The sequence below is a fragment of the Enterococcus sp. AMC1157 genome, from assembly GCF_058216555.1.
Window position 1 is genome coordinate 2,579,201 of sequence record NZ_CM177099.1, and the last position, 57,671, is coordinate 2,636,871.

Consider the following 57,671-nt stretch of genomic DNA (forward strand, 5'->3'; position numbering starts at 1 on the left):
GAAAGAAGAAAACGTTTCTAATTAACGAAAAATATTCCTATTTATAACTGGACAAGAAAACGAAACTTACAAGCCATCTGTTCGAAAAAGAGCAGTCATTGTGAGAGACCGACAAAATCTTTTGGCATTTTGTTTTGAAAGTTTCAGATTTCGCTAACTTTGGACTGTAAATAAAACAAAAAGTAACCTTTATTATTTTTCACTAGTGTTGCATTAAAATTATAACCTATTCCATGAAACAAAAAAATCCTTTATACTAGCACTTGGATGACTTATCCAAGACCAATAAAAAGGACCAAAGCATGGATAAGTATAAAACAAATTCTGCATTTAATAAATGGTTTTCTGCCATAAATTTAGAAAATCTTTCTGTTTACTCAAAAAAATTTGTTATTCACTACAATGCGTATCGTAAAAAGCTTTTTTTTGAATCCGTCTTGAAGCTTTTTCTCTACGGCATTAACGAAGAAAAAGAGAGCTTGCGTGACTTGAGCACGTCTCTTATCAACGAATCCCTTCAAGTTGAAACCGATGTGACAACCATTAGTCATTCCCAATTGTCTCGTGCCTTTAATGCCCTTGAACCCAAAATATTAGAGGAAATTTTCCAACAACTGTTAGAAAAAGTCCAACATCAAATCAAGCCAACTAAGCGAAATAGTCTGTATCTAATTGATTCCAGTACGTTTTCTCTGAGTCTCAATCGCCACAAATGGGCGACTTTTCGGAAAACCAAGTCAGGGATTAAATTGCACTTAAACTACTGTTATATGGATGATACTACGATGTATCCTACTGATTTTACCTTAACGAATGCTCGTGAACATGATGTCAATCAACTACCCTTGCTGGTGAACAAACCTGAAGCGACCTACGTTTTTGACCGTGGCTACTTAGATTTTGAAAAAATGGATCAGATGCATTGGGACGGCTATTTCTTCGTCACTCGGATCAAGAAAAATACCAACGTTCACGTGATAGACCCCCTGGAGAAATCGTCGGAAGCAGAAATTCTACGAGATGAGCTCGTTCGTTTAGGTTCTAAAACCTATCTGACCGCAAATTTCCGACTAGTTACTATTCAAGATAAAAGTGGACGTGAATTTCAATTTATTACCAATCGAATGGACGTCTCTTCAAAAGAGATTTCCGATATGTATCACGCTCGTTGGCAAATCGAATTGTTTTTCAAACACATCAAACAACACATGACCAGTAAAACGTTCTTTTCTCAAAGTGAAAAAGGCGTGCAGAGTCAGTTGATTTTAACCATGATTTCCGCTCTCCTTACGTTTCTCGTCAAATTGGAGACGAAAACGAAAAAATCGGTGTTCCAAATCAAACGTTTCTTTCGTTATTTACTATTTCGGCCCTTTGAATGTTGGGTTGAAAAGTTAATTCCCACCTGAGAAAGAGGAAAAATGGTTCGTTACTTTTGGTTTTCAGTTGAATAACAAGTAAAAAATTTTCTGGAAAAAGTCATCCTCTGCGTCAGCACAGTTTCTTTTGACCTATTTTCAGAAAACCGACTTTTCAGAATATTCTAAAATGTTTTTATGCAACACTAGTGATTATTTTTAAAACTAATAAGAACGTTTTTTTTAATGGGAGAGAATTATTTAAACAAAAAAAGAGTGTATTACCACTATAAAACCTTGGAAAATTAAAGAATGATGAAAAAATCCTGTAACTTTCAGAAAAAAGGTTCTGAAAGTTTTTTTAAATTTTTTCCTGTGCTATATTTAGATTAATTGAACAATTTGAGGGAGAACTTTTTTCGTTGAAATTTTGGGAGTAATTATAGAAAAAAAAGGTTTATGACTTAAATTTTTCGTTTTTTAAAATCTAATATATAAGGAGTGATTTTTTTGAAACTTATGTTTCGCTACGCAATTAGAAATAAAAAGTGGTTATTACTTAATTTCATTTGCGTGTTTGGTTTTATTTTAATCGAACTTGGCTTGCCGACACTATTGGCAAGAATGATTGATGTAGGGATTGTCAACAATGATCGTGAGTATGTTACTAGAATTGGTTTAGCGATGGTTGGAATTGTCGTTGTCGGAATTATTATGAATATTTTCCTTGGCTACTTTACCACACGAATTACTTCAAAAATGACAGCGGATATTCGTGATGATTTGTTTGAAAAAGTTCAAGGTTATTCTCATAATGAATACGAACAAATTGGTGTATCGTCTTTAATTACGCGTGTAACCAATGACGCGTATCAAATTATGTTGTTTATGCAAAATATCTTACGAACTGGTTTTATGGCACCGTTAATGTTTGGGACTAGTTTGTATATGGTTTTTCGTTCTAGTACCTCATTAGGTTTTTATGTACTAGGTGCGTTACCATTCCTATTACTAGGAGTCATTTGGATTGCTCGAACTTCTGAACCATTGTCTAAAAAGCAACAAAATAATTTAGATAAAATCAATGCCATTCTACGTGAAAATTTATCTGGATTGCGTGTTGTTCGCGCTTTTGTTAATGAAAAATTTGAAGAAGCTCGTTTTGACAAAGTGAATGAAAAATATACAACAAGCTCGAAAAAGCTATTTCGTTTAATGTCGATGGCAATGCCGGCCTTTTTCTTTTTGTTTAATATCGTTATGATGTTAATTATTTGGACAGGTAGTGTACAAATTGACAATGGAGAACTACAAGTAGGTAGTTTAATTGCCTTTATTGAGTACATTTTCCATGCATTGTTCTCGTTCTTAATGTTTTCTACTGTATTTATGATGTATCCTCGTGCAGCTGTTTCAGCTAATCGTATTCAAGAAGCTTTTGATATTGAGCCACTAATTAAAGATGTACCAGATGGTGTGACAGAAACTACAACAAAAGGTTTTATCGAATTTAAGAATGTAACCTTTGCTTATCCTGGTCCTTCTCAAACGCCAGTTATCCGCGATGTTAGCTTTACTGCTCAACCAGGTGAAACAGTAGCATTTATTGGAAGTACTGGTAGTGGGAAATCAACCTTAATTCAATTGATTCCACGCTTTTTTGACGTAAGTCATGGAGAAGTATTGATTGATGGTGTGGATGTTCGTGAGTATCAATTAGATGCTTTGCGCAATAAAATTGGTTTTATTCCTCAAAAAGCGTTATTGTTTACTGGCTCGATTGCTGAAAACTTACGCTACGGAAAAGAAGATGCCAATTATCAAGATATGGATCGAGCAATTGATATTGCCCAAGCGGCAGAATTTATTTCTCGCTTGCCTGAAGGGTATGATACTCCTGTCTCAGAAGGTGGAAGCAACTTCTCAGGTGGACAACGTCAACGTTTGGCTATTGCTCGTGCGGTCATTCGTGAACCAGAAATCTTTATTTTTGACGATAGTTTCTCCGCACTGGATTATGCTACAGATGCTAATTTACGTGCGCGTCTAAAAGAAGAAACAAAAGAATCAACGACGCTAATTGTTGCTCAACGTGTAGGAACAATTATGGATGCAGATAAAATTATTGTTTTAAATGAAGGGGATGTTGTGGGCATAGGTACCCACAGAGAGTTACTTGAAAACTGTTCGATTTATTATGATATTGCTGCATCACAATTATCAGAGGAGGAATTAGCCAAATGAAATCTATCAATTCATTAAAACGTATTTTTCGTTACATTAAGCCATACAAGATTGCTTTTGGGCTAGTTCTTTTCTTTACAGTTGCTACGGTGGTTTTTAATGTGGCAATGCCTTATGTAACAGGTCTACCTACGACTGAAATTGCTCGAAATGTGGCTGCAGGAGAAAGAATTAATTTTTCTTATATCAAAACGACATTAGTTTGGATTTTTATCGTTGGTTTAGGCTATGCAACCTCACAATTAACTTCAGGTATTTTGATTACAAATGTGGTTCAATCAGCGATGCGTGACTTGCGTCAAGATATTGATAAGAAAATTAATCGTTTGCCAGTCTCTTATTTTGATACTCATCAACAAGGAGATGTTTTATCTCGTGTAACTAATGACGTGGATGTATTAAGTGGAGCGATGCAACAAGCTTTAATCGGTATTGTAAATGCGATTTTAAGTATTATTATGGCAGTCTTCATGATGTTCTACATCAATACTCGCATGGCATTGTTGGCGATTATTATGATTCCAGCAGCGATTTTAATTTCACGTTATGTCGTAGCGAAATCACAAAAATATTTTACTAGCATGCAAGAATCTTTGGGAAGTTTAAATGGCTTTGCCCAAGAAAATATGACTGGTTTTAGTGTGTTAAAAGTGTATGGTCGTGAAAAACAAACCTTGGAAAACTTTAAAGTGGTTAACCATGAATTGCAACATTATGGTACAAGAGCTCAATTTATTTCAGGTTTGATGATGCCACTAGTTCAAATGACTGCGTATCTAGCTTATATCGTGATTGCGATTCTAGGAAGCTTTTATGTTATGGGTGGGGTAATTGTTGTTGGACAATTACAAGCCTTTATTCAATATATTTGGCAAGTGAGTCAACCGTTAGGAAATATTACTCAATTGTCTGCGTTATTGCAAAGTGCGTCTGCCGCATCTGTTCGTGTCTTTGAAATTTTGGATGAAACGGAAGAGAAAACGGATGATTATAACATTCCAGTACCTGAAAAAGTAGAAGGAAATGTTGAATTTGATAACGTAAGTTTCTCTTATAGTCCAGACAAACCATTAATTCAAGATTTAAACTTCTCGGTTAAAGCTGGACAAACGGTGGCAGTAGTTGGTCCAACAGGTGCAGGTAAAACAACGTTAATTAACTTGTTGATGCGTTTTTACGATGTCAATCAAGGAGCAATTAAAATTGATGGCATTGATACGAAAAAAATGACCCGTAGTGATGTCCGTTCGTTGTTTGGAATGGTATTACAAGATGCTTGGTTGTATGAAGGAAGTATTGCAGACAATATTCGTTTTGGTAAATTAGGTGCAACCGATTATGAAGTAGTGGATGCAGCTAAAACAGCAAATGTGGATCACTTTATCCGTACCATGCCTGAAGGCTACGAAATGGAAATTAATTCTGAAGGAGACAATGTTTCTCTTGGACAAAAACAATTAATGACTATTGCTCGTGCCGTCATCTCAGATCCGAAAATTCTTATTTTAGATGAAGCAACAAGTTCAGTGGATACTCGTTTAGAAGCATTGATTCAAAAAGCCATGGATAAAGTCATGGAAGGCCGAACTAGCTTTGTAATTGCTCATCGCCTATCAACGATTCGTGATGCAGATTTAATTTTAGTTATGGATCAAGGGTCAATTATCGAACAAGGAAACCATGAAACATTGTTAGCTAAAGGCGGATTTTACGCGAATTTATATAATAGTCAGTTTTCTGAAGAAGCTGAGTAGAAAAAAAGTTCCTCACAGGATAAGCATCTTGTGAGGATTTTTTTTTTTGAAAAATAAGCTGTGTTTTTCTTAAGTGTGAGATAATCAGTTTTTCTGTCTGAAAATAACGTACTGTACATTTTTTTTGAACAAAAAGATAGAAAATTATCAAAAACAACCGATAAATAGTAAGTAAAGGATATAAATTTTCTTTATTAGTAAAGAATATAAACTGAAAGGAGGAGAAGAGATGGATCCAGAAATGACAGCATCTGAAAACACTATAGATATACATAGCCACTTGGCGAATATCGGTATTGACACATTCGATTATCGCTTACCACAAGAAGAGGAAAAAAATGCCCAGAGACGTAAGTTATTTGAAAACGAAAATTGGTTTAATCAGGGATTAGACTTACACTTTAAACAAGAAACATTAAGCACATATGGTTACTATAATAAACAACTATATATTCCATTTGGAAACAAACTATATTTGTGGGATATTGAAACAAAAAAGGAAGCAGTATTTGCTGAAGTTTCCGAGGAGCTACTTTTTGAAAATCCTTTAGAGGTTTTGATAAACAAAGTAATGGTCAACGAAAAATTTGTTGTTCTATTTTTACGAGATGCTAGAAATACGTTACTAGTTTTTAATCACGAAAAAGAATATCTTTATGAATATCATTTAATTAAATCAGAAGAATTGTTTATCCCTGCGATAGCTCTTTATGATCATTTTATCTATTTTGTAAAACCCTAAAAAAATGAAGAGGGTAACTCAAAAAGCAAAGGACGACCACGTATGAGCAGTAAATCTTTTGCGATTATTCGATTTGATTTAAATACAGGAGAATTCAAGATGATTTTTTCAAATCCGGAATTTTCTTTGCCACATAGTTACAGTGACTATTATTTGAGTCCCTTCAGTTATTACGATCGTTTTACCTACCTAAGAAAAAATCTATTAAATTTTTTTGTGAATGATCGTTATCTGTTATTTGAAGCGGATGTTCGACAATATTTAAAAGTAGATGTCGATGCGACCCATTATTTGACTTCTTTTTCTAAAGGAATGGGCTATTATTTTGTAGATTTACAAAATTCAGAGGCAACGTTATTAAATCCAATAAAAACACAAGGTCCCTATAAAAACGTGGTGAAAGCCAGTAATTTAGTTGCAGATAAATTATTACGGACAATGAATGATCAGAGTGAAATTTACGATTTAAAAGAATTGATCAAGGATGACCTATTCTCAGTCGAAGAGCCTAAAGAGGTAGAAATTAGCACCTATCATTTTCAAATTAATCAACGTTCTTCTTTTATTTGGTATGATTAAGTAAATTTCTGGTTTTCTTTTGCCTGTGTTTCATGTAAAGTGTAGACAGAGTGCAAGTTAGAAAGGAATAGTTAATTTGTATAAACGATGGCTAAAAATGACTATCATTTTTTTGATGGGAATGGGAATAATATTTGGAGAGCAATTCTTTCATGAAGAATTTAGGATATATCCTGTTTTGGCAGAAGAAATTCCAACGAAATATGTCAGTATTTCAAAACGAAATTTTACCCTTTACCAAGATTATGGAAAAACGATGATTAAAGATTCACCAGTTGAATTAAATCAAACATTTCGTGTAGAAGAAGAACAAACAAAAGGGATTATGACTTACTTGGCATTGTATGATACTAGTGGATTTGTGGGATATATAGATCAATCAAGCGTTACAGAGGCCGATGGGGCAGAAGGAATTGCTCGATCCATTAGGCGTTACGTCAAAGTAATCGAAAATAGAGAATTATACCAAGATTTTTCTTGGGACTTTGACCAAGAGACAGAGGCGTTAATTGATCGTACTTTTCGTGCAAAAGCGATGTACCATCATTATAATGGAGATATTTATTATGAATTGTATGACGAGCAAGATGAGTGGGTTGGTTATGTTGAAGAATCAGCGTTAGAAAAAAGTGACCGTAAATCTTTTTTACAATCGAATAGTGAAGATGAGAAAGCAGCTACAAATGAATCAGAAGACGAATCAGAAACGGATGTAGAAGCTGAACAAAAAACCGTTTCTGATGTAGTCGTAGATGTTAGTAGTGGAACCATGTCAGGTGATGTCGATGCTGTACAAAATCCAGATAAACATTTTATTGCTGGTCCCAATAGTGGTGGCAGTGCTAGAGTACAACGAAATCAAAGTGCAGCTATTCGACAAGCAGCCAGCATCCAACGAACGGCTAGAGCAACATGGACTAATAACGAAACCTTTATCGAAGAAATTGCTCCAGCAGCCCAAGATTTGGCCAATGAATATGGGCTATATGCCTCGGTGATGATTGCCCAAGCCGCTTTGGAATCTGGTTATGGAGATAGTCAATTAGCGAGAGAAGCCAATAATTTATTTGGTATCAAATATTCAAGATCAGACAGTAGTAGATTTGAAGCCTATGAGATTCCTTCAGATGAATTTGTTAATGGGGTAAGGGTCACTTTACCAGCAACTTTTAGAAAATATGCGACAGTTTCGGATTCTTTATTAGACAATGCAAAATTGTTGGCAAATGGCTTGAGTGGCAATGCTGATTTTTACAAAGGCTCTTGGCGAGTGAATGCAGCTTCTTATCAAGAGGCCACAAGAGCATTGACTGGCAAATATGCGACTGATCCAGAGTATGATGCAAAATTAAATCGTGTAATAGAAAATTGGGATTTAACTCAATATGATTGAGTGATTGCAAATGAGTGTAAAAAAAGCAAACGGACTATCAGCCGTTTGCTTTTTTTATTATCTGTTTGTCATTACTTCGTCGATTAAACCATATTCTTTAGCTTCTTCTGCAGACATAAAGTTATCACGGTCAGTATCTTTTTCGATGACTTCAAGTGGTTGACCTGTACGTTCTGCTAAGATTTTATTTAAGCGGTCACGTGTTTTTAAAATGTGACGAGCTGCAATCTCAATTTCAGTCGCTTGTCCTTGAGCCCCGCCTAATGGTTGGTGAATCATGATTTCTGCATTTGGTAAAGCAAATCGTTTGCCTTTTGTACCAGCAGTTAGCAAGAAACTTCCCATTGAAGCAGCCATACCCATTACGATTGTTTGAACATCTGCTTTAACAAAGTTCATTGTATCGTAAATAGCTAAACCAGCAGTAACACTACCACCAGGAGAATTGATATAGATGTAGATATCTTTCTCTGAGTCTTGGGCATCCAAGAATAGTAATTGTGAGATGATTGAGTTTGCCAAGTCGTCTGTTACTTGTCCACTCAACATAATGATACGATCTTTTAATAAGCGAGAGTAAATATCATACGCTCTTTCTCCACGAGATGATTGTTCGATAACTGTAGGAATTAAATTCATCTAAGGATCCTCCTTTAATTTGAAAAAGTTGATAAAGTAATGGGATAATTCCCATACAAAACTTTTATCTATTAGTAATTATACATACAAGGTCAATAAAGGTCAAATAGTAAATCTTCCCTCAAGCAAACAAAAATATGATAAAATATGAGAGATAATTATTTTACCATATAAAATCAGCTACATAGCATAATTAGCTATTTATAAAAAGACATAAAGGAGTGCTATTCGTGGATTATTTTTTATTAGGAATTTTAGGTGTCATCGTGGGGGCTTTAATCACCACTGCAGCCTTTGAATTGCGTATTCGTTATGATGAACGCAAAGAGGTTAAGCAAAGAACCTTAGAACATAAAGTAAAAGAAATCGAAACTTTAGTTATGTTAAATAAAAAAATTATCGAAATTTTAGAAAAACGCATTATTATGATGGATAAATATATCAGCTTTGATGCTTTTGATGATTGTTATATCACTGTCGATGACTATATTTACTTACAGTCATTTGCTGCACAAAATAGTTTTTATTTGCCCAATCATTTTTTAGAAGAATTTTTCAAAAAGATTTCGACTCGTCGTGTGGTTCTGTCACCTGAGGAAGTTATGGCAATTGGTGGTTATACCTTTAAAGGTGGTCGTATGATTATGGAACAGCTTTCCGATCAGTTACTTGAAATGATTTATGAACGCAAAGTCCAAATGCAAAAAATGTCTTCTGAATCAATCAGTTATTTTTCTAAACCTTTATAAATCAGAGGCAATAAAATTTCAAATCCAATTGTCCGAAAAAAGTTGGATAGACAAACATTATTTAGTCAGTAAAAATAGCCAAAGGAGTTTGAATTTTAAACTTGTTTGGCTATTTTTTTGTATCAATCGTAATCGCTTGTCTTTTTTTGGCAAGCTAAGTGTTACGTGATACAATGTGAATGATTGGAGTGAGTTTTATGCAAATTTTTGCCCATCGAGGAAGTAGTGGCACTAAACCAGAAAATACCTTGCCAGCTTTTGCGGAAGCCGTTCGTGTGGGAGCAGATGGTATTGAACTGGACGTGCAATTAACCAAAGATCACCAATTAATTGTGATGCATGACGAAGAGGTCAATCGAACAACGAATGGAAAAGGTGCGATTGCAGATAAGACCTTAGTTGAAATGAAAGAATTGAATGCAGGTAGTTGGTTTGATAAGGAATATGCTTCTACGAAAGTACCAACCTTAAAAGAAGTCTTAGATTTATTAGCTATTCGCAATTTTAGAGGGATGTTAGCTATTGAATTAAAAACAGATAAACATCCTTATCCAGGAATTGAAGGTTTGGTTTCTAAGTTGATGACTAGGCAAAAATGGCCATTTACTTATTCTTACAGTAGTTTTAATATGGAAACTTTGAAAAGAATTCATGAGATTGAACCAGAAACAAGAATTGAATATATTATGGGAACATCTGAAAAGAAACCTGCACTGGCATTGGAACATCCTTTCGTTAAAGGGATTCACCCGGATAAAAAATGGGTCTGGAAACATGAAGGTGAGGTAAAGAGTTTCCTATTAGATATTCGACCATGGACAGTAAACACGGAAGAGGAAGTGAAACGTTGTTTATCTTGTGGTGTTCAAGGGATTTTTACTGATTTTCCAGAGAAGAGTATTCAAATAAAAAGAGATAAATGAGGGATGAAATGAAGAAAGTCTTAGTTATTGTTGGACCGACTGCAGTTGGAAAAACAGCTTTGAGCATCGAATTAGCTCAAAAGTATCAGGGTGAAATCATCAGTGGTGATTCATTACAAGTCTATCGAGAACTAAATATCGGTACTGCAAAAGTAACGGAAGAAGAAAAAGCAGGCATTCCTCATTATCAAATAGATATTCGCGAAAAAAATGAAGACTATTCTGTTTCTGAGTTTCAAAAAGAAGCACGTCAATGGATTGAAGATATTCATCAACGTGGAAAGTTACCCATCGTTGTAGGAGGAACAGGCTTATATATTCAAGCGCTACTATATGATTATCAATTAGGTGGACCAGAAGAGGCTGACGATACAACAATCCGTGAGAAGTATCAACAAATTGCCGAAGAGCAGGGTAATCAAGCATTATGGGATTTATTAAAAGCAAGAGATTCTCTTGCAGCGGACAAAATTCATTTTAATAATCAACGAAAAGTCATTCGAGCTTTAGAAGTCTTAGAAAGAACGGGTGAAAGTATTGCCCAACCCAAGGAAGAACCACAAAAATTATACGATTACTTTTTAATAGGTTTAACTACAGATCGAGAACGATTGTATCAACGAATCAATCATCGGGTTGACTTGATGTTAGAGAATGGCTTGATTGAAGAAGCAAACTTATTAAAAAATTTCCCCGAAGTACAAGCAGCCCAAGGTATTGGCTACAAAGAATTTTTCCCTTACTTTAATGGGAATGCAAGTCTAGAAGAAGTTGCAGAAGAAATTAAACTACATTCAAGACGTTATGCCAAACGCCAGCTAACTTGGTTCCGTAATCGTATGTCTCCTTACTGGGTAGACTTAGTCGAACAACCAGAAACAATTTTTAATTTAGAAAGTGAAATTCAACAGTGGTTGGAGGAAAAATAGATGGAAAAAGAACGTGTCATTTTGGTTGGCGTAGAAACCGAAGATAATTTCAAACAATTTGAAGAATCAATGATTGAATTAAAAAGTTTGACCAAGACCGCTGAGGGAGAAGTTGTCTTTTCTTTAACTCAAAAACGTCCACAAATTGATCGACAAACGGTTGTCGGTAAAGGTAAGTTAGAGGAACTTGAACAACTAGCGGATGCCCATGAAGCAGATTTAGTCATTTTTAATCACGAGTTAACTCCCAGACAGAGTCAATTAATTGGCGAAGTTATTGGAGTTCCTGTGATTGACCGTGTTCAATTAATTTTAGATATTTTTGCGATGCGTGCCCGCTCAAGGGAAGGAAAGCTGCAAGTTGAGTTGGCGCAACTAGATTACTTGTTGCCACGTTTAGTTGGACAAGGGAAAAACATGTCTCGACTTGGTGGAGGAATTGGCACGAGAGGTCCTGGGGAAACCAAATTAGAGACCGATCGTCGTCACATTCGCAATAAAATGAACATCATCAAAAGAGAGCTAAAAGAAGTTGCGGCTCATAGAGAAAGAACAAGACAAAAACGTAAAGACAATCAAACTTTTCAAATTGGCTTGATTGGGTATACAAATGCTGGGAAGTCTACGATTTTGAATATTTTAACTAGTGCACAAACTTATGAACAAGATCAGTTATTTGCCACTTTAGATCCATTAACCAAAAAATGGCGTTTACCAGAAGGTTTTGAAGTCACAGTTACAGATACAGTTGGATTCATCCAAGATTTACCCACGCAGTTAATCGATGCCTTTCAATCAACCTTAGAAGAAAGTCAAGGAATGGATTTATTACTGCATGTGGTTGATGCAAGTGCCGAAAATCGTCAGCAGCAAGAAGAGACGGTTTTAAAATTAATGAATCAACTTGAATTAGGTCGTATCCCAATGCTAACAATCTATAATAAAGCAGATAAAATTAATCCAGAACAATTTGTACCAACGTTATTTCCTAGCGTCTTGATTTCAGCAAAAAGTTCGAAAGGCAAAGAAGAGTTAAACAAAGCGATTAAATTAGCGATTATGGAAGCTTTTGAACCTTATACTTTATCTTTAGAACAAGATGAAGGAAAATTATTGAATCGTTTAAAACGAGAAACTTTGATGGTCTCTACAGACTATGAAGAAGATAGTCAAACCTACTTAGTTAAAGGTTTTGCACCAACGAATTCTTACGCAATTCGTAGAATGGAAGAATAACAAAAATGGACAGTTGAAACAATGCAAGCGACTGTCCATTTTTATATATTCCAATAGAGAAAATAAGAGCATTTCACCAAAAAGAACTATCAGCACAAACACAATCTGTGATGTAATGTTGGAAGTAATCGTTTCTCATTTTTGTATTAACAAGAAATTTTTATGAGAAATGAAGGAGTTCCTAGTCCAAGTATCCTCTATGGTTTGCTAATTTAAAAAATGAAAATAATCCAGAATAAGTGAGAGAAAAGATATAAAACCATGGTGATGTTATATTTTATGACATATTTGGTTGACATCAAAATCAATGCTTGCTATATTTACACTAGATTGTCATCAGAAGGAGGAGAAGGACGATGCGAGAAAAGGAACTCCGACGATCAATGTCAGTTTTTCCAATTGGAACAGTAATGAAGTTGACAGATTTAAGTGCTCGCCAAATTCGTTATTATGAAGAACAAGATTTAATCCATCCTGAACGTAGTGAAGGAAACCGACGAATGTATTCTTTGAATGATATTGACACACTTTTAGAAATCAAAGATTATCTCTCCGATGGCTTAAATATGGCTGGAATTAAACGAGTCTATGAAATGAAGAAAAACGAAGCACATGCTGTAAAAGAGAAAAAACCTCTTACAGATAAAGATGTTCGACGTATTTTTTATGATGAGATTTTATCTCAAGGAGGATTAAATCCTCAATCACCATACCACAATAAGGGCCCAAGATTATAATCACAGCACTAGAGAAATGAAATAGGAAAAGGACGGGATAACATGCCAAGAGAAGATTACACTGCAGAACAAGTGAAACAGATTGCAACGGAAGAAAATGTACGCTTTTTACGTTTGATGTTTACAGACATTATGGGGACAATCAAAAATGTCGAAGTACCAATCAGCCAATTGGACAAAGTTCTTGAAAATAAGATGATGTTTGATGGATCCTCCATCGAAGGCTTTGTACGTATTGAAGAAAGTGATATGTACTTATATCCAGATTTATCAACCTGGATGATTTTCCCTTGGGAAACAGATCATGGAAGAGTCGCACGTCTTATTTGTGATGTTTACAATCCTGATGGAACACCTTTTGCAGGAGATCCTCGAGGTAATTTAAAACGTTCGTTAAATGCTATGCACGAATTAGGTTTTACTGATTTTAACTTAGGACCAGAGCCAGAGTTTTTCTTGTTTAAATTAGATGAAAACGGCGATATTACGAAAGACTTGAATGATAATGGAGGCTATTTTGACTTTGCTCCAACAGATTCTGGTGAAAATTGCCGTCGTGATATTGTATTAGAACTAGAAAGAATGGGCTTTGAAGTCGAAGCTTCTCATCATGAAACAGCACCTGGTCAACATGAAATCGATTTTAAATATGCTGGTGTGATTGAAGCCTGTGACAATATTCAAACATTTAAATTAGTGGTTAAAACGATTGCTCGTAAACATGGTTTACATGCAACCTTTATGCCAAAACCCTTGTTTGGAATTGCCGGTTCAGGTATGCACTGCAATATGTCTTTATTTAAAGGAGAAGAAAATGTCTTCTTTGATCCAGAAGGAGATATGCAACTAAGTACAACAGCGTATCAATTTTTAGCAGGTTTAATTGAACATGCACGTGCCTATACTGCTGTGTGTAATCCAACAGTAAATTCATACAAACGATTGATTCCAGGATTTGAAGCACCAGTTTATGTTGCTTGGTCTGGACATAATCGTTCGCCGTTGATTCGTGTTCCTGAGTCTCGTGGTTTATCTACTCGTTTAGAATTACGCTCAGTCGATCCGGCTGCTAATCCATATCTAACGATGGCAGTATTATTGGAAGCGGGCTTGGATGGTATTCGTAATGAAATGACGCCACCACCTGCTGTCGATCGTAATATTTATGTGATGACTGAAGAAGAACGCTTAGCCGCACATATCTATGATTTGCCGTCAACTCTTCACAATGCGATTAAACAATTACGCAAAGATCAAACGATGATTGACGCTTTAGGTGAACATATTTATGGAAACTTTGTAGAAGCGAAACGTATGGAATGGGCGTCTTATCGACAAAGCGTTTCAGAATGGGAACTAGATCAGTATTTAGAATTATATTAAAAAACAAGGCATCTTCAATTGTGTTTTAATTGAAGATGCCTTGAATTCTTGTTTGACTTTAAATAGTAACTGAATAGCATTACTATTCATACCAAACTTGACACTTCACTGCGAGAGAGGCTTGCTTAGGTCAGCCCGGAACCGCTCCAAGCCTGTAGTCTTGGAGCTTTCAAGCTTCACACGCACAGTAAGCCAATCAATTGGCAACTGTGCGTTGTTCACATTGAATTCTCGGCGTGGCGACAACGCAAGCCTCTCTCTTCGTTACGCTGAAGGTTGATTGATAAGCGGTATCTATTGAAATCATTTCTGTAATTATTTTTCATGTACGTAATCATCTATTTAACCTACGGAAATTTTGACATCTAACTAGCGTAACAAAACAACGAAAACAGCGCTGTCACCGTGAAAAGGAGTCAATGTGAACTACTGTCACTTAGCGCAGCGATTAGTGACAGTTTGAAGCTTGACAGACTGGAGACTACAGGCTCCAGTTGGTCCCACGGTCGACAAAAGCAGAATTCGTTGTGTAGTGTAGCGAAGGAATAAAAAAGATAACTGTCAATCGTATCAAATAAAAAGCTTCGTTTCTGAAAATTTTCAAAAATATTGACAAATGGAAGTAAAAAGTATAGTATCTTGTATGGGCACTCTTTAAAGAGGCATCAATTAGAATCTATGCTCCCTGTTTAACAACAACTTGTTGAATAGGGAGCTTTTTGTTTTTTTCTAGTTGTTTCTTCCGAAAAAAAGCGAAGGAGAGTTTTTATTTATGACAAAATATATTTTTGTAACAGGTGGGGTTGTTTCTTCTATAGGTAAAGGAATTGTTGCAGCTTCATTGGGACGTTTATTGAAAAATCGTGGATTAAAAGTGACAATTCAAAAATTCGATCCCTATATAAATGTCGATCCAGGCACAATGAGTCCATACCAGCATGGGGAAGTATTCGTAACGGATGATGGAGCAGAAACAGATTTAGACCTAGGACACTATGAACGATTTATTGATATTAACTTAAATAAATACTCAAATGTAACAACAGGAAAAATCTATTCAGAAGTTTTGCGTAAAGAGCGCAAAGGAGAATATTTAGGGGCAACTGTCCAAGTTATTCCTCATATTACGAATGAAATCAAAGAAAAAATTATGCGTGCAGCAACAACGACAGATGCAGATGTGATTATCACTGAAGTTGGTGGAACTGTAGGAGATATCGAATCTCTACCTTTCTTAGAAGCTTTGCGTCAAATGAAAGCTGATGTAGGAGCTGAAAATGTTCTTTATATTCATACGACGTTAATTCCATATTTAAAAGCAGCTGGAGAAATGAAAACTAAACCAACTCAACACAGTGTAAAAGAATTACGTAGTTTGGGGATTCAACCAAATATTTTAGTGGTACGCACAGAAGAACCTGTTTCTCAAAGTATCAAAGATAAATTAGCACAATTTTGTGATGTGAAACCTGAAGCAGTTATCGAATCATTAGATGTGGATACACTATATTCCATCCCATTAAATTTACAAAAACAAGGAATGGACGATATTGTCTGTGAACAACTACAAATCGATGCACCTGAAGCAGATATGACTGAATGGAAACAATTAGAGTCAACTGTACTAAACTTGAAGAAAACTGTTCGAATTGCACTTGTAGGGAAATACGTAGAGCTTCCAGATGCTTATCTATCTGTAGCTGAAGCGTTAAAACATGCAGGCTTCACAGATGATGCAGACATCGAAATTGATTGGGTGAAAGCCTCAGACATTACAGCCGAAACAGTCAACGAACGTTTGAAAGACGCAGATGGGATCTTAGTTCCCGGTGGATTTGGGGATCGTGGAGTTGAAGGAAAAATTGAAGCGATTCGTTATGCCCGTGAAAATGACGTGCCATTCTTGGGAATTTGCTTAGGAATGCAAATGGCTTGTGTGGAATTTGCTCGTAACGTTATTGGTTTGGAAGATGCACATTCAGCAGAAACAGTACCAAACACACCGCATAACATTATTGACTTAATGGCAGACCAAGAAAATATTGAAAATCTAGGTGGTACCCTACGTTTAGGCTTATATCCATGTAAATTAAAAGCAGATAGCAAAACGGCAGCCGCTTATAATAATCAAGAACAAATTGAAGAAAGACATCGTCACCGTTATGAATTTAACAATGATTATCGTGAACAATTTGAAGAACATGGTTTTGTTTTCTCAGGTGTTTCTCCAGATAATCGTTTAGTGGAAATTGTTGAATTACCAGAGAAAAAATTCTTTATTGGTTGCCAATTCCATCCAGAATTGATTTCAAGACCAAACCGTCCACAAAGTTTATTCCAAGGATTTGTGGATGCTGCTCTAGAAAACAAAAATTAATCCAATTTATTTTTGTTATTTTAACAGAGTAGTTTTGTAGGTTTAATCACATTCTTTCAATAAAATTCCTGTAAACAATAGATATAAAAACAAACAAGAATGTGTAAAAATAGTAGAATTACACAGAATTAGTAGATTAATAGTAGATTTTTTGCTAAAATAAAGTCGTTAGTTAAGGTCAATCTTAACAAATAAAGTTTTATTAAAACTTAGGAGGAAAATATTATGCCATTAGTATCAGGAACTGAAATCTTTAAAGCAGCCCGTAAAGAGGGATATGCTGTAGGTGCATACAACACAAACAACTTAGAATGGACTCAAGCGATTCTTGAATCTGCTCAAACTAAAAATGCTCCAGTATTAATCCAAACTTCTATGGGTGCTGCTAAATACATGGGTGGTTACAAACTAGTTGTAAACATGGTTAAAGATTTAATAGAATCAATGAACATTACTGTACCAGTAGTTCTACATTTAGATCATGGTTCATATGAAGATGCATTAAAATGTATCGAAGCTGGTTACACTTCAGTTATGTTTGACGGATCTCATTTACCATTTGAAGAAAACTTGCGTTTAGCTAAAGATGTTGTTGAAAAAGCTCACGCTAAAGGTGTTTCTGTAGAATGTGAAGTTGGATCAATTGGTGGAGAAGAAGACGGAATCATCGGTACTGGTGAATTAGCTGATATCGACGAATGTGTACAAATCGTTAATACTGGTATTGATTTCTTAGCATGTGGTATTGGTAACATCCACGGTGCTTACCCAGAAAACTGGACTGGATTAGCATTTGACCATTTACAAGCAATTGCTGAAGCAGTTGGTGAAGATGTACCATTAGTATTACATGGTGGTTCTGGTATTCCTCAAGAACAAATTGAAAAAGCTATTTCAATGGGTGTTTCTAAAATTAACGTTAATACTGAATTCCAAGTATCATTTGCTAAAGCAACTCGTGAATATATCGAAGCTGGCAAAGATTTAGAAGGAAAAGGTTTTGACCCTCGTCAATTATTAGCACCAGGTAAAGCTGCAATCATTAAAGATGCTATCGAGCATATCGAATGGTTTGGTTCAGCTGACAAAGCTTAATTAACAGAAATAAAAAATCTCTTGGAGTTAGCTCCGAGAGATTTTTTTTGCGATTTAAATAGTTTAAGCCAAAATCTGAATAGTTGAATAGGGAGGTAGATTATCAGGTTCAATAAAAAATTCAATATAAGTCTGATCAATGTACATAGAATGTTTTTCCGTGAATAAATAGGCTTCTTTAGCAGGCTCATTCATCAAATGGACTACATATTGATAGAGAAATTGTTCTTTTGTAAGGACCAATAAAAATTCAAGCCAAATTTTACCGTCTAATTTTTCAAGTAGAGAATTGTCCAATGGTTCGGTAGGTAAAATTTGAGTATGAATGAAATGATTTTTTCGTAATAATTTTTGCAATTTTTTTAATGCTTGTAGTGATTCTACTCGTAAGGAACAATAAATATCACCATTTCGTTCTCGTTCTTTTCGCCATCTAGACATAGTCAGCCTCCTTTTTTCTATCTTATAATAAAGAGTATAAGTCAAATCGCTTTTTATTTATAGTCAAACAAAGAAACTTGAAGCTTACGGAATAAAACTCCAAAAGCTCATTGGTCGTGTGAGACCGCCACGAGCCTCTTGCAGAGTCTCTTTGGCTGTTGACATTCAAACACTGACTAAGCGCTGATTGCACTAAGTCAGCGTAATTCATTCAGCTCTTTAAAAACACGACTAATGACTTTCTCCGTTTTATTCTTTCAGCATTTGTAAATGACATATCCATACCCCTACAATGGATACGAAAATCGATCAAAACTGGAAAGCCATCTGGAAGAAAAAGCAGACATCGTGAGTTAAAGATGAGGATGAATTACGTAGTGTTCAAAGTAGTTGATTACTACTTTCTTACACTGCGTTTGAACGCCGAAAGGTTTGAGACTCATAAGAGGCTCAGACCGGTCTCTCACAATGTCTGTTCTTTGCGGACAGATGGCTTGGAAGTTGTTCATTTTCTTGTTCAACTGTAAAACAGAAAATCAAGTGTTTTGTGAGTAATAAGAAGAAGGTTCTGGTCTTTTTTAATTGACACAATTATGGTAGAATGAAGGGTGATGTGTATATAAATATAAAAACAATTAGGTGAAAAAATAAATGAAAAAAATTGTCATTCGAGGAAACCGCCCTCTATCTGGTGAGGTAACGATTAGTGGCGCTAAGAACAGTGCAGTCGCATTGATTCCAGCAGCTATTTTGGCCGACTCCCCAGTTATCTTAGATGGAGTACCAGATATTCAAGACGTACATTCATTGATTGAAATTTTAGAAATTATGGGTGTAAAAACAAAATTTGCTAACAATACGCTAGAAATTGATCCTACTGATATTGTCTCTATTCCAATGCCAACAGGAAAAATTAATAGTTTGAGAGCCTCTTATTATTTTATGGGTGCGTTACTAGGAAAATTTGGAGAAGGTGTTGTTGGATTGCCAGGAGGATGCCATCTTGGTCCACGTCCAATCAATCTTCATGTCAAAGGATTTGAAGCGTTAGGTGCAGAAGTAACCAATGAACATGGAGCGATGTATCTTCGCACTCCGGAAGAAGGCTTAAAAGGGAACCGTATCTTTATGGATATGGTTTCAATTGGTGCAACGATCAACGTTCTTTTAGCTGCTGTCAAAGCAGAAGGACGTACAGTGATTGAAAATGCTGCCAGAGAACCAGAAATTATTGACGTAGCAACTTTACTAAACAATATGGGAGCTAATATTCGTGGAGCAGGAACCAATGAAATTCGTGTCGATGGCGTAAAAGAACTTCATGGTTGTCGCCATTCGATTATTCCTGACCGAATTGAAGCAGGTACGTATCTATCATTAGCAGCGGCTGTTGGTGAAGGAATTACAGTAAAAAATGTGATTTATGAACATCTTGATAGCTATATTTCAAAATTACAAGAAATTGGTGTCCACATGGATATTTCAGAAGATAGTATCTATGTCCATCCAGCTCAAGATTTAAAACCAGCAACCGTTAAAACCTATCCTTACCCAGGATTCGCGACAGATTTACAACAACCAATTACACCACTTTTATTAAAAGCACATGGAAGCTCTGAAGTTACGGATACGATTTATGCTCAACGTGTCAATCATATTCCAGAACTTGCTCGAATGGGAGCCAAAGCTTCTATCGAGGGCAACATGATGATTTTAGAAGGTCCTAATGAATTAGAAGGAGCGGAAGTGGAAGCGTCTGATTTACGAGCAGGAGCGTGTTTAGTGATTGCAGGTTTAATGGCTAAAGGAACGACAAAAGTAGGAAAAGTAGAACATATTCTACGAGGCTATGACCACATTATTGAAAAGTTAACAGCGTTAGGTGCAGATATTGAAATGATAGAGGAGTAATTTATGAGTGACTATTTAACTATGGCAGAGTTAAATCATAAAACATTAAAAGAGATTTATACTTATGCCAAAGAATTTAAAATCCCTTACTACAGCCAAATGAATAAAAAAGAATTATCATTGGCTGTTATTCGGGCGCAAGCAGAGAAACAAGGATTTTTCTACATGGAAGGTGTTTTAGACATCGTGGGACAGGACGGCTATGGTTTTTTACGTCCAATCAACTACGGACCAAGTGCAGAAGATATCTATATTTCCAACTCGCAAATTCGTCGATTTGGCTTACGAAATGGAGACAAAGTTGCCGGAAAAGCACGACCACCCAAAGAATCTGAACGTTATTATGGTTTGATGCATGTGGAAAGTGTGAATGGCAAAGATCCTGAAGAGGCCAAAGAACGTCCTCATTTTCCAGCACTAACACCACTTTATCCTAATAAACATATTCGATTGGAAACAACCAAAGGACGACTGTCTACTCGAATGATTGATATGTTTTCTCCAGTTGGTTTTGGTCAACGAGGATTAGTCGTTGCACCACCAAAAGCTGGAAAGACTAGCATATTAAAAGAGATTGCTAATGGTATTACGGAAAATCATCCTGACGTGGAATTAATTGTTCTTTTAATTGACGAACGTCCAGAAGAAGTAACTGATTTGGAACGCAGCGTCAAAGGCGATGTCGTTTCATCAACTTTTGATTTGCAACCAAGTAATCATACTCGAGTAGCGGAATTAGTTTTAGAACGTGCCATGCGTTTAGTTGAAGATAAGCGTGATGTAGTTATCCTAATGGACAGCATCACTCGTTTGGCTCGCGCCTATAACCTAGTTGTTCCTCCAAGTGGAAGAACGCTAAGTGGGGGGATTGATCCAGCTGCCCTGTACAAACCTAAAAAATTTTTTGGTGCTGCTAGAAATATTGAAGAAGGTGGTAGCCTAACTATATTGGCAACTGCTTTAGTTGATACAGGCAGTCGTATGGATGATGTCATTTATGAAGAATTCAAGGGTACAGGTAACATGGAGTTACAACTTTCTCGCAATCTTGCAGAACGACGTATATTCCCAGCTATCGACTTGAAGAAATCTAGCACTCGTAAAGAAGATTTATTAATGTCTCCTGAACAATTGGAAGAAACATGGCGCTTGCGTAATCATATGACTGGTGACTCTTTAGAATACACGGAACAGTTTATTCAGTTCTTAAAGAAAACCCAAAATAACGAAGCATTTATCGAAGCTTTTCATGATGTAACTTTTAATGAAAAAAGAACTAAAAGAAATGTAAAAAGATAATTGCATCTGATTTTAAATCATGGTAAGATAGTAACGTTGCAAACAAAAATAACTCTGATTCAGCAAATGGCTCAGGGCAAAGGAGAGAAAGCTAAGATGAAAGAAAACATCCATCCAGATTACCATCCAGTAGTATTTTTAGACTCAACTACAGGTTTCAAATTCTTGTCAGGTTCTACTAAAACTTCTCAAGAAACTGTTGAATGGGAAGACGGAAATACTTACCCAGTAATCCGTGTCGAAGTAACTTCTGACTCACATCCATTCTACACTGGTCGTCAAAAATTCACTCAAGCAGATGGACGCGTGGACCGTTTCAACAAAAAATACGGTCTCAAAGACGAAAACGCTGCGGAATAATTTTGAACTTACTAAATGTTGTTCTAACAACGTTTATGAGAGCTTTTCCTGTTATGGGAGAGGCTCTTTTTTTGGTTTGAATACGGTTTTGAATACGGTTTGAAAAAATAGATATTCAACCGCCCATGAAACTAGCAAATTTATCAGCTGTTTCTTCACGTTGACGATCAGTCACATGAGCATAGATATTCATAGTTGTTTTGATGTCAGTGTGGCCCATTCGTTCCTGGACTTCTTTAATTGTCGCTCCTGATTCAAAGAGCAAACTACAATGTGTATGTCGGAAGCCATGAACAGTCATTTTTTCTAGTTGGTGGCCATCTATGATTTTTTTCAAATTGTGATTTAAGAAATCAAGGTATAGAGGTTTGTTCTCGATAGAAGGGAAAAGCAGCTGCGAATCATCTTCTATCTTAATGCCAACTTTGAAAAAGAGTTCCTTTTGCCGGATCCGCCACTGTTTGATTAATCGTAATGTCTCAGAGTCCAAAGAAAGTGTACGAATACTTTTTCTAGTTTTTGGTGGCTGAAAAACTAATTCCCAGCTATCATCAGTTCCTACCGTTGCCAAAGTTTGCCTGACTGATAGACTTTGATGAGCAATATCAATATCCTTCCACCTTAAAGCATGCACTTCACCTTTACGCAAACCAGTATAGGTTAAAATTCGAAACATCAAATAAAGTGGTTCCTGTGTAGTAGCTTTAGCAATGGAAAGAAATTCATGCAGCTGCTCTTTATTGTAATAGGGAGCTTGAAAATCTTCCTCATCGATGGATTGTTGTTTCTTAGGCCGAATAATCCCATTCATTGGATTGGTTGTCAGTAATCTAATGTTGATCGCATACTGAAAAATAGATGCAGTGATACTGATCAAATTAGAATATTTCTTGTAATAAGTAAACCAATGATTCACTTGTTTTTGACAGTATGGAATAGTAATTTTACTAATTTGAAGCTTTCCAAAAAGAGGGAGAATATGTTTCTTTAGTGCCACCTTTTGAACAGTGAAAGTACTTGCCTTTACTGTATTTTTGTATTGTTCTAACCACATCTCGGATATTTCTTCAAAAGTTTTTTTACTGTCCAGGATAAAATCAGGATTCTTTGAAGCTACTTGAATTCGTGCGAGAGCAAGTTTTGCCTCTTGCAAAGTTTTAAAACCACGTTTGGTAGTTCTAAGTTCTTTACCATTTTTAGGATTAATACCTAAATATACCTGGAACATGTAAGCTGTGGATCCATTCTTTTTTTTATATTTTTGTATCTTTGTCATTTTTCTTCATCCTTTCTTAGCCCGCCAGCATGTAGATTAGACGAAAGTTATGTGGCAACACCCCTTTCAATTTGATATAATTATGTATGACAAAGAAGCCTAGTACTATGTAATAAGTTCTTGTTGCGATGCACATCCACTCAATCTTTGGTCGGGGAGAGGGATGTGTTTTTTTATAAGTTAAAGTAATTAAATGCCAAATTATATATTTCTTGATAAACAAATTTGGCGTCTTGCCTAACAGTTCTACCTTTGTTACCGTGAGATGAAAGGTTCCTAAATTTAGCGGCCGCCATAAGTCGATTCTTGTCTCTTTTGTTAATTTTTCCAGTTCTTCTTAATCGTCCTGTTAATTCTGATAATTCGGTAACTTCATCTTCTCCGATTGGACTATTTTCCAGTTCTAAAAGTCGAATAATTAGATTTTCTAGAGCTGTTCCAGCTGCAGATACAGCTGCAAGATATAGTGAGTGATCGTAAGCAGCTAAACTTTCATTTAATGCATATTCGAAATCTTCATCATTAACTGCTTGAATGATGCTAGAAAAGTCTAAGTCTGAATATACATATCTAAAAGCATCTTTTGCAAAATAGGAAGCTTGTTGGTTTAAATGTCTTCTAAATCTTTCTCCGTCTTTCTTTAAGAGATCAGCCATATACTGACCTAGCATGCTTTGATTACCTATTAGGAATTCTTTAGGAGTACTGTGGTAATTTTGCTTTAAAAAATTATCTAACATAAAGGGAACATGGAAATATGTTTTTATTTTATCTTCAATTTTTTCAGAAATAATATATTCTAAGAAATTCTGAGGGTTGTTGTAATTTCGAACATCTTTATAGTAACTAAAGTCTACTTCGCCTAAATCAAGTACTTTACCTGTTCCTTGAGTAATTAAAATTTGGGTTTCAAATTGAATTGCTCTAGGATCACCACTTATTATATAAGCATTTAGCTTACTAATATTTGAAAAGAAAAAAGCATCTGGATTTTCTTGAAAAGCATCAGGATACAATAATTCTAAACGAGATGTATATTCTTCAGATAAAAAATCAATTAACTCTTCTGTAAATTCAATTTTATTTGTCATAATAAATTTTCCAATATCTTCTTTCTTATATTATTTTTTTATCTTATACGGTCGTGTTACAACCTGCTTGGGTAGATCCAATATAAAGGCTAATTTCTCTTCACTGGAATCTGAGCCAATCGTGTATTCAAAGTAAGTTTCATCAATTAAAGGAATCTTTTCATCATCCAATAATACGGTGGGAACTTCACGATCATAGATATTATCTGGATACTTAATTTCTCCACGAATTAGGATATTGTTATCAACAACTTTTTGTGTATATTTTACTTTAGGAAGATAATGAACATATTTGGCGATGTCATACTCATCGACCAAAGAGCGTTTGTATTTGAGTTCTTTTTCAGTCCTAAGTAATTCAAAGAATGCTTTCTCTAATTCAGTAGGATATTCTGTTTCCTTAATCGAATCATAACCAATAAGGTTGATGTCAGTTGTGAAATAATAGCTATCATTCTCGTAGATAGACAGTAGTACAGATTCTCCTGAAGCGATGCCAGCATTGTTTCTTTGTTCATGTGGAATATCCACAAATAAAAATACGAATCCATTTTTCGATGTGATTTTTTTAAGCATTCTAATCCTCCATAAATAATTATTCAAACATTTGTAAAAATTGCTGCTCTCCTATTAATTCTATTTGTTGTCCAGTTTGTAGAAGTTTTTCAGCTTTTATAATTTTTGATGATTTACCATCAGGGGAAGCAACTCGATTTAAGTCTTGTTCACCCATCACAAGAAAATTCGTTAGCCTAGTTACTCCTTTTTCTGGTATTCCGCCGTATGATGCAAAAATTTCCATTGCATTTTTTCGAGGCATACTTAACAATTTTCCTGTAAAACAAGCTTTTTTATCATAGAAAGGATGCTCAGTATCTAAGTTTGTGCGATCTATTGAAGAAAGGATGCTACTAATGTCATATGAACGGCCGTTGTACTTTTTCTTCTTATTAAATCCGGACCCCAAATAACCATCAATTATCCCTAATTTGTAGTATCTGCCCAACCTGTTTAATTCTAATATATCTGGAACACTATATTTTTCACATAAGTACAAAATTATTTTTGCACATGCTTCAGCATCGGATGCTGCATTATGATGTTTAAGATTGATGTTTAATAATTTAGATAGATCCACAAGTCTATAGCTAATTGTTTCTATCAATTGTTTTGATAAAAAGTAACTGTCAAAATAAGTAGCTTTGAAGTCAATGATATTGTATCGTTCATTTGATTCTCTAATAACTCCCATATCAAAGGGAGAATAGTGTGCTACTAAAGGCAATGAATCTATAAAATCTAATATTTCATAAACTAAATCTTTGTAAGTCGGTTTGTTTTCAATCATCGCTTCCGTAATTCCGTGGATAGAGGTATTAAATGAGTCAAACTCTTCTTCAGGATTTATCAATGCGCGAATTGTAAAATTAAGTTAGAAAAATAAAAAAGCCATTTATGGTACACTCAAATTGTATTTCCGACCAAAGAAAACAAAGGAGTGTAAACCATAAATGACCTACAAACATCTTACCATAGACGAACTGACTATGATATAATCTTATTTTCTTCAAGGGACTAAACCGACTGATATTGCCAAACGAATGAAACGCGCTATTCAAACGATTTATACGGTCGTTAATCAATTTAAATTAGGCAAGACAGCACTTGATTATTGGTATCAGTATAAAGAAAATAAGAAAAAATGTGGTAGAAAAGTCATTCAATTACCTGCTCATGAAGTGGATTACATTAAAGAGAAAGTTTCTCTTGGTTGGACGCCTGACACCATTATTGGGCGTCAAGAATTAACTATTTCATGTGGTATGAGAACACTCTACCGTTTGTTTTCTAAAGGAATATTTGATGTTGAAACACTACCTATGAAAGGGAAAAGAAAACCTAATGGCCATCAGGAAAAACGTGGAAAACAACAGTTTAAGCGTTCAATCCATAATCGACTTGATAATTATCCAGATTTCAATTCTGAATTCGGTCACCTTGAAGGTGATACAATTGTTGGCGTTCATCATAAAAGTGCCGTCATTACTTTGGTTGAAAGATTATCTAAAGTAATTATCACGATTAAACCTAACGGCCGTAAGGCATCAGATATTGAAACTGCCCTTAACTGTTGGTTTTCTCGCTTTCCTAAAAACTTCTTTAAATCCATTACCTTTGACTGTGGAAAAGAATTTTCTAACTGGAAAACTGTCAGTAATCAGCATGATATTGCTATTTATTTTGCTGATCCTGGAACACCTTCTCAACGTCCATTAAACGAGAATTCCAACGGGATTCTACGTCGTAACGGATTACCAAAATCAATGGATTTTAGAGAAGTTGACCAACCATTTATTTCAAGCGTCAGCAATCAACGTAATCATATTCCAAGAAAATTCTTGAATTACAAAACACCTATCGAAGTATTTTTGAGCTATGTACAAGAAGCATTTTATTCTAACTTAATTTGACAAATCATAAACAATTTATAAATAGCTTCATTTAGAAAATTATCTATAAAATTTTAGATCAAGTATAAATTGTGGGTCTGAAATAGAAGATAAAAGAAGAGTATCAATAATAAGTTAAAAAATTGATTTGTCTAAAAAGTATAGGAATAATAGATAACAAAGAATGAATATTTTTTTTGCAATCGATGTATTTTAATGCTACAATTATACAATTGATTGAATTATAGATGTGTGATTAATTTATATTTACCAAATTTTTAAACTATTTAAAATAAGGCGGGATTTCAAATGAAAATTTTAAAAAATTTTTTGTCAAATTTATTTGTTATTTGGTTTGGTGGGATAGGGCTAATGGTTTCTATTCAATTTCTTTTTGGACAAGATACGGTAGAAACAAAAAAGGAAATATGGGGGTATCTTTTAATTTTGTCTGTCCTTTTAACTATAATAAAGATAATATTTATAAAAAAAAATGTCGAAACTAAAAAAGACTATTGAAATATATTTTTACATTTGATATATTATTTTATATAAAGAGAGGGATTAGCTTATGAGAAAGTTACTAAACTATTTTATTTTATTGATAGCTTTATTGAGTCTGTCTTCATGTAAACAAATTAATGAGGAGACGGATACTACAAGTAATTTTGATCAAGAAATTGCTGAATATGAAAAAAATAGCTATAAAGAAAATATTAGTTTTTTTGAAACAATTTCTGCAGCTGACTTAATTAATAGTAATACCGAAAAAAATTCTTTTGTATATTTTGGGCGAGAAACATGTCCCTTTTGTCTTGCATTTGTGCCTGAATTGGCTGCTATAACAGTATCAGAAGAAGTTAAGGTCTATAATGTTGATACTGAAAATTCAGAAACAGATAATGAACTGAAAGAAGCTCGAGATTTATATAATGTTAAATATGTTCCTACTCTTATTTATATTCATTCAGACAAATCTTTTGAAGAATTCGATTTTGATAATGATAAAGATTTATATTCCTGGATTAAGCAATATAAATAAGTGATGGAAATTTTTAAAAATTTTAGAAGAAAGTAGGTAAGAAAATGGAAAAAAGAAAAAATGGAACAAAGGTAAAGATTTTTTCAGTTGTGTTAGCGTTATTGATAGGGTTGTTGCCAGTGTTTAACTTAGGTAGTGCTGTTGCATATGCTTCAGAAGCGAATGAAGTTGAGGAGAACGCTAAGGTTTTAGAATATATATTCACAGAACTTTATACTAAAGATGAGTCTGGTTTATATGTTTTAAATGAAGATGAGTTGGAAAAATCAGAGTATTCTTCCGATGATTTAAAAGCAGCAGAGTTGATTGTCCAATTAGTAAATGGTGAAGAAATGGATAGCAGTCTAATAACAACTATGAGCTGGAAAGATACTGTTGCACGTTGTATTCAAGATGCATATGGTATTGGAAAGAAAGTTTTAAATGAAATTATGAAGGAAATCGAAAAAGGTAATTACATCGCAGCTGCTGGGAAATTAACTTCTGCAGTTGGTGCAGGAACAATTCTTGGAAAACCAGCTGCATTAGCATTTATCCTATTATGTGGAGCTGAAAATGTTTCATAAATAGATTGAAAATTTTAGTCTACGTATCAAGTATAAATGCTTGATACGTATTTTTTTCGAATTTATATCTCAAATAAGAAAGAAGGTCTTAAATTAGAATGAAGCTTTTTCTTAAAAAAAATGGTAAGTTTTTATTATTTATAGCGATTTTATGGATTATACCCATTTTTTTATTAGGTAACGTGAGTATAGAAGGGCACTCTATGGAACCAACTTTAAAGAATGGGGAAAAAATTATAATTTCAAAAATATTTACCATTAAGCGATATGATATTATTGTAAGCAAGGAGCCAGATCAAAATGTTTATATGATAAAAAGAGTTATAGGGATGCCAGGAGACACTGTGATATTTCAGGATGATACTCTAATTGTTAATGGAAAAATACAGAATGAAGACTATTTAAATGATTTTAAAAAGAAATTTAATACAGATAGGATGAAACAAGAGTTTTCTTATAATTCAACATATCAAAAAATTGCCCAACAATCTAAAAACTTTACAAGTGACTTCGAGACTCAAGTGCCTTCTGATAAGTATTTAGTACTGGGAGATAATAGGTTGATTTCAAAAGATTCTAGATTTTTTGGTTTTGTTGATAAAGATTTAGTGAAAGGAAAATTTATATTTAAATATTGGCCATTACTTGATGGATATTAATTGTTTCAACTGTATATCCGTATCACTGAGTACAAAGATGACTCTAAACTCAATATTTTATTATTATTATTATTATAATGTTTTTTCTACATTGATATTTTTTTATTTGAATTGTACAATGATATTATACTGAAAAGGAGGAGATCTCAGTGACTAAAGTAACAAAAGTTGAAAGAGAAGTTTTAGAAGTTTTATGGGAATCAAATGAACCGTTATCTATTAGAGATATTATATCTAAAAATGCTAAACTAAATAAAAATACTGTCCCTGTTGTTGTAAGAAAGCTAATAGGAAAGAAACTCATAGAAGTTGCTTATATTAAAAAAAATAACAAATCTTTTGCTCAATTTTTTAATCCGACAATTACCAAAGAAAAATTTGTTCAAAAAGATTTATCCCCCAAGAATTTAAAACTCATAGTAGCGAATTTTATTGAAAGTAGTGAAAATGAAAAGGAGTTGGATTTATTAGAAGAGTTAATAGCTAATAAGCGTAAAAAATTAAACGAGGAGGGAAAATAATGATTTTTTCTTTATCTTCACTTCTTGTTTCACTTGCTGTAGTCAAGTCCAGACTCCTGTGTAAAATGCTATACAATGTTTTTACCATTTCTACTTATCAAAATTGATGTATTTTCTTGAAGAATAAATCCATTCATCATGCAGGTCCATAAGAACGGCTCCAATTAAGCGATTGGCTGATGTTTGATTGGGGAAGATGCGAATAATCTTTTCTCTTCTGCGTACTTCTTGATTCAGTCGTTCAATTAGATTGGTACTCTTTAGTCGATTGTGGGAATTTCCTTGTACGGTATATTGAAAGGCGTCTTCGAATCCATCATCCAATGATGCGCAAGCTTTTGAATATTTTGGTTGATCGATATAATCATGAATCAATCGATTTTTAGCCTCACGCGCTAAGTTAATATCTGTGAACTTAAAAATTCCTTTAACAGCTTCTCTGAAAGATTTTGAATTTTTTTTAGGAATGGTGGTAAAGATATTTCTTAGGAAGTGAACTTGGCATCTTTGCCAACTTACGTTGGTGAAGGATTTTCTAATGGCAGAGACTAATCCTTTGTGCGCATCAGAAATAACGAGTTCCGTACCTTGTAAACCGCGTTCTTTTAGGTATTCAAAAAATGTTGTCCAGGTCTCTTCGCTTTCGCCACTTTGAATCATGAAGCCGATAATTTCACGGTCGCCATCTTTGGTTATTCCAATCGCTATATGACAGCTTTTTGAGAGTACTCGATTTTCTTCTCGTACTTTTATATAGAGTACATCGGTCATTAAGTAAGGATAATTTTTTTCTGATAATAAACGATTCTGCCACTCGTTAACCATAGGTTCTAGCTGTTCTGTTAAGCTAGAAACGAAGGACTTAGAGACGGATTTACCACAAAGTTCTTCCACAATTTTTGATACTTTACGAGTTGAAACGCCTGATACATACATTTCCAACATTGAAGCCATGAGGGCTTTTTCGTTTCGTTGATAACGTTCAAACACTGTGGGTGAAAAATGGCCATCACGTGTTCTGGGTACTTTTAATTCTAGCGTGCCTAAACGTGTCGTAAAGCTGCGCTCATAATAGCCATTTCGTTGACTTTGTCGGTTTTCTGTTCGTTCATATTCTTTTGCTTGAATATATTCTGTTCGTTGATTTTCCATTAGTTGATTAAATACCGTTGTTAAAATATTTTTAGAAACGTCATCCTTTACAGAATATTCAATAATGCTTTGAATCTCTTCGCTTTTCAGTGTAAAATGTACTTGGGTCATGTAAAAGTCCTCCTGGGTATGTTTTTGTCGTTAAAAACATTGTACCGTAAAAGGACTGTTATATGGCCTTTTTACTTTTACACAATTATACGGACTTTATCCTTGCTGTCATTATGCTATTAACTATTCTTTTAACTTTTCAATTAAGAATTGAAAGAATTGGCAAATATATTAAATATAATCATGTACTTTTAATTTATCTTTTTATTTTTCTAAGATTGATGCTTCCTTTTGAATGGGATTGGACTAAAACAATTCCCTCATCAGTAGTTATGCCAGCTGTTCAAAACTTTTTATTAACGAATATTAACTTATTCAATGGTTTAAATGTAAGTATCATCTTAGCTTTTATCTGGATTATTGGTTTTGTCATTAAATTATTCTTTTTGCTGAAGGAAATGATTGTTTTAAGTAGATATAGCAAAAATTCCAATAATAAATTGCAAGATTTTAAGTCAAAATTTTCTTGGATTGATGAGAAATTAGTCACTGTCATTTATATTAATTTTGATATTAATTCACCAATGTTAGTTAATGCCTTTCAACCGGCGATATTGATACCAAATATCTCTTATTCAGAAGAGGAGTTAGAATTTATTCTTTTACATGAAGTACAACATATAAAAAATAAAGACCTGCTCATTAAAATACTGATAGAATTATTTATTTGTGTTTATTGGTGGTTTCTTCCAATCTATTTATTGAAAAATCAATTGAATTTACTAATAGAGTTAAGAGTTGACAGCCTTGTTACAAGTGAATTGCCTGATTGTAAAAAGTTGGATTATATTGAAAGTTTAGTAACTGTGAAAAAGAAAGGGAAAAGAAGAGGGGATCGTTTTAATTATAGTTTAAGTAGTTCTTTCATTGGAGATAAAAAATTACTACTTACTAAGAGGATGAACTTATTTTTTGATAGAGATTCCAATAATAAACTTAATCGCTTATCCTTTCTTCCAGTCATTTTCATGCTCCTATTGCTACCATTTGTTGTATTTGAGCCATATCAAATAGATTCAGAAACTCAAAAAACGACTATAGAGTTAACCGACGAGCAAAATTTTATTATTGAAAATGAAAATGGCGAATTTTTTTTATACGAAAATAATGAAGAAATGGGATTAATTAATAATCCATATGTAGAACCATTTGATGAATTAAAAATTTATAAGGAGGAGAACTTTTGATAATAAAATCATTTATTTTATCTAGTTTGCTTATGTCGTTTTCTACAACACCTATAGAAAAACAACCTGTTTTAGTAGAGGAAATTCGTATTGAAACGCAAGCTCAAATTATAGGCTGGCGTATAAAGGTAGAGAATGGAATAGTATATAAAAGACAATACAATTATTCTACACAACAATGGATAGGCGAGTGGGTTCGCGCATAAAAACTGTCTGTACTAAAAAAGTATGAATTATCACGTTTAAAAATCTACCAACGTATTCGAAATAAAGATAGAGAGGTGGATTATTCAGAGGCGGATATCAATCAACTGTTATCATTTTTATGCTCGCTTAATAGTTAAGTGAATTTAGTTCAGAGTACCTCTAAAATTCATAGGGGTACTCTTTTTCTGGTTTAATACTTGTAAAAGAGAACGTAAGTTCGTATAATGGTGATATAAAAACCAAATTTTGTTGGAGGTAGGGTCTATGGGAATTATTGATTATAGCAAAGAACCTAAGTCTGACATCGCGTTTTTTGATATAAAATCCTTTTATGCCAGTGTTGAGTGCGTAGAACGTGGTCTAAATCCTCTATCAACTTCTCTGTGTGTTATGAGTAGGGCAGACAATAGTGAAGGTCTAATTTTGGCGAGTTCTCCTACTTTCAAAAAAATATTTGGCCGCGATAATGTTGGTAGAAGTTATGATTTACCATTTGATATTAGAACTAGAAAATTTCGCAGTTTCATTGCAAAAAAAAATAATATTCCAATTACAAAAGAATACATTCAATTTATTGAAGGGTGGGCGAAACGAACGCTAATTGTGCCACCGAGAATGACCTTATATATCGAACGAAATATTGAGATTCAGCAGATTTTACAAAACTATGCACCACCGGAAGAAATTTTACCTTACTCTATCGACGAAGGATTTATCGATTTAACCAAATCCTTAAATTATTTTGTTAAAGATACCAACATTTCTAGAAGAGAAAAATTAGATTTATTATCAAGCAAAATCCAACATGACATATGGAAAAAAACAGGTGTATATTCGACAGTTGGCATGAGTAACTCCAATCCTCTTTTAGCAAAACTAGCATTAGACAATGAGGCCAAACATACAAAAACAATGCGTGCTAATTGGTCATATGAAGATGTAGAAACTAAAGTTTGGAATATCAATGAAATGACTGATTTTTGGGGAATCGGACAACGAACTAAACTTCGCTTAAATAAATTAGGTATTTATTCTATCAAAGAATTAGCTAATACTAATCCTGATATTCTCAAAAAAGAATTTGGTGTAATTGGTGTACAATTATTTTTCCATACTAACGGTGTCGATGAAAGTAAAGTAACACAACCTTATAAGCCTAAATCAAAAGGCATTGGTAATTCACAAGTTCTTCATAAGGACTATATTCATGAAAGAGATATTGAATTGGTTCTTTCTGAAATGGCTGAACAAGTGGCGATTCGTTTGCGGAGAAGTCATAAAAAAGCCACTGTCGTTTCTATCTATGTAGGATTTTCTAGAGATATGGAAAAAAAATCCATTAGTGTACAGAAAAAAGTTAATCCGACACAAAACACTCAAATTCTTATCAGACATGTATTAGATTTATTTAGGAAAAAATACACATATGGTGCTGTCCGAAATATAGCTGTTCGATATGATGGACTTGTAGACGAAGCTTATACTATCTATACGCTTTTTGACAATGTGGAGGAAATTGAACGAATGGAAGCATTAGAAAAGACTATAGATCAAATCAGAGATAAACATGGATTTCTGGCTATTCAAAAAGCTACAGTCTTATTCGAAAACTCCAGGAGTATTGCAAGAAGTAAACTCGTGGGTGGTCATGCAGCAGGAGGAGCTGGTGGATTGGATGGATTAAAATGAGTGTCGATCGTAGTTACTTACCGTTTAAATCCGCTAGGGAATATCAAGACAGAAAAATGGCTAAGTGGATGGGATTTTTTCTTTCTGAACATTCTGCAGCTCTAAATGAAACTGGTCAATTAATCGATTTTAAGAATGCTTTATCATTAGGCGAAAAAGTGTTGTTACTGAATCAAGCTTACACCAATAAATTGACAGTAAACTTTAATTATGTAGAAAACGAAAAAATAAAAATTATAACCGGTTCAATAAATCAAGTATCAACGGAAGAAATCAACATAAGAACAAAAGAAAACTATTATTTAGTTAAAATGGATGATTTAATCAACATTAGTTTAGCGGAGGAGATTGATAGTGAAAACTAAAAAATTTAGACAAAACGAAATTCAATTCGATTATTTTAGTGACAATTACCATCAATTTGAAGAAGATTTTTATGAATTTTCCGCTTTAAACACCCCTTTAACGTTTTTAAGTGATGATATTTTATTATCAATGGCCAGTGCACAAAAAAATTACTTTAAGCTGAATCGACAAAATGCAATTGATGCACAAGATCATTTTTTCATTTTTAAAGTAAGGACACCGAATGAGTCCAATCAGATTCGAGTTTATGAATATCAAGGACACACTCTGTATATTGATGATAAATAACAAAGAGGAAGCAATCAGATATGTTTGATGCTTCCTTTTTGTCTATTCAATGATTAAGGTAATTGTGCAACAATCTTCCAATTATCTGCTTTCTTTAACACTAGTTGATATTGAGAGACAATTTCACTTTTTGTTTCACTGTCCAAGTATCTTAAGTAACTGGGGGAGAACGTGGAATATTGTTCATATCATTCATTCCTTTCCACAAAAAAAGCAATCAAGATTTTTCTTGATTGCTTTTAATAGGCTTATTCTATTTCTAAATTCTGTATTTTTTCCTTGATTACATCTCTAACTTCTCTGAATTTATTCATAATTTCTTCTTCACTACCAGTTGCTTTTGCAGGGTCCTCTAAACCCCAATGGATATGAGTCGCTGATTCTGGAATCACAGGACAATTGTCTTTGGCATCTCCACAAAGGGTAATAATTAAATCTGCTTCATTAAAATATTTTTGGTCGATTAAATCCGACGTTTGAACCGTTATGTCAATGCCATCTTCTTGCATGATTTTAATAGCTCTAGGATTTAAACCATGTGTTTCAATACCAGCACTACGAACTTCAAATCCTTTGTCACTTAAATACTTTTTGCCATAGCCTTCTGCAATTTGGCTACGACATGAATTTCCTGTACACAAAAAATAAACTTTTTTCATCATTTCCTCAATTCTTCGCTGGTTCAAACCAACCGCGAGTTTTATTTACTAATTTTACAAGAAGTAACATCACTGGTACTTCTGTTAAAACACCTACTGTACATACAAGAACAACAGGTGAATTGACCCCAAATAAGGTAATTGCCACAGCAACAGAAAGTTCAAAGAAATCTGAGGCACCTATTAAAGCTGCAGGTGCTGCTACATTATGTGGTTGTTTAGTCAGTTTACAAGCAAAATAAGCAAAATTTGCTGTAATAATATTTTGCAAAACTAGTGGGACGGCAATCATTAAGACATGCCAAGGATTACTAATAATAATACTTCCCTGATAGGTAAAAATAATAATCAACGTTAGCAGTAACCCAATCGTTGTAATTGGATCAAATTTAGGTAAAAATTTTGTTTCAAAGTAATTTAATCCTTTAAATTTAATCACTAAATAGCGAGTTAATGCACCACCAAGCAAAGGGACTAAAACAAACAATGCTACTGAAGCAAAGAGAATCCCCCAAGGAACAAAAACATTGTTGATTCCTAGTAAGAGCGAAACAATTGGAACAAATAAAACGATAATTAGTAAATCATTAATTGATACTTGAACCAGTGTGTGCGCAGGGTCACCTTTCGTCAGATTACTCCAAACAAACACCATAGCCGTACAAGGTGCTGTTCCTAATAAAACTGCCCCAGCAACATAATCCCTTGCTAAATCCGTAGGAATAAAATTGCGAAAAACAACATAAAAGAAGAAGGTTGCGAGCCCAAACATTAAAAACGGCTTAATTAGCCATGCGGTAATACTTGAAATAGCTAGTCCTTGATAATTCTTTCGAACATCTAAAATAGATTTGAAATCAATTTTCATCATCATGGGAAAAATCATAATCCATGTCAATACAGCAATCGGAATATTCACATTCGCAATTTGAATTTTTTCTAATTCTTGAGAAAAGGAAGGGAAAAATTGTCCAATTAGTATTCCTAACATCATACAAAGTAAGACCCAGACCGTCAAATACTTCTCAAAAAAATTAATACCTGTATTTTCTGTTTCTTTAGCCATTTGCATTCGCCTCCGTTTTTCCTTTAGGAGAACATTGGCTTGTTTCATGACAAATACAACTAGATTCACTTGAGAAAAGTTGTTGCATAGAGCCATTAAACTCTTCAACAAAGGTTTCTGTCAGCGCATAATAATGCCAGAGCCCCTTTTTTGTAACGCAAACAATACCTGCTTTTTCTAATACTTTCATGTGGTGAGATAACGTAGGTTGGGTAAAATCAAAATGTTCTAAAATGTCACAGGCACACATGGTTCCACACGATAAAATATCCACTATCTTTAAACGTTTAGAATCAGCTAAAGCTTTTAGTATTAAAGCTATTTTTTCATAATTCATAATTGACACTCCTTATATCGACAGACATCTATGTATTAATATAGATGCTTGTCTATATAAAGTCAATTACTTAATAAAATTCTTTTTTATTAAATTATAAGATAGGTACCATCTGATAACTCAAAAGTGTCTTCCAAAACATCTGGATCAGTTGGTTTTTCTTCAAAATGCGTGAGCTGATTTAATCGCTTCAAGGCATCTTCGTGGGATTCAAAGACATCCAAGTCAATCAATTCATCTAAATAGGGAAACAGGTCGTTTGACTATTTTCTTCTATTAAAAGTGCTAAACGATTGAGTGTCAGAATATCTCAATCATCCATTAATCGAAAAGGGGCTTCCCAATCTTCAATTTCATAACTTTCATCTGTTTCCAATTGTAACTTTTCTCTTAATTCATCTAATGATACTGGTAAGGTGAACCAAGCGGCAATAATCACACCATCGTATTCATAACGACTTAAATTCGATACATACACTTGAATTGTATGACCCATTTTTACACCTCCTTGTATAAATTCCGTATGGTTTGTATTTGATTTTTGACAATCAGTAGGTATTCTTCGACTTCTATCAATTGTTCGGCGATTGCTTGTCGACCTCGTTCTTCTTGTCCATCAATGTGTTGTAAAAACTGGAAATTATTGACAGCCGCAGACAACTGATTAATTGAGTTGTTACATAATAATTGTTGGGCAGCTTTCAACCGTTCACGTTCACTAACCATATGTTTCTCCTTTACCATAGACTTTCGCAACATTAGCTAATATATATTCCGCACAGGGAACAACGATGGAATTCCCTAAACAAATTGGATTTCTTGCCAGCTAATCCTTCACGATTTCCGATGGTGGAAAGGTTCTGACAAGGTGAGCCAAAAGTGACAATATCAACGGGTGGAATTTCTCCACCATGTAATTTTGTTAAGTCTCCCAAATGAATCATATGTGGGAATTGCCGTTTAGTAATACGAATCGGTGCTTTTTCAATTTCACTAGCCCAAAGTGGTGTAATGCCATTTTTTTGAGCCGCTAAAGGAAAGACACCGATACCGTCAAATAGACTTCCTAAAGTAAGACTTGTAATTGTTATCAATTCCTTAAGAATGAAAAAATAGACACCTCATTATTGAAGTGTCTAAATCATTCTGATTATTAGATAGATATTTTCTTTACTAAAACTACTGATAAAACAATATTCTTTAATATACTGGCGAAGTTTTTTTAGTCATAAAAATGACCATACTTTTGACCTTCCTTAGTCGTATGAAAGGGGAAGTATCAGAGTGTATTAGTGAACGAAAAAAGCGAGAAAGTTTGATTAAATACTACTAGAAATCATATCAATATTGAGTACGGTCTCAAAGACGAAAACGCTGCGGAATAATTTTGAACTTACTAAATGTTGTTCTAACAACGTTTATGAGAGCTTTTCCTATTATGGGAGAAGCTCTTTTTTTGGTTTGAATACGGTTTTGACTACCATATTGATTTGCGTATAAAACTACAGAAGACTAATTAATAAGAGAGTATTGCTAAACTTTTACATTTGAAAGGTACTGATAAAGGTGCTATAATTAGTGTTGAAAAAAGTACTTATGGAGGTGGAAATCATGGATTTAGCAAATAAAATTAATGTTCCTTTAACTTCAATCTCAGATATAAAAAAAGCACCAATGAAAATTTTTTCCATGTCAAAAGATAAAAAGTCGGCTGTTTATGTCTTGAATAAGAATAAAGAAGTCGGTGTAATGTTAGACATTGATGAATATAATAAAATGATGGATTTCATTGATAATGCGTATAAATTAATCGATGAGGTAAACGAAATTACTTATCAGCAAAAAGTTATGAGTCGCTTAGAAAATGATACAGGAAACCGTTTGACTAACGAAGAAGTCCTTGGAAAAGATTGGGAAGAAGGACTTGATCGCATCCCAGATGAGTGGGAGTGAAGCAAGTAATGTTTGAATTATTATGGTTTGATGCTGCGAAAGAAGAGTATGATAAACTGGATGGCTCACAAAAAATTCAGGTGAATAAAGGATTACAACGTATTAAAGAACGTGGTATGGATGCTGGAAAGTACTTAGAAAAGAAACGCTATGATTTATCAATGTGCCGTGAGATAAAGATGCGTCGACTTGGCTTACGTATTGTTTTTAAACAGAGTTCAGAAGGCATTGAAATCATTGATATTGTTGTAGTTGCAAAGCGTTCAGATGATGAAGTGTTCAAGTTGGCTGCAAGACGTTTAGGATTAGACTAAATATTTTTACAACATTTATGAGAGCTGTTCCTGTTATGGGAGAGGCTTTTTTTTTGCTCTAAAACAAACAAAAATAAAAATTAAATTGAATTTACTATGAAAGAATGATACTATCTATGTAATTAAATAGATAGTTACTTGGGGTGCCTTTTGGCTGAGATTATACCCATCGAACCTGATTCAGTTAGGACTGACGAAGGGAATGTATAAGATTATACTGGCTTTTTGATGAGTAAAGTATGTGCACCTACCTTTTTTGGGTAGGTTTTTTATTTGCTTACATTCAATACAAGTTGGAAATAATTTGTAAACTCCTTTTGTCAATCGTTTTGACAAAAGGAGTTTTTTGTATGGAAAAACAAAAATGGATAGAGAGGAAGTAGATGAAAGTGAAGTCAGAAAAAATAAAGAAATTAACCATTTTAGCGATGATGATTGCCATTGATTTTGTGTTGTCACCACTATTTCGAATTGAAGGAATGGCTCCTATGTCTAGTGTAGTAAATGTGATAGGAGCAGTAATTATGGGACCTTTGTATGTCACGATTATGGCAAGTGTTTGTGGCATTTTACGAATGGTATTGCTAGGAATTCCACCACTAGCATTAACTGGTGCTATTTTTGGCGCATTGTTTGCAGGCATTTTTTATCGAATCCGACGACATAGGCTAGCGGCAATATTGGGAGAGGTTGTAGGTACAGGAGTGATTGGTTCCTTACTTTCTTATCCTGTTATGGTGTGGTTCACAGGAACAAGAAGCAATCTGTTTTGGTTCGTTTATACGCCACGCTTTCTTGGAGCTACGCTGATTGGCGGTGTAATTGCCTATATCATTATTACGCGATTAAAGAGAATTACTAGATTTCAACAGACGATTCAATTATTTTGGAAAGGAGAAAGCGAATGAAGGAATTAAAAGAAAATTGTCTGTCAGTTTTTCCATTAGTAAATCGTCCTTTGATTCATTGTATAACCAATGAGATTACGGCAGAACTACTTGCGAATGGTTTATTATCAATCAAAGCATCGCCTATGATGGCGGATGCTGAGGAAGAAATGAGAGATGTTTCAAAAAAATCCGATAGTGTTTTATTAAATTTGGGACATCTTTCAGTATCTAAACAACAAGCAATGTTAAAAACAGCTCATTATTGTCAGGAGTTAAGCAAACCTTTTGTCATTGATTTAGTTGGCATTGGTGCGACTTCTGTTAGAAAAGCCTTTGCGGAAAAAATTATTTCCTATTCTCCTACGGTAGTTAAAGGAAATATTTCTGAGATGCGAACTTTTTGCGGTTTATCTAGTCAGGCTAAAGGAGTGGACAGTTTAGCAGAAGATCAGGAGCCACAACAACTGCTTTTATTGGCACAAGCAATGACAGATTTAGGTAAAAAATATCCCGAAACTATTTTTCTTGCGACAGGTGAAATGGACTTAATTAGTAACAAGGATGGCTGTTGGAAATTGCTGAATGGCGTCAGCAATTTAGGTCGGTTTACGGGGACTGGAGATTTGGTTGGGGCATTGATTGCTGGATTATTAGGCGATGAGGTATCACCTTTTGTCGCGGCATTGTCTGGACTGACTTATTTTAATTCTTGTGGAGAAGTCGCTCAGAAATTATTGCAAGCAGATGAAGGATTGGCTAGTTTTCGTCTACGTGTGCTAGATCAGCTCTCACTTTTATGGCGAAAAAATGACTGGATCTTGAATTTGAAAGGGGAAAGAATATGCAATTAAATCCATATCAATTGTATTTAGTAACAGGACGTTTTGGTTTGACGGAAGAAAAATTTTTGGAGGTAGTTGAAGCAGCTTGTAAAAGTGGGGTGACTTGTCTGCAATTACGAGAAAAGACGCTCTCTACAAAAGATTTTTATGAATTAGCATTAAAAGTTAAAAAAATTACGGATCGTTACCAACTGCCTTTAATTATCAATGATCGTGTAGATATTTGCTTAGCAGTCGATGCTGCAGGTGTGCATATTGGTGATGATGAATTACCAATTCACGTGACGCGCCAATTAATTGGCCCCAATCGTTTGCTTGGTGTATCTGCCAAATCAGTAGAACGTGGACAGGAGGCAGAAGAAGCTGGAGCAAATTATCTTGGGACAGGAGCCATCTTTCCAACTCAAACGAAAGAAACACCACTAACACCAATCGCAACCTTAAAGGAAATCGCCCAAACAGTTTCGATTCCAGTGGTGGCAATTGGAGGGATTAAAACCGACAATATCTCAACGTTAAGAGGAACTAAGATTGCTGGGATTGCTGTTGTTAGTGACATTATGTTAGCTTCAAATCCAGAAGAAAAAGTAGAAATATTTAAGGAAGAAATCAATTTACTCAATGAACAGGAGGAAGAATAACATGACTGAAATAAATACAACTCCTCAAGTCGTGACGATAGCAGGATCAGATTCAGGAGGAGGCGCAGGCATTCAAGCCGATTTAAAAACTTTTCAAGCAAGAAATGTCTTTGGAATGAGTATTGTCTTAGCGTTGACAGCTCAAAACACACTAGGCGTTCAAAGCAGTATGACCGTGGATCCTGAATTTATTACGGCTCAATTTGATAGTTTAGCTGCTGATTTTGCTATCCGTGCTTGTAAAACGGGGATGTTAGCAGACACAGAACGAGTGGAAGCGGTGGTAGAAAATCTCAAAAAAGTTAACTTTGGTCCTTTAGTGGTTGATCCAGTGATGATTGCCAAAGGAGGACATCCATTACTAGCTGATTCAGCCATTGCGACAATTAAAACAGAGTTATTACCACTAGCTACATTGGTTACTCCGAATTTACCTGAAGCAGAGGTATTGACGAATCGAAATATCTCAACGGATGAAGAAATGATTCAAGCTGCTTTGGTCATTCGTGATTTAGGAGCTAAAAATGTCTTGATGAAAGGTGGACATCGAGAAAGTTCTGGAGCGAAAGATTTCTTATTGTTAGCCAATGGGGAAAGCTATTGGCTGGAATCTCCTCGAGTTGAAACAGGAAATACCCATGGAACGGGGGACACCTTATCATCGGCGATTGTCGCAGAATTGGCAAAAGGTAAAGACTTGGTCGAAGCAGTTTATCTTGCCAAACGTTATCTACAAGGAGCAATCACTAGTGGCATTCAGGTAGGTCATGGACATGGTCCTGTGAATCATTGGGCAGAACTTTCTAATGATGTGACGATTCAAAAGAATGAGCTAGAGATTTGATAAAAAGGAGTTCTGCCAATGATTACTGTAAAAGATTTAGTTTTTTCCTTTCCTGAAACGCAAGAAGCAACGATTTCCCATGTTGATTTGACGATTAAAGACAATGAATTTTTGACAATTGTGGGTAAGAGTGGTTGTGGGAAAAGTACCTTGTTACGTTTATTGGCGGGACTATTTGCGCCAGATTCTGGAGAGATGTTGTTTAATCAACAAGCGTTAAATCGTAGCCAGGTCGGTTATATGCCACAAAAAGATACGTTATTGCCATGGAAAACAGTGAAACAAAATATTCGATTAGCTCAAACGTTTGATTCCTCTATTCAGTTTTCAGAAGAGGAGTTGGATTATTGGTTAGAGCAAGCGAATCTTTCAGGTTATGGGGAGGCTTTTCCGGATACACTTTCAGGAGGGATGAAACAACGAGCAGCATTTTTAAGGACTTTGCTTACCAAAAGACCTGTGCTGATGTTGGATGAACCCTTTGGCGCCTTGGACAGTTTTACTAGAAATCAGATGCAAGAGTGGTTAGTTCATTTATGGGAACAAGAGAAGAAAACAGTTGTCCTAATCTCCCATGATTTAGAGGAAGCGTTACTATTAAGCGATCGGATTGCCATTATGACGAAAGAAGGAATGCACATTTTCCCTGTCGAACTCCCTCGTCCAAGACATAGCAAGCAACGATTTTCGAAAGAATTTATACAACAGAGAGAAAAGCTGGAAAGGATTTTGACTAATGAAAAATAGCAAAAAACTTCAATTTTTGCCCTTTGTTTTAACCTGTGGTGGTTTGCTAATATTGGTAGAATTGCTGGTAAAACTAAAAGTGGTTCCTGATTTTATCATTCCCAGTCCGACTGGTGTTTTGATATTTTTATGGGAGAATGCGTCAATCCTTCTTTGGCAGCACACGTTAATCACTTTGTGGGAAACTTTATTAGGTTTTACCTTCGCTCTGGTGATTGGTTGTACCTTGGCTATTTGTATGTATCAATTTCCTATTTTTGAACGTTTATTTTATCCGTTTGCCTTATTGTCTCAAACCATCCCAACTATTGCCTTAGCTCCTATTTTTATTTTGTGGTTTGGCTATAGTATTTGGAGTAAAGTGGCTATTTCGTTTTTAATCGCTTTTTTCCCAATTGTTGTTGGCTTGTTTGATGGCATGAAGAGTACTTCGGATGAGTCTCTGGAACTATTTTACTCATTAGGAGCTTCAAAATGGCAAAAACTATGGCACTTAAGTTTTCCAAAAGCCTTGCTACAGTTAATGTCCAGTATAAAATTAGCAATTGTTTATGCCCTTGTTGGTGCAAGTATTGGTGAATGGATTGGTTCTGCTAAAGGTTTAGGTTATTATAGCCGACGAATGTCAGGAAACTTGAATGCAGAAGGTGTGTTTGCGGCAATCACCTTATTGTCGCTCATGGGAATTGTCCTTTTTTTACTCGTCAGTCTACTAGAGAAAAAAGTCATTTTTTGGAAGCAAGTTAAAAAGAAATCATAAGAATAAAAGGAGATGGATAGAAAATGAAAAAGAGTCGAATCAGAATTATTTTAGCTATGATGATTATTTTATTGATTGGAGTTGCTGGGTGTAGTGACACGAATGAATCAGAGGGGCAGAAGGAAGAGCTAACCTTGATGTTGGATTGGTATCCGAATGCCGTACATTCTTTCTTATATGTTGCTCAAGAAAAAGGATATTTTGAAGAAGAAGGATTAGATGTAACAATTGAAATGCCTTCTGATGTCAATGATCCGTTACGACTAGCTGCAGCTGGAAGAATTGATTTAGCAATCAATTATCAGAATCAATTGATTATGTCCCAAGAAGAAGGGATTCCAATTAAAGGAATTGCTTCCATCGTACAAAAACCTTTGGGAGAATTAATGTTCAAACAAGAAGCTGGAATTGCCTCTCCTAAAGATTTGGAAGGTAAATCAATCGGTTTAGGCACATCAATGGTTCCTCAAGCAATTGTTCGTGCGATGATTGAACAAGATGGTGGAAATCCCGATGCAGTTGAATTTATTGATGTAGGTTACGACTTAGTTCCAGCTTTGGCAACAGATAGAGTGGACGCGCTAATGGGTGCCTATATCAATCATGAATTATTGTTACTTGAAAAAGAAGGCTATCCAATCGCAATTATTCCTAGAGAAGAGTATGGGATTCCAGCTGCGATGGAGCTAATTTTTGTTGCCGGGGATGAGACGATTTCTGAAAAACCAGAAACACTAAAAAAATTCTTGCGAGCAGTGAAAAAAGGACAGGAGGACGTTGTGGCTAATCCTGAAGATGGTTTGCAAATTCTATTGGACCATCAAAATCAAGATTCAGCATTAGACCCCGAAGTGGAACAACAGAGTTTAGATATTCTATTACCATTGATGGGCAGCGATGCGCGTCCGTTTGGTTGGCAAAATGCTGAACAATTCCAAGAAGTGATTGATTGGATGGAACAAGCAGGTATCATTACAGATTCTTTTGATGCAGAGACGGTTTTTGTCGATTTATTAAATGAATGAGAGGAGATTGACAGATGACATTTACTCAAAGCTTACATGAACTTGCCCGAGAAAGTTGGACAAAAAGTAAACTGCACCCTTTTGTTCAAGAATTAGTGACAGGTGAATTGCCGATTGAAGTTTTTCGTTTTTATTTAATTCAAGATGCTTATTATTTAAAACACTTTGCCCATGCCCATCAGGAAGTGATGAAACGGAGTAACAATCAACGCATTATTACTAGCCAAAGGTTTTGTAAAGAAGGCTTAGAAGAATCTGAGTTGGCTATCCGTGAGGGCTTTTTCAAAGAATTGACGATTTCTGAGGAAGAAGTCTCAAACACACCGATTGCACCAACTGCTTACAATTATACGAGTCATATTTATCGTCAATTTGTGAATGGCACGATTCCAACTGCTTTGGCAGCTTTATTACCTTGTTACTGGTTGTATTATGAGATTGGAGTTGAGTTTTCGACAAAATCTTCCCCTGTAAAAATCTATCAGGAATTTTTAGAAACCTATGATAGTGAAGGTTTCAAAGAGGTACTAGATGAATTAATTCAGTTAATTGATGAGTTAGCAGCCGATTGTTCTGAAAAGGAACGGGAAAAAATGGCGGAAGCTTTTCTGTTAAGCAGTGATTTTGAATTGAATTTTTGGGAAATGGCCTACACACAAGAAACTTGGTAAAGGAGTGTGAATCATTGAATACACTAAGAATAGATCATTCTAAGGAAGAAAACAACATTCAAAAAATCTGGCAGGCAATGGATAGAGATGTCGATTCTTTACTAAGCATCATGGAAACGTTGATTGCGTTTCCTACCGTCAGTCCACCAGCTAGAAATACAGCCGATGTCCAGCATTGGATTAGTACTTTTTTAGCAGAGCAGGGATTTACAACGGAACAATTTCCATTCTATGAAAAAGATGTTCTTTTAGTAGGGGAACGTACAGGAAGCCAAGCTGATTTATTTAATAGTTTAATTGTAAATGGACATATAGATGTCGCAGCGATTGGTGATAAAAACCAATGGGAGACAGATCCTTTTACTTTAACGCAGAAAGAAAATCGTTTATTTGCTCGTGGCACAAGTGATATGAAAGGGGCAATGGCAGCAAATCTGTGGATTTTCAAGTTGTTGAATCAATTAGACATTGATTTAAAAGGAACTTTACAATTCCAATCTGCTGTCGGAGAAGAGGCAGGAGAAGCGGGTACACGAACACTTTTAGAAAAAGGCTATACCGCTGATTACGCCATTGTCAATGATACGACAGATTTAGCTCTCCAAGGTCAAGGTGGTTGTGTGACTGGCTGGATTACTGTGAAGAGTCCTGAAGTCTATCATGATGGTAATCGCAGAAAAATGATTCACGCAGGTGGCGGAATTTTTGCTGCAAGTGCGGTAGAAAAAATGGTCCCGATTATTGAAGGCTTGCAAAAATTAGAAAGACATTGGGCAGTCACCAAGCAATATCCTGGATTTCCAGCAGGCACAACGACGATTAATCCCTCTTATATTCAAGGTGGAATCAATCCAGCTTTTATTGCGAATGAGTGTCATTTGTGGATTACGGTTCATTTTTATCCGAATGAGTCTATTGAAGAAGTACAAAAAGAAATCGATGAACACGTTGCAGCTATTGCTGCTAGTGATCCTTGGCTAAAACAACATCCTCCAGTTATTCGGTGGGGAGGACGCTCGATGATAGAGGAGCAAGGAGAGATTTTTCCAGCTCTTGAAATTAACGATCAGCATCCAGCATTTACCTTATTGAAAGACAGTCACCAACAAATTGCTAATCAAGAACCAATCGTTAGAATGTCAACGTCAGTCAATGATTCTGGTTGGTTTGCTTATTTTGGCATTCCAGCAATTAGTTACGGACCTGGAGAACTGGCAGAAGCTCATTCAAATAATGAAAGTGTCAGTGTAGAAGATATCCTACTATTTGCGAAAACAATGGCAGCTTTTATTATTCAATGGTGTAATTTACAAAAAGCTGAGTAATAATAGTTTTGATGATTATCTCTATTCAACTGGATTAAAAATTGTTGTATTTTGTTCTTGCCACTCTTTTAATTATATGAAAAAATTAACCCATCATATATTCTCAAAGGAGCCTAACGATGACCAAAAACCAAGTAGAAAAATATTTTGTTAATACCAAAACAATTGGCAAATTGGACCCAAAAGCTTTCAAAGAAATTGGTGGAGGTCAGCCAAAGCCAAAAACGGAAAAAAATAAGGTGAAACGAGTACCTACTTTGACCGAAATCAGAGATTCAATGGGCTGGCCAGCTAAAGACATCACTAAGAATGAAATAGTGGTGGAAGATCGAGTGATTCAAGGGCATATCATGACGAGAACTTATCGGAAGAAAGATCTTCAAAATAAAATGTTACCCGTTTTATTTTACATTCATGGAGGAGGATTTTTTGGAGGTTCGATTCAAAATGTGGAGCAGATTTGTCGAATGTTTGCTGACGGAGCCGATTTAATGGTGGTGTCGATTGGTTATCGTCTAACCCCAGAACATCCTTTTCCAGCTGGGTTGTTAGACTGTTACAATACGGTAGAATACTTTGCAACAAATGCAAACAAAGAGCTAGTTGACTCAGAAAATTTCTTTATCTCTGGAGATTCAGCTGGCGGCAATCTATCCGTCACGGTTTCTTTATTGGACCATGTTTATTTACAGACGAAATATTTACGCAAAATTGTGGCGTACTATCCGGTAGTCGAGTTGCTTTCTGAAGGAGAAGGCAAGCATTGGGATGTCAGCAAAGTTTTTGTGAAAGATAAAAAAGAACGAGAGTTGGTCCATAGCTATATTAAGGGATTTGGCAAACAAGATACACCAGTCAATGATTGGTATGCGGGTAAAATTGATAAGAAAAATCCACTGATCTCACCATTTTTTGCGACAGATGAACAATTGAAGCAACTTCCTGAATTGAAGATTATCATGGGTGAATTTGATCCATTAAAACTTCAAGTTGATTATTTCGTAGAACGTTTGGAAACTTTGGCAATTCCTTGTGAGTACAGAGTTTTTAATGGTATGGTTCATGCCTTTATGGACAAGATGGGGGATTACCCTCAGGCGGAACAAGGAGTAGAAGAGGCAGTTGATTTTTTACTATCATAAATGAAAAGAGTCAACTAGTCTCGACTAGTTGACTCTTTTCATTCATCCTGATTTTTATCCCGTTTCTTACCAGAGAAACCGGACAAACCAATGGCGAGAAAGGAAAATCCTAAAATCCAAAAGGTTGTTTGCTTGCTTGTCAGACCAATTACAAAAAAGACAAATCCTAAGATAAAAAATACAAATAAATTATTTTTTGCCATTGAAATATACTCCTTTAAAGTAGCTACTTCCGACAGGTTCTCTTTTAAGTATAAAATGTTTCACTGGATAGGACAATTATTATGCAGTTCGGATGTCTTTATAGTTAATAGCTACTGAGATTCAAGGATAGTAGTAGCTTGTGATACAGCTTTTTGAAAGAAGTGTTTTTCCCATTCACTGTCCAACTGTTCTTCGACAATCATTGAAGGCGCACCTAAGTTAAGCAAATATTGGTTCAAGCATTCCAAAGCAACATCTGATTCAAATTGTTCTTGGGAAATGCTCTTTTTTAGCTTGGGTGACAAGTTTCTATAAAAGGTTACTAGGATTTCTTCTTTGTTATTGTCTGAATCTAAGAAAGAATAACCACTATGAAACAATGCTTTGCTCTTATCATAAAATGCGTATAAGCGACTTACATCGGCAACGTAGCTTCCAATCTTTCCATAAGCCCAATCCACAATGGCAATCTGTTGTCCATCGAATAACACATTGATAGGTAGACAGTCATCGTGAATAAAGCTGACTGGAATTGCTTCTTGTCTGGTTAAATATAGACGGTAAGCTTTTTGTAAGATTGAATTTACTGCTAGTCTTGCTAGGATTTTACTTTCGTCAGTTTTCAGTTTTGCCTTTTCATCATAAAAAGAATTGGTGATTGTTGCAAGAGCAATTCCTGACTGACTAGCACTGTCTGTGGTCAAACGCTGTAAATCAGTTCCATTAAAGTACTCTATTAGTAACCAATTATTTTTTTCGAAATAAAAGGAGTTTACTAATTTTGGCAGAGGTAAGTCGAAGTTGCTTGCTGCTAACTTTTCATTGACATCTAATTCTTTTGCTTCAGCTTTTTTTAAAACGAACTGATTTGTATCTGTTGATAACAAAAATGCATCGTAAACAGAGTTCATCTCATTATCGATAAATTGTTCTACTTTTTTTAGGGTAGGGAGTTTAGTTAGTTCTTGAAAAAAGGCTATTTTTTCTTGTGATACTTGTTTTTTTGTAATCATATTAATCCTCCATATCCAAATTGAATGTTAGAAGAGTAGCGTTATACTTATGCAACCTGACTATTTCCAGACACTTTGGCTTGCAGGCGGTACATTTCTGCATATTGAGCATTTAGTCCCAGCAATTCTTGATGAGTCCCTTGTTCTTTGATCATGCCACTGTCTAGAACGAGGATTTGATCGGCATTTTGGATTGTCGATAAGCGATGGGCAACGATAAAAGTAGTACGCCCGGCTTTAACGACTTCCATCGCATGCTGGATAATTTCTTCGGTTTCTGTATCAATGTGAGAGGTTGCTTCATCCAGAATCAGAATTTTTGGATCGCTGGCTAGCGTTCTGGCAAAGGCAATTAATTGGCGTTCTCCAGAAGATAAAGACTGTCCTTTTTCGACAACTGGTTCATGAATCCCCAAAGGTAACTTATTGATTAAGTCTTTTCCGCCAACTTTTTCGATGGCATCTAAAACCATTTCATCCGTAATTTTTGGATCATTCATACTAATATTACTAGCAATTGTTCCACTAAATAAATAAGGTTCCTGTAAAACAATCCCCATATGTTCACGAATACTTTCTCGATTGTAATCAGCGATGGTATGTCCATCAATTTTTACGGCTCCTTGTTGAGGATCGTAGAAACGGAAAAGCAAGTTGATAATCGAACTTTTACCTGAACCAGTGTGACCAACCAATCCAATTGTTTCACCTTTTTTAGCAGTAAAATCAATCCCTTTTAAGATAGGTTGTTCTGGATTATAACCAAACGTTACATGATCGAATTGAACATGACCTTCTGTTAAAGGTAAAACTTTCTCGCTGTCTTTTTCAATCGGTTCATCCAATAATTCAAACACACGTTTCCCTGCAGTTAATGCTTGTTGGAGGGTAGACATAATTCTCACCAACATAAGAATTGGGTCAAATAAACGCGAGATATAGTTGATAATCACATAGATTGTTCCAATTGAAAAACCAAGAACACCATTTACAAATTGGGTTCCTAAAAACATAAGAACGGCAAACATCACTAAATTTTTTATAAAAGTAGAGAAGTCCCAAGACAAAATTGAATCTAAACGAATTGATTTTAGGCGTGTGTCTAACCAACTTTGATTGGTTTCATCAAATTCATCCATCATTGTTTCTTGGCGATGAAAGAGTTGAACGATTGAAACTCCTTGAACAATTTCTGCTGTTTGGCTATTTAAATCACTGACTGTTTCTCGCCATTTTTTATTAATGGGTGCCGCTAAGCGAATATAGGCATATTGCCAAACTGCAAAGAAAGGCAACAATCCAAGTAAAGCAAAGCCAATTATTGGACTGACGATAAACAAGGCAGTGTAAATAGCGATCACGGTTAGTACATTTATAATCACCATGTTACTAAAATTAGTATAAAAATTGGTTCGTAATAGCTCCGTGTCATTGACGATTCGCGCAGAAATTTTTCCTGCTGGTTTGTCATCAAAATAAGAAATCGGTAACTTTTGCATATGTTCATGGGCTTCATCACGAATTTTCTTGCTGACACGATTAGATGCATAGGCTAGTAGTAAATAACTAAAGTAACCAGTCAAGGCACTAACCAGCGTTACTAACATAAAAAATCCGAATAGTTGAAGCAAAGTCGCAAGTTCAACGGTTTGATTCATCGCAATTTGTTCAGAAACATAATCGATTAACTCTTTTCCAATCATTGGGGCATAAATGGATGTCCCTGCAGAGATCATTGAGAGTAAAATACCACTAATATACAATTTTTTTTCATAACGAAAATAACTTAATAAACGATTAAATGTTTTCAACAGGATTCACCTCCATCTGTTGATTCATATATTGTTGATAATACCAACCTTTAGAGGCTAGTAATTCATCAGGTGTGCCTGCTTCAAGAATCTGTCCATCATCAACAACTAAGACTTGATCTGCTTGAGCAACCGCAGATAAGCGGTGAGTAATGATGATATTGGTTTTATCTTCTCGCAAAGCTTGGATGTTTTCGATAATTGCTCGCTCTGTCTTAGCATCAACAGCAGATAAGGAATCATCTAAAATTAATAAATCTGGTTGGCGAATTAAGGCTCTAGCGATGGAAACTCGTTGTTTTTGTCCACCTGAAATCGAGACACCTTTTTCACCAATCATAGTTTCTAATCCTTCTGGCATACGGGATAAATCTTTGGCAAAGTCAGCAGAGTCAATGGCTACAGCTAAATCTTCTTCGTTAGCTGCATTACTTCCAAAACGAATATTGTGTCCAACTGTTTTGGAGAATAAAATATGCTCTTGCGGAACATAACCAATGAGGCCTTCTAGTTCTTGAATACGGTACTCTTGAATTGGTTGCCCATTGATGGTAATTTCACCTGATTTACTAACAGGGTATTGACGGAGTAACTGACGAATTAAGGTTGTTTTTCCACTACCTGTTTTCCCAACGATCCCTAAAGTTTCGCCACGTTTTAATTGAAAACTCACAGTTTTTAGCGTTTGGCTATCACTGGTAGGATATTGGAAAGCATAATGATTAAAATCAATGGTTTCAATTTTATTAATCGGTGCTTTTCCTGTTTTTTCCAGTTGATCGTCCGCATCCAATAACTCTTGGATTTTACGGAAAGAAACATTCCCTTGTTGATAAACCAGAACGATATCAGATAAGCCCCAAACAGAGCCGCTTAACATCCCTAAATAAATTTGGAAGGTAATTAACTCTCCAATACTCATTTGTCCTTGACTGATTAAATAACCACTGTAACATAAGCCAATGGCCGTACTTAAACCAGTAAACACTTTTGCAGTTTGACCAACAGCGCCGTTAAACAAGACTAAGTTATTGGCTTTTTGAAGAACTTCATCAGTCCTTTTTTGAAAACGAGCTTGTTCTAATTCTTTTTTTCCGTAAGCACGCATGACTCTGACACCATCGATCACTTCTAAGACTTCATTGCTTAGTTTGGCTACGGAATCACGATTTTCTTCATACAAAACATCAACTTTTTTCCAAAGCTTAAAGACGATATAGCCGAAGAAAAAGAGTGGAATCACACTAATCAGGGTGGCTTTCCAAGAAATAGTGACCATCATGATGGCTAAGATACTGACAGTCCAAGTGATATTGGAAACAATCAACATAAAACCATATCCGATGGTATCCCCAAGATAATCGACATCACTGGTCATACGTGTCATTAAATCTCCTGAACGAAAGCGTTCGTAAAAGGGTGTACGTAAATCTAATAATTTTTGGTAGACTTGTTTTCTAAGACCTGCTTGATAGCGATAAGATTGGCTAAACAAGGTCACTAGCCAAGAAACGTCTACGATATAAATCAGAACAATACTAACAAAAAAAGCAATTAATAATATCTCTAAATTTTGTTCTGATAAATTTTTGTCCACTACGGCATCAATGAATTGTTGAATGATGTAGTTTGGGACAATGGTTAGTCCGGAAGAAATAACAGCCAGAATCGTAGCAAGACCATAGACGACTGGATGTTTTTTTATGTAGGACCAAAATGTTTTTAGCATAGCAATAACTCCTCACTTTCATCACAGAAAATCTGTGTTTTTCGTAAAAAAGCGCACAAAAATACCCATAAATTGTAGACTCAAACTTCTCCACAATTTATAGGCTAGTTATTTAATAAATAAATGTAAATAGAGTTCTCCTCATAAAAAGAGACTATTCATTTTACATAACTTGCACCGTGAAAGGAGTTTGATGATTCAATTGTAATTGTTGGAATTTATTTTTGTTGTACATGAGTCATGCTCCTTTCTTAATTTTTTTGCTTTTTCACTCAACATTTTAAATTTACTATAGATGTTCAGACTTGTAAAGCGTTTTTTTAACAATTTGTAAAGATACAAAGAAAAGTATTCCAATTCCCGTTGGAATGTATATAACTAAACTTTGAGAGAGGCTCGGCTTAAGTCAGTCTTGGAGTCTGTGTGAGCAATCACAAAAATTTCAATTTTAAGCGCACAGTAGCCAATTTACTAGCTACTGTGCGTAATTCTTTTCATTATTATTTACAGGAATGTTCATATCAAAAAAAACACGAGACAAATGCCGTACCCTAACAAAGGAACTAAACTTAAACTAAGAAAGTTTACCATGTTATTAGTAATTAGACGGAAACCTTGGTCGGGTTCTTGATTGTGATAAGCTGCGATTTCTTGCAAATCGCCAGTGGGGCCAGTATATTTTCTTTGAAACGCAGAGCTTAAGATGTTATCAATAATCGATCCTAAAAAAACCTAAAACTCTGATAAATAGCATGCCGCGCCAGCCAAAGCTAGGTAGAGCTAAAAATGATAATGAAAGGCTACCAATTAATCCAGCAAATAAACCTTAAAATGAAACGCCACCTGATAAACCACTTTTGATAGGTTTTCCAGTTAAAACATTGTAGACAGTTCCTTTACTTAACATGCCGATTTCTGAAGAAAAAGTATCCGCGGCTGCAGCTGAAAAGACTGCGAATGAGAGTAATAATAGATGATTATTAGAAAAGAAAAACGATAACCAGAGCAAAAGACTTGCAGGTAGTGAATTACATAAAACTTGTTTCCAATTCCTAGTGTCACTTGGTTTTTGTACACTTTCTGCGTTTTTTTTGTGTGAATTTTTGAATCGACTAATTACACTGCCTAGAACAAAAAAGACTAAAAGGCTGATACCAATCCAAAGTCCACCAAAGCTATATAGGGTAACTGCGGTGAGAATTGCCGCTACAATGCCATCAAGGGTAATAGAAGACATTCGAAACGCAATAATTAAAATTATTATTGCAACGAAAAGATATAGATAAAATTCGATACTTCCATAATACCAGTATAAACTAGCAAAAAGTCCTGATCTAATTGATAAAGATAAATTATCACAACCTTTTATTCCAGTTAGCTCAATCAAAGTAGAGAAAATAGCGGTCAGTAATGTAATAAAGAGAAGGTTGAGTAAATCTCTAATTTCTAGTGGTAAAGAGAGTCCAAAAAACAGAATACTGAAAAATGTAATTACAAAGCTTGCAGTAAAAACGACTAAGCTACCAAGTAGTGTTTTGTCCTTTGCAAAAGGGAAAGGATGAGATTTCCCCCATTTTTGGCCTATAATCGCAGCCAATCCATCTCCGTAGGCCATCGTTAATAGTCCAATGAAGGATAAAATTGGCCACTCTAATAGGTGAGCTAACACATAGTACAAACATACTAATAGCATAATAAACCGTGCCTAAACTGTCATCATTTTTTCTATTGCTGGAATTAAGCGATACTTTAAACTTAGACTGTTGATTAGAATAAATGAAAAGGGAACTAGTAGAATCCCCCATATATCCGTGAAAAATGGAGTAATAAATAACCAGTTTCCTACTAAAATATGTACCGTTTTACGTGATAACTCGTTTGCACTTTTACTTACATTTGAAATAACCGTAGCCAAAAGTAAAACTAATCCAATAAATTTCCCCTTTAATAGATTCTATAGTTAATTGTTATTAGACATAGTTTTAAATGATTTTTGACGTGTTTTTCACTTTTTATAATAAAAATATTCGTGTGGTTTTACTCAAGCGAGACTATTGATTGAAAAAGGACTGATCGAACAGTAAAAGTAACTGATTGACAGAGTAGAATTGATACAGATTGGATATTTGATAACGAGAGTGGAAACTGCAAAAAAATTCAATATTAATCAATAGGTATGAGTTAATTCAATCAATTTCAGCACGTTAAAATTCAAATTTATGCTTAATTGAGCTTTCTTTATGATCAAAGCTAGTTAACTCTTCGTGTGTCAGATTGTACTCAGTAAATTTTAGGGTATATAATTAGGGTTGCATATTCATAAATACTCTATAACATCTTGTAAAATATTCGTTAGCGAGATACCAATCCTAATTCCTAGAGATTCATAAGAAGCAATAAAAGATTCTTGATTTAATCCTAAGGCTATGTAAAATTATATCGTTGATTATTTACGAGAACTAAGGGAACTTTCATTTTAGAAGTTCCCTTTTGTTTACTCTATTAAAGCCCTCGTTCGTTTAAGTAGACGTTTTTACAAACTTTTCATTTTCTATTTCTTTTAAAGCCTTTGCGATAACTTCACATTTTTTCACAGCCCAAATGTAATGATTAGATGTGTTCGCTGTAAAATAACTGAACAAATTACTTGTTTTCGTCCACTTATAATATTTTTTTGTTACGATTTCTTCATTCGTATGAATTTGAATTAAGTCTGTTACTCTTTGGTGACTTAACTTCAATTTCTTTATAGCTTGATTTAATGTCACATCTTGATAGTTCTCCCAAATCCGCATATTAAGGAGTTTAATACTTCTCCACTTATAACCAGGTGCTGGCATAAAAGGAATATCCCCATCCATACCCTCTCTATACCATCTCTCAAGCATTGCGTGCCATTCATAAAGATGCATTAAAACATCTCTAAAATTTTTATCTCTCTCTGGAGTTTCAATAGAAATTCCTCTTTTACTTTTCGGTACTGATTCAATTATTTCAAGTAGTTCTTTGAAATTTTTCTCGCTATTCAATAATAAAATCTCTTTCTCATTTTTGACTTTCATAGTTAATCTCCTCTTTTTGACTAATGGAAATTTTCAGAAAATAAAACTTTGAATATTTTTTCTCTACTTTTGATATGATTAAAAAGGTCATAATTTATAGACCAAATCATACAGACCCTTTTCTTGAACAACTGAGATTATCTTTTGGAAAATTCTGATAATCTCAGTTTATCATAGGTTACGACTGTTGAGAATAAACAACTTTCTATTATCATTTTGCTGACGGTTGCATCGTCTGATGCTATCGAGGAATCGGAACCAACTCAAATAATGGTCGAGGTACTTTGTAGCGACGCCATTGAAACGGTCAATCCAGCCTTTTAGTCGGCTATAATAACTATTAACGTTCTGGATGTGATAAACACCTTTCACACGTTGATATCCATCTGATTTGAATCGGTAATGTTCCAAGCCTTTATCTGTCGCATAGGTCTTAAAAGCTCTCCAAGCGTCTGTACGAGAACATTCGTTGAAGAAAGTTTGGAACCGATGGCATCATCGAGTCGAGTCTTTACGATACGTCCTTGACCGATGATTTTTGAATACGTCATCTTTTGGCGGTCTCTTGCAACAAGAACGCACACTTGGTCTTTACTAATGCCCCGTTTCTTCGAGGAGCCGCCACGTTTTCTTGGTTTACGACCTTTGAGATTACGCTATCTTTTCTCAGAATACAGGAAATAGGTTTCATCCATCTCGACAATACCTTCGAACTTCTCAAAGTCCATCTGCTTCATCGAAGAAAGCAGTTAATGTCGCCAATAGAAGAGAGTGACGTAATGAACCTCAATCAATTCAGAGGCTTTTCGAAGGGAGTAGCCTTCTATCATACATTGGATGAACCCTAACCATTTGTGAGGCAAGTGAGTTCGGTGAAGTGGGGTATTCGTAACATCGGTGAAGGTCTTTCCGCAATCTTTACAGTGATAACGTTGACGTTCAATCATTCGCATATCTATTTTCACTGAGTATTTCCCGAAACGGACAACCATCGTCGAATGGCAATGGGTACACGTATAACCTTCTTTATGCTTTCGGTCAGACACTTCTTTGAAGACAGGTTCGCTTGCCGAATAAGATGCAAGCGAGTTCACAAAGAACTGTTTCAATCTATGTTGGTCGGCTGTATTTAACTTTCGAATCTCTTCGATAATCTCCTTCAATGACATTCGGAACCCACTCGCTCTCACTCTTTCTTTACGTTATAGAACAAATGTTCTCTTTCATCGAATATCAACAGAATTCTTTAATATAGCCAATCCTAAAAATCAATTGTTTATCTATTGGTCAATAGTATCAGTTTATTTGGGATCCGAATAATTAACTGTGGGGGTAATAAAAATATTCTTTTCTTTTAAATTGTTTAAGCAATCTAATAGATACTGGTCATCATGTTCAGGATAGATAGGGTGAGTCAATTCAATAGGCATTAATGCAGAATATGCGGGACATTTTACGCCTCTATAAAGTGGATTCATCCATTTTATCTCCACATTGTACCCACGTGCTTGCATTTCTGAGATTATTAAGTTATGATACTGCACCAATTTGTAGGGACTATGGGAAAAAACATAATTAACCGTTGAATGATTTCTTCCCCAACCATTTCCTCTCAACGCACAACACTCTCGATGTTGACCTAAGAGTTGTTGTCTAGGTAATTGATGAATAATAGATTCGTGCCATAGTCTCATGAATGAACGTCCTCTCATAAATCAATTTAAATTAACTAATATTAGCATTTCCAAAGTGTTTTATCAAGTTAGTTCCATGTAATTGTTGATAGAAGAACCTTTAATAATGAATAGCTGAGAAAAAAGTAGAAAACAAATTAATAAAATCGCTAAAGTTAACCAACAAACATTTCTTAGAATATACTCAT

General features: G+C 35.0%; 60 protein-coding genes, 2 pseudogenes and 1 riboswitch. Of the genes and pseudogenes, 40 read left to right on the forward strand and 22 right to left on the reverse strand.

Annotated elements, in window-relative coordinates; translation table 11 throughout:
• Positions 1-302: 302 nt before the first annotated feature.
• The 6 genes from AC4BBX_RS12585 (at position 303) to AC4BBX_RS12610 (ending at position 8,070) form a co-directional block, all read left to right on the forward strand.
• A complete protein-coding gene (locus AC4BBX_RS12585) occupies positions 303-1,409 on the forward strand; it encodes an IS4 family transposase (protein ID WP_313628041.1) in 1,107 nt (368 codons plus the stop codon).
• 459 nt (positions 1,410-1,868) lie between these two features.
• Positions 1,869-3,602 carry an ABC transporter ATP-binding protein gene (locus AC4BBX_RS12590; protein WP_490454160.1) on the forward strand — a complete coding sequence of 578 codons (1,734 nt, stop codon included), beginning with the start codon at positions 1,869-1,871 and terminating at the stop codon, positions 3,600-3,602.
• Entirely contained in the window at positions 3,599-5,356 is a 1,758-nt protein-coding gene (locus tag AC4BBX_RS12595) for an ABC transporter ATP-binding protein (protein ID WP_490454161.1), read from the forward strand. The genes AC4BBX_RS12590 and AC4BBX_RS12595 overlap by 4 nt, the downstream gene beginning before the upstream one ends.
• A 229-nt stretch (positions 5,357-5,585) precedes the next feature.
• Complete coding sequence (locus AC4BBX_RS12600) at positions 5,586-6,098, forward strand: hypothetical protein (RefSeq protein WP_490454162.1); 513 nt, start codon at positions 5,586-5,588, stop codon at positions 6,096-6,098.
• Between the two features lie 42 nt (positions 6,099-6,140).
• The gene (locus AC4BBX_RS12605) at positions 6,141-6,677 is read left to right on the forward strand and encodes a hypothetical protein (RefSeq protein ID WP_490454163.1); all 537 of its coding nucleotides are present in this window, start codon (positions 6,141-6,143) and stop codon (positions 6,675-6,677) included.
• 97 nt (positions 6,678-6,774) lie between these two features.
• Complete coding sequence (locus AC4BBX_RS12610; RefSeq protein ID WP_490454164.1) at positions 6,775-8,070, forward strand: glycoside hydrolase family 73 protein; 1,296 nt, start codon at positions 6,775-6,777, stop codon at positions 8,068-8,070.
• A 57-nt stretch (positions 8,071-8,127) separates the two neighbouring features.
• Here AC4BBX_RS12610 and clpP read toward each other — a convergent pair whose 3' ends face one another.
• Positions 8,128-8,709, reverse strand: a complete 582-nt coding sequence (clpP, locus tag AC4BBX_RS12615) for an ATP-dependent Clp endopeptidase proteolytic subunit ClpP (RefSeq protein ID WP_490454165.1) — start codon at positions 8,707-8,709, stop codon at positions 8,128-8,130.
• Positions 8,710-8,939: 230 nt separating this feature from the next.
• Here clpP and AC4BBX_RS12620 point away from each other — a divergent pair, with 230 nt between their 5' ends.
• The 8 genes from AC4BBX_RS12620 (at position 8,940) to AC4BBX_RS12655 (ending at position 18,138) form a co-directional block, all read left to right on the forward strand.
• Positions 8,940-9,458: a hypothetical protein gene (locus AC4BBX_RS12620; protein WP_490454166.1), complete on the forward strand. Its 519-nt coding sequence runs from the start codon at positions 8,940-8,942 to the stop codon at positions 9,456-9,458.
• A gap of 197 nt (positions 9,459-9,655) precedes the next feature.
• Positions 9,656-10,381 carry a glycerophosphodiester phosphodiesterase gene (locus tag AC4BBX_RS12625; RefSeq protein WP_490454167.1) on the forward strand — a complete coding sequence of 242 codons (726 nt, stop codon included), beginning with the start codon at positions 9,656-9,658 and terminating at the stop codon, positions 10,379-10,381.
• Positions 10,382-10,389: 8 nt separating this feature from the next.
• On the forward strand, positions 10,390-11,310 hold the full coding sequence (gene miaA / locus AC4BBX_RS12630; RefSeq protein WP_490454168.1) for a tRNA (adenosine(37)-N6)-dimethylallyltransferase MiaA: 921 nt from the start codon (positions 10,390-10,392) through the stop codon (positions 11,308-11,310).
• The gene (gene hflX / locus AC4BBX_RS12635) at positions 11,311-12,546 is read left to right on the forward strand and encodes a GTPase HflX (protein WP_490454169.1); all 1,236 of its coding nucleotides are present in this window, start codon (positions 11,311-11,313) and stop codon (positions 12,544-12,546) included.
• Between the two features lie 356 nt (positions 12,547-12,902).
• Entirely contained in the window at positions 12,903-13,283 is a 381-nt protein-coding gene (locus AC4BBX_RS12640; RefSeq protein ID WP_490454170.1) for a MerR family transcriptional regulator, read from the forward strand.
• A 42-nt stretch (positions 13,284-13,325) separates the two neighbouring features.
• On the forward strand, positions 13,326-14,666 hold the full coding sequence (glnA, locus tag AC4BBX_RS12645) for a type I glutamate--ammonia ligase (protein ID WP_490454171.1): 1,341 nt from the start codon (positions 13,326-13,328) through the stop codon (positions 14,664-14,666).
• A 772-nt stretch (positions 14,667-15,438) separates the two neighbouring features.
• Entirely contained in the window at positions 15,439-17,043 is a 1,605-nt protein-coding gene (pyrG, locus tag AC4BBX_RS12650) for a CTP synthase (RefSeq protein ID WP_490454172.1), read from the forward strand.
• Positions 17,044-17,268: 225 nt separating this feature from the next.
• Positions 17,269-18,138, forward strand: a complete 870-nt coding sequence (locus AC4BBX_RS12655) for a class II fructose-bisphosphate aldolase (RefSeq protein ID WP_490454173.1) — start codon at positions 17,269-17,271, stop codon at positions 18,136-18,138.
• Positions 18,139-18,201: 63 nt separating this feature from the next.
• Here AC4BBX_RS12655 and AC4BBX_RS12660 read toward each other — a convergent pair whose 3' ends face one another.
• On the reverse strand, positions 18,202-18,579 hold the full coding sequence (locus AC4BBX_RS12660) for a hypothetical protein (protein ID WP_490454174.1): 378 nt from the start codon (positions 18,577-18,579) through the stop codon (positions 18,202-18,204).
• Positions 18,580-19,230: 651 nt separating this feature from the next.
• Between AC4BBX_RS12660 and murA the strand changes: the two genes are divergently transcribed.
• The 3 genes from murA to AC4BBX_RS12675 all read left to right on the forward strand — a co-directional run bounded on the left by murA (position 19,231) and on the right by AC4BBX_RS12675 (position 22,149).
• Entirely contained in the window at positions 19,231-20,490 is a 1,260-nt protein-coding gene (murA, locus tag AC4BBX_RS12665; RefSeq protein WP_490454175.1) for a UDP-N-acetylglucosamine 1-carboxyvinyltransferase, read from the forward strand.
• 3 nt (positions 20,491-20,493) lie between these two features.
• Complete coding sequence (rho, locus tag AC4BBX_RS12670) at positions 20,494-21,789, forward strand: transcription termination factor Rho (protein ID WP_490454176.1); 1,296 nt, start codon at positions 20,494-20,496, stop codon at positions 21,787-21,789.
• 96 nt (positions 21,790-21,885) lie between these two features.
• The gene (locus AC4BBX_RS12675) at positions 21,886-22,149 is read left to right on the forward strand and encodes a type B 50S ribosomal protein L31 (RefSeq protein ID WP_010736059.1); all 264 of its coding nucleotides are present in this window, start codon (positions 21,886-21,888) and stop codon (positions 22,147-22,149) included.
• Positions 22,150-22,264: 115 nt separating this feature from the next.
• On the opposite strand, the gene AC4BBX_RS12680 is transcribed toward AC4BBX_RS12675, so the two are convergent.
• The 4 genes from AC4BBX_RS12680 to AC4BBX_RS12695 form a co-directional block, all read right to left on the reverse strand.
• Positions 22,265-23,425 carry a site-specific integrase gene (locus AC4BBX_RS12680; RefSeq protein ID WP_490453650.1) on the reverse strand — a complete coding sequence of 387 codons (1,161 nt, stop codon included), beginning with the start codon at positions 23,423-23,425 and terminating at the stop codon, positions 22,265-22,267.
• 173 nt (positions 23,426-23,598) lie between these two features.
• Positions 23,599-24,516 carry a hypothetical protein gene (locus AC4BBX_RS12685; RefSeq protein ID WP_490454177.1) on the reverse strand — a complete coding sequence of 306 codons (918 nt, stop codon included), beginning with the start codon at positions 24,514-24,516 and terminating at the stop codon, positions 23,599-23,601.
• Between the two features lie 30 nt (positions 24,517-24,546).
• Positions 24,547-25,092, reverse strand: coding sequence for a hypothetical protein (locus tag AC4BBX_RS12690; RefSeq protein WP_490454178.1), 546 nt, complete (start codon positions 25,090-25,092; stop codon positions 24,547-24,549).
• A gap of 19 nt (positions 25,093-25,111) precedes the next feature.
• Complete coding sequence (locus AC4BBX_RS12695) at positions 25,112-25,927, reverse strand: exonuclease domain-containing protein (protein ID WP_490454179.1); 816 nt, start codon at positions 25,925-25,927, stop codon at positions 25,112-25,114.
• A 100-nt stretch (positions 25,928-26,027) separates the two neighbouring features.
• Between AC4BBX_RS12695 and AC4BBX_RS12700 the strand changes: the two are divergent.
• From AC4BBX_RS12700 to AC4BBX_RS12725, 6 genes and pseudogenes are all read left to right on the forward strand, one after another.
• Positions 26,028-26,987: pseudogene (locus AC4BBX_RS12700) on the forward strand (IS30 family transposase).
• Between the two features lie 288 nt (positions 26,988-27,275).
• Complete coding sequence (locus tag AC4BBX_RS12705) at positions 27,276-27,485, forward strand: hypothetical protein (RefSeq protein ID WP_490454180.1); 210 nt, start codon at positions 27,276-27,278, stop codon at positions 27,483-27,485.
• A 52-nt stretch (positions 27,486-27,537) separates the two neighbouring features.
• Entirely contained in the window at positions 27,538-28,008 is a 471-nt protein-coding gene (locus AC4BBX_RS12710) for a thioredoxin family protein (RefSeq protein ID WP_490454181.1), read from the forward strand.
• A 44-nt stretch (positions 28,009-28,052) separates the two neighbouring features.
• Positions 28,053-28,574, forward strand: coding sequence for a hypothetical protein (locus AC4BBX_RS12715; RefSeq protein ID WP_490454182.1), 522 nt, complete (start codon positions 28,053-28,055; stop codon positions 28,572-28,574).
• 98 nt (positions 28,575-28,672) lie between these two features.
• Entirely contained in the window at positions 28,673-29,233 is a 561-nt protein-coding gene (gene lepB, locus AC4BBX_RS12720) for a signal peptidase I (protein WP_490454183.1), read from the forward strand.
• Positions 29,234-29,382: 149 nt separating this feature from the next.
• The gene (locus AC4BBX_RS12725; protein WP_490454184.1) at positions 29,383-29,754 is read left to right on the forward strand and encodes a BlaI/MecI/CopY family transcriptional regulator; all 372 of its coding nucleotides are present in this window, start codon (positions 29,383-29,385) and stop codon (positions 29,752-29,754) included.
• Positions 29,755-29,844: 90 nt separating this feature from the next.
• Here the strand turns inward: AC4BBX_RS12725 and AC4BBX_RS12730 are convergent, their stop codons facing one another.
• Positions 29,845-31,017, reverse strand: coding sequence for an IS256-like element IS256 family transposase (locus AC4BBX_RS12730; protein ID WP_432481157.1), 1,173 nt, complete (start codon positions 31,015-31,017; stop codon positions 29,845-29,847).
• 62 nt (positions 31,018-31,079) lie between these two features.
• Here AC4BBX_RS12730 and AC4BBX_RS12735 point away from each other — a divergent pair, with 62 nt between their 5' ends.
• From AC4BBX_RS12735 to AC4BBX_RS12755, 5 genes are all read left to right on the forward strand, one after another.
• Positions 31,080-32,204: a M56 family metallopeptidase gene (locus tag AC4BBX_RS12735; protein ID WP_490454185.1), complete on the forward strand. Its 1,125-nt coding sequence runs from the start codon at positions 31,080-31,082 to the stop codon at positions 32,202-32,204.
• The gene (locus AC4BBX_RS12740; RefSeq protein WP_490454186.1) at positions 32,201-32,410 is read left to right on the forward strand and encodes a hypothetical protein; all 210 of its coding nucleotides are present in this window, start codon (positions 32,201-32,203) and stop codon (positions 32,408-32,410) included. The genes AC4BBX_RS12735 and AC4BBX_RS12740 overlap by 4 nt, the downstream gene beginning before the upstream one ends.
• A 265-nt stretch (positions 32,411-32,675) precedes the next feature.
• Positions 32,676-34,100 carry a Y-family DNA polymerase gene (locus AC4BBX_RS12745; protein ID WP_490454187.1) on the forward strand — a complete coding sequence of 475 codons (1,425 nt, stop codon included), beginning with the start codon at positions 32,676-32,678 and terminating at the stop codon, positions 34,098-34,100.
• The gene (locus AC4BBX_RS12750; RefSeq protein WP_490454188.1) at positions 34,097-34,465 is read left to right on the forward strand and encodes a hypothetical protein; all 369 of its coding nucleotides are present in this window, start codon (positions 34,097-34,099) and stop codon (positions 34,463-34,465) included. Before AC4BBX_RS12745 ends, AC4BBX_RS12750 begins: the two co-directional genes overlap by 4 nt.
• Positions 34,455-34,754 (forward strand): DUF5960 family protein, encoded by a 300-nt coding sequence (locus AC4BBX_RS12755; protein WP_490454189.1) that lies wholly within the window; start codon positions 34,455-34,457, stop codon positions 34,752-34,754. The genes AC4BBX_RS12750 and AC4BBX_RS12755 overlap by 11 nt, the downstream gene beginning before the upstream one ends.
• 248 nt (positions 34,755-35,002) lie before the next feature.
• Here AC4BBX_RS12755 and arsC read toward each other — a convergent pair whose 3' ends face one another.
• The 7 genes from arsC to AC4BBX_RS12790 form a co-directional block, all read right to left on the reverse strand.
• Positions 35,003-35,413, reverse strand: coding sequence for an arsenate reductase (thioredoxin) (gene arsC / locus AC4BBX_RS12760; RefSeq protein ID WP_490455815.1), 411 nt, complete (start codon positions 35,411-35,413; stop codon positions 35,003-35,005).
• Positions 35,414-35,420: 7 nt separating this feature from the next.
• Positions 35,421-36,479: an ACR3 family arsenite efflux transporter gene (arsB, locus tag AC4BBX_RS12765; RefSeq protein ID WP_490454190.1), complete on the reverse strand. Its 1,059-nt coding sequence runs from the start codon at positions 36,477-36,479 to the stop codon at positions 35,421-35,423.
• Positions 36,472-36,816, reverse strand: coding sequence for an ArsR/SmtB family transcription factor (locus tag AC4BBX_RS12770; protein WP_490454191.1), 345 nt, complete (start codon positions 36,814-36,816; stop codon positions 36,472-36,474). Before AC4BBX_RS12770 ends, arsB begins: the two co-directional genes overlap by 8 nt.
• Before the next feature lie 89 nt (positions 36,817-36,905).
• Positions 36,906-37,040 carry a hypothetical protein gene (locus tag AC4BBX_RS12775; RefSeq protein ID WP_490454192.1) on the reverse strand — a complete coding sequence of 45 codons (135 nt, stop codon included), beginning with the start codon at positions 37,038-37,040 and terminating at the stop codon, positions 36,906-36,908.
• An 86-nt stretch (positions 37,041-37,126) separates the two neighbouring features.
• Positions 37,127-37,312: a hypothetical protein gene (locus AC4BBX_RS12780; protein ID WP_490454193.1), complete on the reverse strand. Its 186-nt coding sequence runs from the start codon at positions 37,310-37,312 to the stop codon at positions 37,127-37,129.
• A gap of 2 nt (positions 37,313-37,314) precedes the next feature.
• Positions 37,315-37,542, reverse strand: a complete 228-nt coding sequence (locus tag AC4BBX_RS12785; protein ID WP_490454194.1) for a hypothetical protein — start codon at positions 37,540-37,542, stop codon at positions 37,315-37,317.
• Between the two features lie 32 nt (positions 37,543-37,574).
• Positions 37,575-37,910, reverse strand: coding sequence for a DNA cytosine methyltransferase (locus AC4BBX_RS12790; RefSeq protein WP_490454195.1), 336 nt, complete (start codon positions 37,908-37,910; stop codon positions 37,575-37,577).
• Between the two features lie 517 nt (positions 37,911-38,427).
• On the opposite strand from AC4BBX_RS12790, the gene AC4BBX_RS12795 reads away from it, so the two are divergent.
• The 12 genes from AC4BBX_RS12795 (at position 38,428) to AC4BBX_RS12850 (ending at position 47,970) form a co-directional block, all read left to right on the forward strand.
• Positions 38,428-38,769, forward strand: coding sequence for a hypothetical protein (locus AC4BBX_RS12795; RefSeq protein ID WP_490454196.1), 342 nt, complete (start codon positions 38,428-38,430; stop codon positions 38,767-38,769).
• An 8-nt stretch (positions 38,770-38,777) separates the two neighbouring features.
• Positions 38,778-39,083 (forward strand): addiction module toxin RelE, encoded by a 306-nt coding sequence (locus AC4BBX_RS12800; protein ID WP_490454197.1) that lies wholly within the window; start codon positions 38,778-38,780, stop codon positions 39,081-39,083.
• 129 nt (positions 39,084-39,212) lie between these two features.
• A riboswitch (TPP riboswitch) is annotated at positions 39,213-39,303 on the forward strand.
• A 163-nt stretch (positions 39,304-39,466) separates the two neighbouring features.
• On the forward strand, positions 39,467-39,991 hold the full coding sequence (thiW, locus tag AC4BBX_RS12805) for an energy coupling factor transporter S component ThiW (protein WP_490454198.1): 525 nt from the start codon (positions 39,467-39,469) through the stop codon (positions 39,989-39,991).
• The gene (gene thiM, locus AC4BBX_RS12810) at positions 39,988-40,824 is read left to right on the forward strand and encodes a hydroxyethylthiazole kinase (protein ID WP_490454199.1); all 837 of its coding nucleotides are present in this window, start codon (positions 39,988-39,990) and stop codon (positions 40,822-40,824) included. Before thiW ends, thiM begins: the two co-directional genes overlap by 4 nt.
• Positions 40,815-41,456 carry a thiamine phosphate synthase gene (gene thiE, locus AC4BBX_RS12815; RefSeq protein ID WP_490454200.1) on the forward strand — a complete coding sequence of 214 codons (642 nt, stop codon included), beginning with the start codon at positions 40,815-40,817 and terminating at the stop codon, positions 41,454-41,456. The genes thiM and thiE overlap by 10 nt, the downstream gene beginning before the upstream one ends.
• Before the next feature lies 1 nt (position 41,457).
• The gene (thiD, locus tag AC4BBX_RS12820; RefSeq protein WP_490454201.1) at positions 41,458-42,300 is read left to right on the forward strand and encodes a bifunctional hydroxymethylpyrimidine kinase/phosphomethylpyrimidine kinase; all 843 of its coding nucleotides are present in this window, start codon (positions 41,458-41,460) and stop codon (positions 42,298-42,300) included.
• Positions 42,301-42,318: 18 nt separating this feature from the next.
• A complete protein-coding gene (locus AC4BBX_RS12825) occupies positions 42,319-43,047 on the forward strand; it encodes an ABC transporter ATP-binding protein (protein ID WP_490454202.1) in 729 nt (242 codons plus the stop codon).
• The gene (locus AC4BBX_RS12830) at positions 43,037-43,807 is read left to right on the forward strand and encodes an ABC transporter permease (RefSeq protein WP_490454203.1); all 771 of its coding nucleotides are present in this window, start codon (positions 43,037-43,039) and stop codon (positions 43,805-43,807) included. The genes AC4BBX_RS12825 and AC4BBX_RS12830 overlap by 11 nt, the downstream gene beginning before the upstream one ends.
• Before the next feature lie 23 nt (positions 43,808-43,830).
• Positions 43,831-44,832: an ABC transporter substrate-binding protein gene (locus AC4BBX_RS12835; RefSeq protein ID WP_490454204.1), complete on the forward strand. Its 1,002-nt coding sequence runs from the start codon at positions 43,831-43,833 to the stop codon at positions 44,830-44,832.
• 14 nt (positions 44,833-44,846) lie between these two features.
• The gene (gene tenA, locus AC4BBX_RS12840) at positions 44,847-45,503 is read left to right on the forward strand and encodes a thiaminase II (protein WP_490454205.1); all 657 of its coding nucleotides are present in this window, start codon (positions 44,847-44,849) and stop codon (positions 45,501-45,503) included.
• A gap of 14 nt (positions 45,504-45,517) precedes the next feature.
• The gene (locus AC4BBX_RS12845) at positions 45,518-46,828 is read left to right on the forward strand and encodes an acetylornithine deacetylase (protein WP_490454206.1); all 1,311 of its coding nucleotides are present in this window, start codon (positions 45,518-45,520) and stop codon (positions 46,826-46,828) included.
• 119 nt (positions 46,829-46,947) lie between these two features.
• Positions 46,948-47,970, forward strand: a complete 1,023-nt coding sequence (locus tag AC4BBX_RS12850) for an alpha/beta hydrolase (protein ID WP_490454207.1) — start codon at positions 46,948-46,950, stop codon at positions 47,968-47,970.
• A gap of 38 nt (positions 47,971-48,008) precedes the next feature.
• Here the strand turns inward: AC4BBX_RS12850 and AC4BBX_RS12855 are convergent, their stop codons facing one another.
• The 8 genes and pseudogenes from AC4BBX_RS12855 to AC4BBX_RS12890 all read right to left on the reverse strand — a co-directional run bounded on the left by AC4BBX_RS12855 (position 48,009) and on the right by AC4BBX_RS12890 (position 57,483).
• Positions 48,009-48,173 carry a hypothetical protein gene (locus AC4BBX_RS12855; protein ID WP_490454208.1) on the reverse strand — a complete coding sequence of 55 codons (165 nt, stop codon included), beginning with the start codon at positions 48,171-48,173 and terminating at the stop codon, positions 48,009-48,011.
• 111 nt (positions 48,174-48,284) lie between these two features.
• A complete protein-coding gene (locus AC4BBX_RS12860; protein ID WP_490454209.1) occupies positions 48,285-49,187 on the reverse strand; it encodes a phosphotransferase in 903 nt (300 codons plus the stop codon).
• A 47-nt stretch (positions 49,188-49,234) separates the two neighbouring features.
• Entirely contained in the window at positions 49,235-50,998 is a 1,764-nt protein-coding gene (locus AC4BBX_RS12865; protein WP_490454210.1) for an ABC transporter ATP-binding protein, read from the reverse strand.
• Complete coding sequence (locus tag AC4BBX_RS12870) at positions 50,985-52,727, reverse strand: ABC transporter ATP-binding protein (protein WP_490454211.1); 1,743 nt, start codon at positions 52,725-52,727, stop codon at positions 50,985-50,987. The genes AC4BBX_RS12865 and AC4BBX_RS12870 overlap by 14 nt, the downstream gene beginning before the upstream one ends.
• Positions 52,728-53,553: 826 nt before the next feature.
• Entirely contained in the window at positions 53,554-54,342 is a 789-nt protein-coding gene (locus AC4BBX_RS12875; RefSeq protein WP_490454212.1) for a DUF92 domain-containing protein, read from the reverse strand.
• A gap of 904 nt (positions 54,343-55,246) precedes the next feature.
• Positions 55,247-55,789 carry a ClbS/DfsB family four-helix bundle protein gene (locus tag AC4BBX_RS12880; protein ID WP_490454213.1) on the reverse strand — a complete coding sequence of 181 codons (543 nt, stop codon included), beginning with the start codon at positions 55,787-55,789 and terminating at the stop codon, positions 55,247-55,249.
• Between the two features lie 137 nt (positions 55,790-55,926).
• A pseudogene (locus tag AC4BBX_RS12885) lies at positions 55,927-56,958 on the reverse strand (IS1595 family transposase).
• Positions 56,959-57,090: 132 nt separating this feature from the next.
• Entirely contained in the window at positions 57,091-57,483 is a 393-nt protein-coding gene (locus tag AC4BBX_RS12890; RefSeq protein ID WP_490454214.1) for a TIGR02328 family protein, read from the reverse strand.
• Between the last annotated feature and the right edge of the window lie 188 nt (positions 57,484-57,671).

Coding starts and splice junctions, on each gene's coding strand:
- AC4BBX_RS12880 (WP_490454213.1), bottom strand. CDS start 55,789: ATGAAAGTCAAAAATGAGAAAGAGATTTTATTATTGAATAGCGAGAAA.
- murA (WP_490454175.1), top strand. CDS start 19,231: ATGAAAAAAATTGTCATTCGAGGAAACCGCCCTCTATCTGGTGAGGTA.
- hflX (WP_490454169.1), top strand. CDS start 11,311: ATGGAAAAAGAACGTGTCATTTTGGTTGGCGTAGAAACCGAAGATAAT.
- AC4BBX_RS12770 (WP_490454191.1), bottom strand. CDS start 36,816: ATGAATTATGAAAAAATAGCTTTAATACTAAAAGCTTTAGCTGATTCT.
- AC4BBX_RS12660 (WP_490454174.1), bottom strand. CDS start 18,579: ATGTCTAGATGGCGAAAAGAACGAGAACGAAATGGTGATATTTATTGT.
- tenA (WP_490454205.1), top strand. CDS start 44,847: ATGACATTTACTCAAAGCTTACATGAACTTGCCCGAGAAAGTTGGACA.
- AC4BBX_RS12875 (WP_490454212.1), bottom strand. CDS start 54,342: ATGGCCTACGGAGATGGATTGGCTGCGATTATAGGCCAAAAATGGGGG.
- AC4BBX_RS12710 (WP_490454181.1), top strand. CDS start 27,538: ATGAGAAAGTTACTAAACTATTTTATTTTATTGATAGCTTTATTGAGT.
- AC4BBX_RS12610 (WP_490454164.1), top strand. CDS start 6,775: ATGACTATCATTTTTTTGATGGGAATGGGAATAATATTTGGAGAGCAA.
- arsC (WP_490455815.1), bottom strand. CDS start 35,413: ATGAAAAAAGTTTATTTTTTGTGTACAGGAAATTCATGTCGTAGCCAA.
- AC4BBX_RS12605 (WP_490454163.1), top strand. CDS start 6,141: ATGAGCAGTAAATCTTTTGCGATTATTCGATTTGATTTAAATACAGGA.
- AC4BBX_RS12625 (WP_490454167.1), top strand. CDS start 9,656: ATGCAAATTTTTGCCCATCGAGGAAGTAGTGGCACTAAACCAGAAAAT.
- AC4BBX_RS12735 (WP_490454185.1), top strand. CDS start 31,080: ATGGCCTTTTTACTTTTACACAATTATACGGACTTTATCCTTGCTGTC.
- AC4BBX_RS12850 (WP_490454207.1), top strand. CDS start 46,948: ATGACCAAAAACCAAGTAGAAAAATATTTTGTTAATACCAAAACAATT.
- pyrG (WP_490454172.1), top strand. CDS start 15,439: ATGACAAAATATATTTTTGTAACAGGTGGGGTTGTTTCTTCTATAGGT.
- AC4BBX_RS12715 (WP_490454182.1), top strand. CDS start 28,053: ATGGAAAAAAGAAAAAATGGAACAAAGGTAAAGATTTTTTCAGTTGTG.
- AC4BBX_RS12890 (WP_490454214.1), bottom strand. CDS start 57,483: ATGAGACTATGGCACGAATCTATTATTCATCAATTACCTAGACAACAA.
- clpP (WP_490454165.1), bottom strand. CDS start 8,709: ATGAATTTAATTCCTACAGTTATCGAACAATCATCTCGTGGAGAAAGA.
- AC4BBX_RS12675 (WP_010736059.1), top strand. CDS start 21,886: ATGAAAGAAAACATCCATCCAGATTACCATCCAGTAGTATTTTTAGAC.
- arsB (WP_490454190.1), bottom strand. CDS start 36,479: ATGGCTAAAGAAACAGAAAATACAGGTATTAATTTTTTTGAGAAGTAT.
- AC4BBX_RS12825 (WP_490454202.1), top strand. CDS start 42,319: ATGATTACTGTAAAAGATTTAGTTTTTTCCTTTCCTGAAACGCAAGAA.
- AC4BBX_RS12795 (WP_490454196.1), top strand. CDS start 38,428: ATGGATTTAGCAAATAAAATTAATGTTCCTTTAACTTCAATCTCAGAT.
- AC4BBX_RS12835 (WP_490454204.1), top strand. CDS start 43,831: ATGAAAAAGAGTCGAATCAGAATTATTTTAGCTATGATGATTATTTTA.
- lepB (WP_490454183.1), top strand. CDS start 28,673: ATGAAGCTTTTTCTTAAAAAAAATGGTAAGTTTTTATTATTTATAGCG.
- AC4BBX_RS12870 (WP_490454211.1), bottom strand. CDS start 52,727: ATGCTAAAAACATTTTGGTCCTACATAAAAAAACATCCAGTCGTCTAT.
- AC4BBX_RS12595 (WP_490454161.1), top strand. CDS start 3,599: ATGAAATCTATCAATTCATTAAAACGTATTTTTCGTTACATTAAGCCA.
- thiE (WP_490454200.1), top strand. CDS start 40,815: ATGCAATTAAATCCATATCAATTGTATTTAGTAACAGGACGTTTTGGT.
- AC4BBX_RS12705 (WP_490454180.1), top strand. CDS start 27,276: ATGAAAATTTTAAAAAATTTTTTGTCAAATTTATTTGTTATTTGGTTT.
- AC4BBX_RS12830 (WP_490454203.1), top strand. CDS start 43,037: ATGAAAAATAGCAAAAAACTTCAATTTTTGCCCTTTGTTTTAACCTGT.
- thiM (WP_490454199.1), top strand. CDS start 39,988: ATGAAGGAATTAAAAGAAAATTGTCTGTCAGTTTTTCCATTAGTAAAT.
- rho (WP_490454176.1), top strand. CDS start 20,494: ATGAGTGACTATTTAACTATGGCAGAGTTAAATCATAAAACATTAAAA.
- AC4BBX_RS12685 (WP_490454177.1), bottom strand. CDS start 24,516: ATGACAAATAAAATTGAATTTACAGAAGAGTTAATTGATTTTTTATCT.
- AC4BBX_RS12855 (WP_490454208.1), bottom strand. CDS start 48,173: ATGGCAAAAAATAATTTATTTGTATTTTTTATCTTAGGATTTGTCTTT.
- AC4BBX_RS12640 (WP_490454170.1), top strand. CDS start 12,903: ATGCGAGAAAAGGAACTCCGACGATCAATGTCAGTTTTTCCAATTGGA.
- AC4BBX_RS12690 (WP_490454178.1), bottom strand. CDS start 25,092: ATGCTTAAAAAAATCACATCGAAAAATGGATTCGTATTTTTATTTGTG.
- AC4BBX_RS12785 (WP_490454194.1), bottom strand. CDS start 37,542: ATGGTTAGTGAACGTGAACGGTTGAAAGCTGCCCAACAATTATTATGT.
- AC4BBX_RS12860 (WP_490454209.1), bottom strand. CDS start 49,187: ATGATTACAAAAAAACAAGTATCACAAGAAAAAATAGCCTTTTTTCAA.
- AC4BBX_RS12680 (WP_490453650.1), bottom strand. CDS start 23,425: ATGACAAAGATACAAAAATATAAAAAAAAGAATGGATCCACAGCTTAC.
- thiD (WP_490454201.1), top strand. CDS start 41,458: ATGACTGAAATAAATACAACTCCTCAAGTCGTGACGATAGCAGGATCA.
- AC4BBX_RS12600 (WP_490454162.1), top strand. CDS start 5,586: ATGGATCCAGAAATGACAGCATCTGAAAACACTATAGATATACATAGC.
- AC4BBX_RS12585 (WP_313628041.1), top strand. CDS start 303: ATGGATAAGTATAAAACAAATTCTGCATTTAATAAATGGTTTTCTGCC.
- AC4BBX_RS12730 (WP_432481157.1), bottom strand. CDS start 31,017: ATGACCCAAGTACATTTTACACTGAAAAGCGAAGAGATTCAAAGCATT.
- thiW (WP_490454198.1), top strand. CDS start 39,467: ATGAAAGTGAAGTCAGAAAAAATAAAGAAATTAACCATTTTAGCGATG.
- AC4BBX_RS12750 (WP_490454188.1), top strand. CDS start 34,097: ATGAGTGTCGATCGTAGTTACTTACCGTTTAAATCCGCTAGGGAATAT.
- AC4BBX_RS12800 (WP_490454197.1), top strand. CDS start 38,778: ATGTTTGAATTATTATGGTTTGATGCTGCGAAAGAAGAGTATGATAAA.
- AC4BBX_RS12655 (WP_490454173.1), top strand. CDS start 17,269: ATGCCATTAGTATCAGGAACTGAAATCTTTAAAGCAGCCCGTAAAGAG.
- AC4BBX_RS12745 (WP_490454187.1), top strand. CDS start 32,676: ATGGGAATTATTGATTATAGCAAAGAACCTAAGTCTGACATCGCGTTT.
- AC4BBX_RS12780 (WP_490454193.1), bottom strand. CDS start 37,312: ATGGGTCATACAATTCAAGTGTATGTATCGAATTTAAGTCGTTATGAA.
- glnA (WP_490454171.1), top strand. CDS start 13,326: ATGCCAAGAGAAGATTACACTGCAGAACAAGTGAAACAGATTGCAACG.
- miaA (WP_490454168.1), top strand. CDS start 10,390: ATGAAGAAAGTCTTAGTTATTGTTGGACCGACTGCAGTTGGAAAAACA.